We start from the raw sequence: 56,667 nt of genomic DNA on the forward strand, positions 1-56,667 counted from the left end.
CCACATTGATAAGCCCCAAATGCGAAGATATCAGGTGAAGACTCCCACCATTCCCATTACTTATTTTAGGCTTAACTCGATCGGGCTCAAAAATCAAACTCTCCAACGAGAATGAGTTTCCGGTCGAAAACGAATCAAACCATGATTTAATGGTGCGAGATTCCGCATAATTTTCCTCCCACTCCTCCGGCCTAATAAAAGAAAAAGTTAGGTTGGTTTGCGGATCAAGGTCAATCAACAGCACCCTTACACCCTCAAACGCAAGTTGTGCAGCCAAGTTCGCAGTAGTCGTTGTTTTTCCAACGCCACCCTTGTAATTGATAACTGATACGGTTTTCATATTTTCCCCCGATATTTAGAATCAAAGACCGCACACGCTGACAACTTGAGCCATGGAATACCAGCTTTATCGACAACTCCCGCAACGTACCCCCGTCGCGCGGGCAGTGCCAAGTGGGCCGACCACTCGGCCACAAACACTGGACGACCGGCAACGCAAGCCCTTGCCAACATACAACGATACGCCGACCATTACTAGCCAAGACGCGATTGGATCCATCAACACATGACCTTTGCGGGCCATCCAGAGATGGGAGTCCCCGAGCGAGGCGCTAGCGAACGACAGTAATTCACGGCGGCAACCTTTCTGGTAGACGTCGAGAATGGAGCGCTAGAGTGCTATCCTGTCGCGCCGAAGGTGCCACCGAGAAAAAGACGGGGTATGGGATGGATAAATGCGTTTTCTGCAACAGCGATTTACAACCTGGCAGCGAAGAACACGTGTTTCTTTCAGCTCTGGGCGGGCGGATCGTTACCTACCGAGCACTTTGCGGGCAGTGTAACAACGCCTTTGCAAATGCTCAGACAGGAAAAGTGGACGATGCCTTGGCGAAGGGATTTGAGGAGATACGCAACGGCCTAAAGGTCTGGTCTGGTCGAAATGGGCCACCCCCTACCCTGATCAACGCGGGAACAACGCCTGAGGGGATCGAATTTGACCTTGCTCCCGGCTTCGTACCGGTTGTTCGTGCCGGTCGGCTGCCGGACCAGCTCTCGGTCGGCTCGGAGCATACACTGGTCGCACGCGACGAGGCCGACGCCAAGCGAATGCTCGACATCTTAGCGAAGCGCGGTATCTCAGCAAAAGTTTCTAACGCTACGCATGTACAGCAGAAGGTGGGACAAGTACACATACGACCTTTTTTCGATGGTACAAAAGTTTGGAGATCCATCGCCAAGGCGGCAGTTGTAAGCTTTGTCGTGCTATATGGCAACGAGCAAGCAAGGCGGTTCGTATCTCCTGAGTTGCGGCGAGCGGTACGACATGGAACTCCCATCATCGCTAACTTCGCGGGCTGGGATTTCGCGAATGAGTGGCCTGTGTTCGTTAGTCTGGAGCCGCATCCAAAGACACCTCAAGCGCAGCCATCAGGATTCGAACATTCCGTCGTTATCGCCGATGTCGGCGAAAATAGTGTGGCCTACGTTACGCTTTTCGGCGGCTTCCGCTTTTCGGTTGTCCTCGGTACCAGAACGCATCTACCAGTGCGCGGGGTCGCGATAAATCCACGCGCGCCAAGACCCGCAAGATTCATCGTCAATGCTCGCGCGCCTGAGAGGTACACACCGAGGTACGACGGATCGTTTGCGTCTGAGCATGCGCAGGTTCAAGAGGGGATCGAACAGGCGTTCGGATGCGCCATGCGGAAGTGGCAGGAAGAGGCGCACGCCAGCTACGCGGAAGAACTCGCCAACGATCTGCGTGCCCGAATAGAAAAAGCCGGGGAAGGCGAGGCCGCTAGGACATTGGCAATCAATGAATTTGCGATGAAATTGGCTGAAGTTGAACTGGGTAGTAGCTGGTCTACTGACTTGGGCAACGTCTTCATTGAAGATGATCAGTAGAAGGTTTGCGCAGGCCGATGATGTGATTTGCATCATCGGTCGGTAAGTGACCGGTAACTGAGCGACGCCGACGCTCCAATGTCCGGCCTACGAGATTATCGAATGACACTATTTGGCTGAACTGAGTCAAACGATCTGACGCGGTCTGTTTGGTCTAGTTCAGCCTTATACAGCTCAGGCAATCCATCCCGCCAAGATGCTGGTGCCAGTGACCGCACCCAAGAACAATCCGACGCATTGCGGACCGATCGCCCAGCACATCCTCGTCCAAATCGCATCGGAGATTCCGCCGCTTGTCACGAGGATGTCCGGTCGGAAGATTTTCCGTACGCCATCACCCAGCCTCACGCCAATATAGCCGAGCCACGCACCACCGAACCAGAGAAAGAGAAACTTGAGAGCAGGATGGCTTGGATGTTGAGGCATGTACACACCCGTCGCCAATAGCGCGACAAATAGCGCGACGATGATCCAAGCCGCTGTTCCCCACTTGCTTCTTCGAATCGGGGAAGCGGTTTGGGCTTGAGTCGTCGTGGCGGTGCCCGCCTGGTCTCCAGAAGTATTCATTGAAAGCCCCTTTGCAGTTTTGGATTGACGCCCGCTGTCGACGCGACGCGGGGTGACTGTTTCGTGAAGTTCCGCTTGGTTCTTGCCGGTCTACCGCCGTCCGGCGGTCGGAAGTGTATCGTAAACATGTTGCTTATAAGATTCATTTAATAGAGGTTTGCAAGACGTGGTTCTAAAGGCGTCGGAAAAGCATGCTGTACGCCATGAGTACCAAACCGAGAACCCGTGATCGGCGTAACGCCGTGGCAACTGCTATCGGCAAGCGAGTGAAGGCGTGCCGGATCGAGGCCGAGAAGTCTCAAGAAGAGTTGGCCTACGAAGCTCGTCTAGACCGGACCCGCGTCAGCGCGATCGAACGGGGCATCGGTAATCCCACGGTGGAGACGTTGGCGACCATCTGCTACGTGCTTGGGATCACGCTCGCGGACCTATTCGAGCCGCTGAAAATGGCACTCAAGCCAACAGATGAACACCGAGGCGAAGCACCGCAGCCGAGACGCCGTCCTCTGCGGTAGCTGCATCCCTCTGCAAACACCGTCATTGCATGCAGTTGGAGTCGTCACGTTCGGCTGCGATTACGGTAATGCGAACCGTCTCGCCGAGCCGATCGTCGTAATGCGCGGCGAGCACAGAGCCCGCATCGCCCGTGGTCGCCTCGCAGATGGCGTATGCCGCGGCAGCAACTTCTCGGAGCCGAAGGGATTCCGCACCCGAAACCATCACGAGTAGGCCACCCGCCATCGAAAGCCGGTCGGAACCAACATCGTGAATCGCCTGCCGGGCTGCGTCCTTGATACGATCCGGGCCACGTCCTTCGCCGACACCAATTACCGCTCCAGTCGTGCCGGTGAACGCCTCTCGCACATCAAGGAAATCACTTCCGGTCGGGATCTTCCATTCCGACAAATCCGGCTGCGTCGCCCGCATTGCCGTCACGTAGACGTCGACCAGGCAGTACAGCACGGAAGGGTGAGGAGATTCGGGAACGAACACGACCGCGTCAGCGCAGCGTGCAAGTTCCGTCGCGACGGTTCGAACAAGATTGCCTGGAGGCATTGGCGGTTGAGCCAGCAGCGCAACGACGAGTGTACCGGCCGCTCTTGCGGCTGCGCTAACGACCGCCGAGACCCGCAGCGCATCCGGTTCGCCGGTGGCTGCAATGACGATTACTGCGCTTGCCCCCTCGAACGGTACGTGACCGGCAACGAGTTGCCCGTCGTCGGACAAAACCCCGTTCGTTGCTTCGACCTGCTGGAATGTGATGCCGTCATCGACCCCGAGCCGGTAGTAGAGGCCGGCGGCCAACCCGCCCCCAACTTTTCCTACACCAACAATATGGACCGGCGAATGACCGTGCCCGTGGTCGATTGAACGCCGCGCCGGCCATCTCTCGAATTGGATTCCGTCCGTTGTAGTGCACTTCTGTATGGTGGTTGCAGACATTTTTCTGTTTCCCCGGATGGCCGCAGGCACGTGCCCTTGGTCTGTTTGTACGGTTAACATATCAAATAATGAATGGTTTGAGCGATGGTATTTGCTGCGTTGAGGCGGCATCCTCTTGGTCATGAAAGCACCCGCCCCGCCCACTGAAGAACGCAACCCCATCACCGTCGCCGTCGGAAAGAGGCTCAAGGAAGTCCGTCGCCAGGCTGGGAAGAGTCAGGAAGACCTTGCCCATGAGGCGTCGGTCGGCCGAGCCGCGATCAGTTCGATAGAGTCGGGTGTGACGAACCCGACGGTGCTGACCCTCGCTGCGTTGTGTGGGCCGCTCGGCATTTCGCTCGCAGAGTTGTTTGCGCCGCTGACGATGACGTTGGAAGACAAGGACACACGGCGCGTCAATGCCGCCAAGCCACCCAAGATCGAACGCTCACGATTGCGCTGACGCTGCACTACGGCGGCCGAGCATTCCTCTCTGCCGCTGTTGCAGATGACCTGATCGACATTGCGCCGGTGAGCACGACTTTCCGTTGATCAAACCCGGTGACGTATTGGGCGTTTCCACTCAACCTGCCGCGGTCGGCTGCTGTCCGTGTCAACCGCGCGTTGTAGGCCGCGAGTACAGGCTCGGCTTCGGCAGAATCGACTACCAGTAACGTATGTCCGTCGAAGGTCGCCCCGATCTTTCGCCCCTCAATACCGACGGCCAATACTGCGTGCAGGGTCGCGCGGCGTGACTGTCGAAATGTCAGGATCACCGGCCGACCGCGCATCACTTCTCGTTTGCTGAACCGGAAAACATCTGTGTGCGTTCCCTCGAAGCAGGCTGGGCGTAATCCCCAGTCGAGTTCTCGAATCAGCGCTTGCAACTCTTCGAGCGACACGCCGGAGAGATAGAGCGGCTGTGCACGACGCCAGAATTCCGCTTCCGGGGCGCTACGACGCGACGACACATGCAAGGGATCGGACAAGAACCCAAGCATGGCAAGCGCCATTGCTGTCGCATGCCACGCGCAGCCGCCGTCCCAGCAACCCTGAAACGAAAATGCTGGAGCATTCGAATTCGCGAGGGTGAGACGTCGGCCGGACTGAAGAGCCGGATGGAGTTGCTGCACGGTGGCCTCCATCGGGTCAGTATTCGAACGGTAACAAGAGGGTTGTCGCCCGCCGATTGGCTTCCGTGATGATCCACAGCCGTTCGCGACGATCGCCCAGCTCATACGCAGACAGCAGGCGCGTTCCATGCGTCACCGCGAGATCGTTCGAGCGAGCATCGGCCGCGTAGACGACACCCCAATCACCTCTGCTGTGCCGCCGAAGCAGGCCATTTGCGTTGGTGCCGGTTCGATCGAGAAGATCGAGCGCACCCGGTGTGGCAACAACCAAGCCAAGAGGGAACAAAGGTTCACGACGATGCGTATCCATAATTAGGTATCCAGAATAATTAAGGCGAGCGAAGGCACCGAACTGATGTTCGGAAACAATCTCAAGGGTGGAAAAGACTGAAACGCGAGGCGATATAGGGGCGTTTCAGGAAAGCGAGGTGCGATGAATGGGACCGCGAGAGCCGTTGAAGGCGCGATGCCCAGGCGGAGCACGTAAAACGTGCAGGCAACCACGAGGCAGTGAGGCAGAACTAGAGATTTTCGCTAAAAATCGACCAAAAACACCCCAGAACGACTCTTCGGCACGGAAAATGTAGCACAACCCGACCAAGATCGATAAAAGGGATCGAACAATCACCCTCGAATCGGTAATTTTTACTTTTTCGTGTCTTATGGCCGGTCTCGAACGCTCCGGCGGTACCGGAAATGACCCTCTGACTTATTTTCCGGCCCGTCAGGGGCTCCGATTCACCCTAGATAGGGTTTGGGCATGGGTACGGCCATGCGGCGGCGCTATGGGCCGAATTTTTTCGGCGAAAGAATTTTGTAATGTCTGAGCGGTGCGGCAACCGCCAGATGGGACCGTTGCGGGGTGAAAAATGGGTACCGGTGCTCATTTTTTGAGCAAAACAGGCTGCCTCGAGCACTTGGCAGCCCGAAATATAGGCTAACGCCTTTATTACCTACCCGAATCAGACGCTGGAATGCCAAAACGAGGCTCGACATCATTTTCCAGTCCCATGAGATTCATTCATGCGACGCCGAATCAAGGTTTCGACGACTTAACTGCCTCATAACGATGCTTTCGCCTCGTTTTTTCCAGAGTAATCTGCGACAGGTACTGACATTGAGCGCACCAGTTGCCGGCTGACGAAACCTGCCGGGGCCTCGCCCACCATCGATGACCGCGCGCGCACTCCCATTCGAGCTTCGAATTGTTGTCGACATAGTGCTCAGATACGCACATGCCGCCCCGGTCCGCGGCAATCGATCGCATCAATTCGATGCCCTGCCGTTGCCTGTCTTCGGTACGACATGCCGGACACCAGTGCCCCTTCAAGATTTCTGTACCCCACGCCATCCACTCGTGTCCCCGCTCGCACTGAAATGGGTAACGAGCCTGGATACGTTGATACCGGAGTGCGAGACATCTGCCCCCGTGCTCTGCCGCCTTCGCTTGCAGCTTCGCAAGTCCGTCCGGCATTCGCTTACGATCCGAAGAGCATTCGTGACACCACGCCTTACGCAAGACGTCGTAGCCCGCGGCCTCCCATTCGTGCCCCGAAGCGCATCTGAATCGATATTTCGCCATCCGGCCATCGTAGACGGTCGACAAGCACTCGCCACCACGCTCTTGCGCACGATCCTGTATTGGCTTCAGCCCACCTTGATATCGACGACGCTCAGCCCGTCGTTCGGTTGAACACTTTGCACACCAATGATCGGCCAAGACCGAAGCGGCAGTGGCCTCAAACTTATGGCCGGCCGCGCAGACGAAGCGGTAGCGCGCGTTTTTTCCACGATATCGCTTACTCAGGCATTGGCCTCCAGCCGAGCCAGCAGTCTCATGGATTCGAGTCAGCGTCCGCTCAACCCAACATTGATGACATACCAGCGGGCCGCGCGCTCCACGGGTGAGGCGCCCAAGGCTTGCTCCCGACTGGGAGGAAACATGACCGATCTCGCAACGAAACCGATACTGACTCGATACACCGCGCCACTCGCGGGCCATCAGCGTGAATCCTGCCGCCGCGAGGTAGGCACGAATTCTTGCGAGACGATCATCACTGGTTGCCATAAAGACTGCACCCGTTACCAATAACAAACCACGTGCCACTCCACAATCCGGCCCGGCATAGGTGTCAGGCGCGGGGCGCTAAACATCTGCGAGCGCTGATTTCGATACACAACCAACGACATTTGTCGACACGTTGGCACCTTGTTTGATCTCAGGATCAAACGAGACTCGAGATCAGGTGACAGCCGCACGTGGCGCGATGGCCGTGCCGTGCGATCGGAATACCGTCGTCCGTCATTGACGGATCGCCTTCGACGATGATGTTGGACGACACTTCGGGATGCTGCGGGCACGACACGCGATCGCCCTTGCGAGCGACGTAGCGGCCGTCAAAGCGCATCGTCGTGGAACCCGTTTCGACCTTACCGCCGTGATCGGTGTCGTCTCCGATACGAATTAAATTCATCACGTTAGCCTACTATTTCCCGAGAAGTGTTTTTAAATAATCAACTCGCTGTTTTGTTATCGTGGCAAGGCAATCTTTCGTGATTAGACCGGAGCCGGCGCCTTGGGATTGCGACGCCTCGGCTGCGATATAGCCATTGCACTGCTTGTCCCGGTAATTGAGCCACGCCTTCTGAGATTGCTCAAACTCATTCTTGTACTGTGTGGCAGAGTACAGTTTTTGATAAATTGAATTGAGTTCTTTTTTTGATTTATCCAGGGATTGGTTGGTGCAGGATAAGTCGTCGTATACGTTCCCGCTATTGACGCATGCATCGGCAAAAGAGGTTAGAGGTAAAATAAAAAATACAAGCGAGATGATTTTTTTCATGGCTTCATAAAAATTATTGATTGTATGATTCTGGAATTACTATAGTAAAAGGCTCCGGTCTAAAAGGCATTAGACCTTCCGTTGTTCCATGTACATGAACTGCGCGTCCCGATCCGTACCTATATCCGGTAATGCTTGCTTGATGGACAACATCTTCAACCCATGCTTTTGTTGCGTCCGTAGCCTCGTCTAAGGCATATGGATTTGCATAGCTGAGATTGTTGCCGACGAGAGAAGGGCCACCATTTGCTCTATCTTGCAAATGAGCAATAACCATGGCTCTTACCCTTGCAGGGACTCTGCTCTCGGGAACGTTTTGCACTGATCCATATGCACCCGCTCTCGGGGCGTTAATGTCTGAAAACTGCCACCTATCATTAATTACGCCTCTAAAAGTGCTCCAGTTTTTGACGCCGGACATCACTCTGTTTATGATGGTGTCAACGACTGCGCCGGCCTGATTGGCTAAATTTTCATCATTTAGACTGATGGCAACCTCTGTTGCTGTAACTTTAATCAGGTCTTCTACGTCTTGTTCAGACAGTCGGAGAATTCTTGTTGGATCGCCAATTCCGGAATTAATGAAATTGCCGATCAATCCAATCGGATGAAAATGCCATGGGTTCGGCTCACTTGGGAACCCGTCCACTTTTTTTTCGACGACCTGTTCCCACCACTGCAGTTTTCCGATTCGCTCAATCTCGGCCTTCCATAGCCACAGCAGTTTCTTCATTAGCGGCGACAGCGCTTCCCACTTTCCCAAGCCGCCCCCCCATTCGCTTTCGCAGCGTACTACAAGATGGGAGAGGGCTTCGGCCGTCCACTGTGTTTCCTGCGCGTGCTTCAGCTCTTGTGCTGTCACCTTCCCGTCGTGGTTCGCATCAATTGCCTTCTCAAGCTTCGAGATGAGAGGGCTTGCGTTCACGGTTGCCGCGCTCGTTTCGAATTCGGTTTTGTCTTCGTCGGCCAGAAACTGCTCGGCGACGTGGATGTAGCGTTTGAACATGTCGACAGGTTTGATGCTGCTGTTGTCGACCAGTTCAAAGCCGGGCCAGTCCCACGGTCCGCACATCCGAACCAGTGGGGGATTTTGCTCGCAGACCCATCCGGCTCGAGTGCTACCGTCCTTCGTGCCGATAGTCACGTAGTACCAGCGCCGCCCCTTGTCGTCCTTCGCGACGTTCGCGTCACCGTTCTTTTCGAGGTCGACTCGTCGAAATACATTGCGGAAATCTGCGCCCGGCCCCTTCGCGTTTGAGAGGCTTAGCGGGAAATCCTTCCAGCCTGGCACGATTGCCGTCGCGGTTGTATTGGCGAAGTCACTTTCGACCCATACAGGTGGGCCGGCGTCGTTGAACACGGGTTTCGCATGACGACCGCCATGTACAGGCGCTGCCGTTTTCGGTTGCACCTTGACCCACTTTCCTTTCCCGGCGGGGGCGACAGCGACAAGTTTGGTCCCGGGTTGCAGTTTCTGGTCAGGCTCGGGCAGGTTGGTCACCAGTAGCGCGCCCGGCGAGATTTCCAGGAACGTTTTTTCCGGGGGCCGTTCTTTCGCACGGGCCTGACTCTTCTTGACGAATGCTTCGAATTCGGGTCCAGCGAAAACTTCGAGATGCAGCAATGGCCGCGTCGGCTTCGGAGGAAGCAGCTTTGCGTCGGGGTAGCGCAGATAGTGGCCGAGCTGACCAATCACGTTGCCGGCCTTGACCGGATATGGCTCTTTTAGGACGACGACCGTATCCAGAGGCTTAGGGTCAACAATTATGTCTAGTTCCTTCTCGTACACATATCCATACGGAGCGTGTTGCGATACCGGTTGACCTACGACCGCGCTGGCCGGTGTGCCAGACTTGATTGTATTGATCTTTACCCAGCCCGGATTTGCTTTTGTCTTGTCGTCGGTCACGACCGTCAACTCAGACCCGCGCGGCAGGATGCCGATGATCTTTCCGTTAGGAAGATCACGGATGCGAAGGCCGGTAAGAGGAGGCTGAGGTGGGGGCGAGTCTTTCGTATTTGCTACCGGCTCGGGCACCTTCTTGAAATCGCTTTCGATGAACTCCCCAAGTACATCGCGATTACTTGGCACGGGTACCTTCGGTCGCGGCACTTCTTGTGGGTCTTTGGCCTTGTCGCCGACCCGATAGTAGCGGTCGCCTTCCCAATACGGCATCGGGTTCATGTTCAGCTTCGATGGATCAACCTGGGCGACTTTCGCCTGTTCCGCCGCTGATTGGTAGCTGTTGTGATCCATCGTGTGCATGTACAGGCTGAAGAACGTCAATACTTCGCCCGGTGCAGGCTTATTCGTGCCCGCTGCTGATGCCGGCGCTGGTGCCGATGCCGCTGTCGGTACTGATGCCGATGTAGCTGTCGACTTGGATGACGTCGCCGGTTGCGTGGCCGAATTCTTGGTTGTATCCGTTTTCGGGGGATCGGGCGGGGGCGGCGGGGGCAATTGCAGCCGATGGCGGACAAGTACGAAACCGGTCGAATACAGTGCGTGGCGGTCGTCTTGGTAGTCTTGTTCCGGATACTTACTATCGAGGCGGTACGCAACGACTTCGCCGTCGGCGATCACGCGGATACCGTCACCTTGCTTTAGTTGCGCCGCCGTATTTTGGTCGAAGTGGATGCCACCATGCCACATGCCGTTCGCGCCGAGCGGATAGAACCCGTCTTCAGCGACCGCTAGCGCCTTCATGTAGGTCATCGGATTAGTTGGGTCATCCTGCCCTGCTGGCGTGAACGGAAATGCCCACCGCAACGGTCGATATGGAGGTGGCGCAGATGTAGCCGGCGTCGCAGCGGGGGTGCTCGGCGCGGAAGCCGTTTTGGCCGGAGCTGCATGCTTGGAGGAATGGTGGCTTTTGCTCATGTTTCTCGGAATCTCTCGTTTTTGCTTTCGTGTCGCGACGGCGTGTTACGTTTCCGTGTCAGCCGGAGAAGAGCGAACCGCGTCCGCCGTCAGTCGAAACTGGCGTCGCCTTCAAAGGATCAAGCTTCATTCCGCTGCCACCACTCGGTTTATCCCAGCTCCCGCATTTTTCCAGAATCTGTCCGGTCGTCACGTTCTCGATCAGACCGCCCTTGATGCTGATGTACGAGCCGCCCGCGCCGATCCACACCTCCTTCGCGGCTGTCAGAATCAGCCGTCCGTCCGCACTTTCGATCTTCACGTCCTGCAGCCCCACCAGCGAGGCCGAGCCGCTTTGCGCCTGAATGTCTACCGGTCCCTTTGCCGCGAAAATCTTGATGCCGAGGTTTTGCGCGAACAGGCTGATCTTGTCGAGCACACTGACCAGTAACCCTTTACCGGCGGCCAAGTTGACGTTCTTGCCTGCAACGACGTTCGCGTGCTGGTTCGCCGTGACGTGCACCGATTGCTGCGTCGACGCGGCGATGCCTTCAGGACTCGACAGCAACATCACCGGCTTCGCAAAACCGTTCGCATTGCCCGTGCCGCCACCGGCAGTACGGCCGCCGCTGGCAGAACCGGCGACCGAGCGCTGCGTTGCGTCGGTGTACGACTTCAGCGCGGCCTGACCGTCCTGGAGGCTTTCGGCGCGGTTCGTTTCACTGGCCTTCGACACGGTCTCGAGCACGGCTTCCGCGCCAGCAAGCGGATCGGTGGCGGCCGTTACGTTCAGCGGCTGGGCGGTGGCTGGCTGCGTCGATACATAGAGCCCCTGCTCGGCGCGTACCGCGCCGTACGCGCCGGACTTCAGGTCGAATCCGTTGCCGAGGAACGAGCCGCGCGTGTTATCGGATTGTTCGATCAGGTAACCCAAATGTAGGTGAGAACTGTAGCTCGACGAGTAAAGGTGGACCCGGTTCTGACCAGTAGCGTCGTCCATGACGAGTTGGTTGAAGCCGTCGCCGCCGTATTCGCGAGACCGGAAGCCGGACAGCAGGCCGTGCGTGTGCCACACCGGCATCGTCGCGCCACCGTGCAGTCGCGAGATGATTACCGGCCGGTCGCAGTCGCCATTTACGAATCCGAGGAGCACTTGGTCATCTTTGCGTAACGGGAAGTAGCCTCCGCGCTTTGAGCCCGCGTCCGGCATCGCTGCGCGAATCCATGGCGTTGATTTCGTGTTGCGACCGTTCCGGCTATTTGACGTCCGGACCCGCACACGATTGCCGTCGTCTGTGACGATTTCTTCATCGCTGTCGGTTACGACAATCGCCGTCTGCAAATGCATTTCCGGCTTCTCATGCTCGAACGGGCTGCGGAACGGCGTCTTGCGACGTTGCGCTTCGATCTCGACGTGAAAAAATCCGACGCCGCCATCGCGGTGACTCACGGTCGTACCGGTCCCGGCCGCCTTGACCTGTTCGATCTCGCTGCGCAGGCTGCGCGGGAATCGCGTGAGCGCGTCTATGCCGGGCAAGTTGTTTTGGATCAACCAGTCGCTCGCGATGATCGACAACTCGCGCTCCTCCTCCGGCAACGTATCGAAGAGGGGATGTCCCGACACCTTGAACCAGTAGCCGGGCAATGCATAGCGCGGACTGCCGATCGCGAAATAGCGTTTTGCTCGCGAAGCCCATTCCTCGGTGCGGATGCGGGCCTGTTGTTGTCCAGCATCGGACTCGGCCCATGTCTGCGAGCCGGTATAGAGATACTCTTCGCCTTGACCGGGTAACTCATCCAGGTCAGCCGCTGGCGTGCTCGCCTGTTTATCGAGGTCAGGTCGCTTGTAGTCGGCGGTGCCGAGCGTCAGCGTCGCACTTTGGGCGTCCTGCTGTTCGCTCAACTGGGTAAGTCCGTCGAAATCCTCGTCGGTACCCGCGTGACTGAACTTCATCTCCGAATTCGGCAGCGACGGCCCGAAATACAGATCGTCCATCATGACGACCTTGTGCGACTTGCCGTCCTTCGCGAAATCGAAGCGCGGAAACACGCCGACTTCCTCAAGACTCCGGTGCACGAAATTCCAGTCGGTTTCCCACTGCACGCGGTGCGAATACGAGCGCATCGCCGCGCGCAGTTCCTGTCCATAGTTGCCGGAAGCCTGCGGATGTTTGTCGAATATGTCGGTGAGAATCTGCCAGCCGCTGGCTTCCTGCCAATCGCGCCGATCGCTGCTGAGCTTGAGGAAGCTTAGCCACGAAGAGAACTGGAGTTGAAAATACGAAACGGTTCCGTCATTTCCAAGGCGGCGAGCCCGCTGCACATAGCCATGGATCGGCAGATAGCCGCCATCGGTCTGCCGAATCCAGAGCGTGGCGGGTTGCAGCATCAGGGCGTTGAGCTTGATCTTGTCGCCCATGACGGATGAGGCGTCAACGGTTACCTCGAAATTGCGCCCAAGCCGCGCGTTGATCTTGACGTACAGTGGCGTGAGCCAGTCGTCGCCGAGCGGCGTGTCAAGTTTCACGATGCGATCGAACTGCGCGTAGCCACCGCGCAACACCTTCAGCAAAACTTCCCCGCTCATGCAGTCACCCCGTTTCGTGCAGGACGCGTCCGATCGTTAGCTAAACATCTAAACGCCGGGACTGCGTATGTGGCACGACACAAAATTACAAATAAATAACAAATATATTAAATTAAGCCTTCGTCCAGATGCCGCAGCCGATTAAAGAGGCAGGTCGCGGAATGTAGTTCGATAGCGCAAAGATCATACCAAAGTAAGTTCGGCACAATAACAGATAGGTGACGATTTTTGACCTTCTCCTCGATGCTATCGGTTGGATCGCTCGTTCTCAGATTTTTGTGTGTTTCCAATATCATGCGGCCCCAAATATAGAGTGATTAACTCGCTCGATAAAGGTGGAGCACATCATTGATGTGGATGTTTTCGCTCAGGCACGATCGGCGACAGCGAGTCATTGACCACAAATTCACTGAGCCGCGCTTGGGCGTCGGCAATGATGTAGGCGGGAAGGTTCAGCAATTGTTCATCGCGGAAGATGAGCACCTTCTGGATCGCGGCCATGCCATCGGCCGTAGTCGTGAATTTGCCTTCAGCCTTGCCGCGGACGGCGCAATCATGAAGTGCCGCTTCAGCAAGCCGAAAAGCATCCAGGTCGGTTCGCCCCACGGTCGCTTCGTGAACGTAGTACGCACCATAGACAGCGCCGAACAACTGAGCCACGGCCGAACCGCTGCCCTCGCCGTTCACGAGGGTATGGAATGCCATGTGATGTTCGATGGATTTCCGGCGAGCGACTGATGCCGCGAGAGGTAACAACATCTCTTTCGCCATCGGCCGCCGGGAGCGTGCTGGTCGCCGTGTGGTCATAGAGAGCAGATAAGGCGTTATCGGAGGGTCGTCGCGCAGCACTTCTACTATACAGAAGGCGAGAGGAGCCGCTATGGCCTTCGCGGCCCCCCTCTGGGTATCGAAAATTTTCACGGTCCGTCCCGCCAGCGAGCGGAAGCGGCGAACCAACTTCCGATACTTCAGACCATAATAACGGCACGTCGTATCACGAACATGACGACTGGTAGGGAACAGAGGTGTTCTCGAGCGAAGCCGGCATTAGTGATTGAGTTTCGTGCGCGATGCAGCGAGAGCGGTGGGCTGAAGCAACCGGCGAAGGTGTCGCAGTACGGCCAATTTCTGCCTCTCGCCTGAGCTGTGCAGTGGACACTTGAACGGCTGATTCACTTCCAAACCCGCCCAATGCGCGATGCGCATGTGGCCAAAGCCGACGTTGCCGAAGACCGGGTTCGCGTCAGCAATGCGGCAAGTCGCCGCCGGTGAGCTTCCCGCATGAGCAGACTCACGCTCGCGACCCATTGCGACCTTCGCCTTGTCGATCTCATCGTCCGCAAGCAGTCACTCTCTGCAGATTCGGAGGGCCGGCTATCGGTGCAACATTCTTCCCACAGCGACTTGGCGTCGATTGTCTCGCAACAAGTCAAGAGTTTCCAGCCTGATTCGAACCGCACTACGAGATACACCGTACTTTTGCATCAATCGCCCCGTTATAAAATCGTAATTTTGTATGTTGCACGGCTGATCGTCCACGTACAGCGAGCCAAATCCTTTATCCGATAACCCGATTGTATGAAGGAGGTTGTTAAAATCAGCAATAACTTGGGCGCGCGGCAAGAGTATGCTTGAAGCCATGTAATTAGCTTGAAATTCGAGGCGTGAAATTGCCGCGTCATTCAGACCTGCACGGTGTAGAACGAAGTCGTCGTTATCACAAGATTCGCTTACCAGATATCGACCGTGATCAAGGAAGTAGTGCGCCATCTCGTGGGCCAATGTGAACCGCTCTCGGCCTCGGTTTGGCTCCTGTTGCGCGTAGACATCGATAATCGGTGGATCAAACGTGATGCGTCCTAGTGCATCCTGCCCTGCGCCCGAATTGACCGCTGGGTGGTTCAGCCGCAACTGGAGTCCAGTTCGTTCAGCCTCCAGCCTGCAGATTTCTTGAAGCGCGACTTCACCGTCGGCGTAGCCGATTCTCGATAGGACGGATGCACCCATCTCTTCAATTGCTCCTTTTCCAACGAAAGCGACTTCCTCCGAGTCGCGTCGTAGGTTCTTCAATTCTCCTATGGCTACGCCCGGTGCCGATGTAAGGTCAGAAAAAGCATCATCAATAAATTCCCACAGCGAATTAGTCAGCCGCCTAGGCGATTGAAAATAGAAATCGAACGATGAGCTCTTGAATGTTTCGTCGGAAAGTCCCAGTTCAACATTCTCACTGGAATCAGCGTTTCTTCGAACTGTCGTTGACGGTGAGCGCCTCAATTCCCATTTAAAATTTTCTGGCCCGAAATAGCGTGCAAGGCCAATTCCCTTAGCCTTTGCAAACTCAAGAGCACCCCTTTGAAATGCCGCTGTGCTGACCACCACAGCCTTTGTGTTCGCGGCTCCGACTTGTTGAACCTTTGTGAAGAATTCTTCGATATCATCAACCGGTACAGCATGTGAGTATCGCTTACACTCAATGAGAAGCAGCATTGAATATTCCTGCGCCCCGGGAAAGTACAGTTCGATTGCAATATCAAAGACAATTTCCGAACAGCGATCGCGCGAATGGTAGCCTTTTTTTGAAAAAAGCTTGCAGCATTCTCTTTTAAACGGAAAGCGCTCAGCGTCTATTTCTGCTCGAAACAGATCAAAAACACGTCTCTCGAATTCGTCGCCAATCCGTGTTGTATTTTGCAGTGTGCTCATCTGACGAAATCCGAAGAGTGGGGCCGCCACAGTCTGATTCGGCGCAGCGATTCGAAGTATAGATGCGACTTTAGCGATTCTCTCGCGCGTCGGCAAATCATACGTCTTTGGCCATGAACGTCGGTGATACACGAGGGAGCTCTTCGGCGCACGTGTATGAGATATCGGACATGCAGAGCTCTACGGTCACCACTATTTCTCGATGCGTGATCCCGATGGCAACGGCATCAGCTGGTTTGACAGTCAGCGGTTCACCCCGTGCAGCATCTGCCAGCATCGGCTATTGCCCCCGGAGTAACGCCACTTCGCGTTGGAACGGCCGCTTTCACGAAATCTGACGGACCGTAATGGGGTGCGGATTCAACCGGTCGAGCAAGGCAGTAGAGAACGTCGATGCAACCGACGTCTAGCGCTTCTTGATCAAGCGTGCTGCACCGCCTTCAGTATGGTCGGGTGAGATACGGCATATTCTTTCGCCAACCCCCGCGCAGTAGCGCCTGCCGCAATCTTTTGCCGAATCTCTTCCTTCTGATCCGGCGTGAGGGCATCCTTGCGACCCAACTTCTTGCCATCGGCTTTCGCGCGCGCCAGCCCCGCATGTGTGCGTTCAATGAGCAGGTCCCGTTCGAACTGGGAAACGGCCGCGAGCACCGTCATGTGAAGCTTTCCGGATGCGCTGGTCAGATCGACACCCTTGAGCGCGAGGCAATGGACATGAACGCCAATCTCGGCCAGCCGCTCGACCGTCCCGAGCACATCGGTTGTGTTACGGCCCAGCCGGTCTAGCTTGGTGACGACGAGCGTATCGCCATCGTCTAGCCGCTCCAGCAGCTTCGAGAAGCCGGGGCGCTCGGCGGCTGGGACGCTGCCGGAAATGGTCTCCGTGATCGTATGGCGCGGCTGAATGGCGAAGCCCGCGCTACTGGCTTCTAGCAGTTGGTTGTCGGTAGTCTGCTCGGCCGTGGACACGCGAGCGTAGAGAAACGTGCGAGACATGATTTTCACCGGTAAACAAACGTGGAAATCATATTATACGGTAACCAATCCTCCGGGTCGGAATTGCTTACCACCGCAGGGGCGCTTCCCCCAGCGGTCAGAAACCGGTCGATTAATTACCGAATCGAGGATACCGCCACGTTACGGAATTCGTCGGTGAGTAAGCGCCAGCGGGAAACGTCGGCCGCAACTACGATGGCGGCCGAGAGACGATAAACGAATGGGGAACCGGCCGTTAGCGAGACGACCTCAAGTCGGTTTGGAGCAGAACCGGTTCTTGCAGTGGCGAGGCATGCGCGAAAACGCGGGCATGCATGGGCGGGGGCCGTAGCATGCTACGGCCCCCGCTAGTACAATAAGTGCCTACAGTCGAAATGCAACTTTCACTGTAGGCGATTGGGTCTTCTGATGGTCACTTTCGTCACCGGTCCTTTCCGCTTGATCAGGCCGACAAGCTCGGCTGTCCGTGCTGGACATAGTTGCACTGAAGGGCTGGACGGTCGCACGTCTGGCCCTTCGCCTTCCTGCTCGATCACGGCTTTGCCTGGGCTAGCGTTTGGATGAACGCACACAGACGATCTGCCTCGTCCTTCGTCATATCAATCGGGATAACAATTTGAGCCAAATGGCCCGGCCGGAGCGGAAACGGCAGCGCTAGGTTCGCGCCCGTTGACGTGCCGCCGATGGTCTTCGGGGCAGAGTGATCGATCTCGCCCCTAGCTTGATCTGGATTGGTCGTCGCGGCTGGCGTTTCCGCTGCTTGGTCCGGTTTGACCGTAGCCCTTTTTCTCTGCTCTGGCTTGTCGTTCTTACCATTGGGCAACCCACGCGAGGGCGCCTTGTAGTTGGTGGGGTCCGTCTTGTAGCTGACGAATTGCTGGATTACAGCCGTCACCCGCTTTTCATACGTCTTCAGCGATTCCGGGGACAAGTCGCCCGGATGCAAATTGTTGTACCTCAATACCTGAGACTTGACATCGATCTGCCGAACGTCTTCGTCATCGGGAACGTCGACGAGCAGCTTCTTGACCGCTGCTTTCCAACTGTTGCCGGTGTTCACGTTCACCCAGCCTTTGCTGGTGATCATGTCAACGAACTGCAAGAGACCTGACTTGGTAATGACTTCCATCTGGATTCCCCTCATTAGATGGGATGGATATCTTGGATTGTACAGGCTATCCAGATTTTTTGTGGAGATTTTCCAGTGTTGTGCCGAACGACTAGATGGACGTCGGCGAGATGGGGCGACCTGTCAAAAACGGGGAATGCGGTTGTGCTGCTCCCAAAAATGGCATCCGTGCCGAGTATGGGTCGCTGGGGCTAAGAATCTAGAGCCGCGCTGAGGGCATCAATCAACGGGATTTTTGACGCTGGGGACGTGATCGTCGACTCCGTCGGTTTGGATTAGAGCCGGGGGAGCCGCGCGGGGTATCTAGCCAGAGCCGTCATGCGAACGACGGCCGACCGGCTCGCGAGGACACCCTTGCGAGCGCGTGCTGTTGGCGGTATAGTTTGCGCCTGCCGAGCCCCCTGCGGAATGCCGCAGTATTCCAGAGGTGGCTGAGTGGCTGAAAGCAGGGGACTGATACTCCCCAAACCGCGCAAACGGTTCACGGGTTCGAATCCCGTCCTCTCCGCAAAGCCCCCGTCCGCAAGGCGGGGGCTTTTACGGTTTACCGCTTGGCGAAGATGCCCCCTTCCGCCTTCATCTTGCCATCGCCAAAACCTCATTCGTCGCCACCGCCCTCAATAGATTCCGGTGTACGTACAATTCGTGCAGCTGCAAGAATCGCCTCAGCTGCAACTTCCATCGAATTGCGAACAGGTTCCATCCAGAGACGCGCATAGATTGCTGTCGTCTGCGTCGATTTGTGGTTCAGCGATCGGCCGATCACCGACAGATTCGCGCCGGTCCCCGCCTGCCACGACCCCATCGTGCGACGAAGATCGTGAAGTCGCAAATCAGCAATGCCCGCCTTATCCAGAATGATCTTCCATGCCTTCTTTGGCTCGACTAGATGCCCGCTCTCGCCCGAACCCGGAAAGACATACGGCGACTCTGCGCATACGGCTAGTTTCTTCCGGGCCTCGAGGATGGCAATCGCATCCGGGACGAGTGGAACAGACTGCGGCGTGCCGTTCTTCGTATCGGGGATACGCCACTCCGCTCGCTCCAGATTCACCTGATCCCACCGCATCGCCAGCACGTTGCTGCGACGAGCGCCGGTCAGCAAGCTCATCAATACGTAGTCGCGCACCGTCGCGTTCGGATACGCAAGCAGATGCTCGAAGAATTTCGGCAACTCGTCCGGATGAAGAAAGCGGTCGCGGCTCACCTCACTATGCTTGCGGATGCCGTGGCAGGGGTTGATCTGATTCCAGATGCCCCATTCGATTGCCTTGCCGAAAATGCTGCTGACGAGGGCAAGCACCCGGTTCGCCGTCACCTTGTGGCTCTTGCTGATCTTCGTGAAGAGCTGCCCGATATCCGTTCTTGTAATTTGAGACAACTGACGCGACGACAGATTGATGCCGTCCTTGTTGCTCGACAGGTACTTCTCGAACTTCTGCTTGTCCTCGTCGGCCGTCTTTTTGTGCGGGATGCTGTGGTTCTTGTGATACTGGTCGAACAGATCGCCGAAGGTCATCTCGGCGCGGCGCACGCGCTTGAGTTCAGCGGGGTTCGTGCCGTTCGCGATGTCAGCGTTCAGGTTCGTCGCCGCCGCACGCGCTTTATCGACGGTTAGATCGGGATATCGCCCGATCTTGATCCGCTCTGGCTTACGATTTACTTTCCGATAGAGGATGAATGTCTTCACGCCGGTCGAGCCAACGCCAATCGCCAGACCGCTCACCTTCGTGTCGTAATAGTACTTCCAGCCCTTCTCCGGCAGCGGCAGCGCGTCGATCGCCGCTTTTGTGAAGTTCAGGGCACTCCGCCCTGACCGTCCTACTTGCTCGCCCATCGCTGCTACCCCTTTGCTACTACTTGCGTCGTTTTTGGTAGAGACCCAAAATTTGGATGAGCAACAATTTTACTACAAATCAATAAGTTACGATTCCAATTGACTCCCAATGAGCACGATGAATGACAGGGCCGTAAGAATCATAATCCGCAGGTCCGGGGTTCGAATCCCTGATTCGCCACCAAATGCAGAAAGGGCTCAGCGTAAGCTGGGCCCTTTTTCTTTGCTCCGCAGACATCGCGCGCCAACAATTCGGGCATCGCCAATCCTAATCACGCGACTCCCGCCAAGGTTGCCCAAAATCTGACTGCCCGCCCGAAGCCGCCCCCCAACGCCCGCATCAGTGACGCCTTCTCATCGCGCCCGCAGCGCAACAGCTCCTGCTTCGTTTGCCGTATTTTTCGATACCGCTCGCTTGGAGGTCGCAGCTCGCGGCCAACCACAACTGCACTCGTGACAACCTTCACCGAGGTTGCGGCATAGGTCTTCCTTCTGCTTGGTCTTGTAATCCTACCTGCTTACCACCTTGCGAAGCTCGCCCAGCAGCTTCTTCGTGGCGGCAGGCCCGGAAATGGTCACGTCGTCTACATAAGCCGTCATCCGGCATTTCTCACCCTCTGCCAGTTCAGCGATATCGTTGAACATATGCCTCGCCGCAAAGAAAGCGATCTTCGCCGCACGATTCGTAATACACAACCTCAAGAACGTCGGCCACTTGCCGTTATCACGACATACTGCGTCGATAGCCAATCGGTCCGACTCTGGCCACGGTCTTTGCCGCCGATGGTCCCTGGCGGTCTGCGCAGCAAGTAACGTTGCCTGCAAGACGCCATGTCAAAAATGAAACCGGTAGCCCTCCTCGCGAGCGTTTTTATTGCGGCGACATCTGGTTGCGCATCGCGGCCGCCCATTTCCTTCGAGCCGCCAGCGCCGGCCCAATGCTGCTCCACTTTCCAGAGCTTTCACTTCGGCGACCTTGGGCCCGACGGGGCCGACAGCGTGTCAATCCAGGTCGGACAAAGTCCCACTTTCGACTTTCCTGAAGGGCGATCTACCTTCGTAGCCTACAAAGTTCCGGCAACGCATCCCGAAGTGGTGGAAGTAAGAACGTATATCGCTGCTTGGGGAGCAATGCTGCTTCCCCATGTGACCATATTCAAACCGCGCCTGATGTTCCTCGACGACAACCTGCACATCACGGAAACCGATCGTCTCGAACCACTGAAGCGCCGCTCCAGGTCTCTCGCCACCCCTTACTTTTTCGCAAGAGCGCAGATTCCGGCAAACGCGAAGTACATGATCGTCTACGCCGCATCGTCGGCAAATAGCGAGCGGCTGATTGCCTATTCACAAAACGGCTCGATGTACGCCATACCGAACGCCTACGAAGGCAAAATCTCTATTACTTTCCCATGAGCAAGTCAGTACGTATATTCGCAAGCGCCCGAGCAATCGCCTTGTGTGTGATTTCTGCTTGGCTCCTCTCTGCTTGCGTCTCGCCTCTACTCACGACCGATATCAAGCTTGGACCAAACGACACGACCGCAAAGGTACGATTCCGGTTCGTCGGTAACGGTTGGTTGAATATCCTCGAACACGGAAGTGCCGCTTGCTATGCTGAAGCAGACCCGGCCATTCGGTCGCTCGCCTCCATCACCTATCAGGCGCGCTCCCTGAATGCAACAACTTGGCTCTTTAGTCAGCCAAGGCTTGGTATGCCGAACGACCTGGAGGATGTGTCGCAACTCACATACGCTGAAGTCGTCGTCAAGGCCGGCATCCCCCTCGTTTTTTCAGCACATTGGAGCATTGGGGATCGCTATCGGTACTACAAGGCTTGGCGATTCCTTAGCTTCACTCCGGTAACGGGAGCGGACTACGAGGTTGTCGTCACGGACGACGTCAAGATACCGATGTCCGTGACTATTGCCCGACTTCAGGTCGATGATGGAAAGATCGTGCGAACTCCTGTGGAGGTAACGCCGCTGCGCATCTGCGGGACGTCCTGACTCGTCGATTGACAGGAGCGACGCAAATCGGTCTGGACAATAGCCGTCCACATCCCTGATTCGCCACCAAATGCGAAAAGCCGCTGTTTCTTTCGAAACAGCGGCTTTTTTCATTGCTTCATCCAGCGCACGCCATGCCGCGCGCTGCCCGTCCTTCAGGCCGCGCGCCGCGACTACGCCACCACCGCCCCGCGCCGCGCATCCGCCGCCTCCACCCCCACCTTCCCCCGCCAGTTCTCCCCGCCCTCCAACGCCGGCGTCGCCTCGAACACCTCCGCGATCCAGTCGGCGAACACGCGCACCTTCTGCGACAGATGCCGGTTGTGCGGATAGACGATCGAGATCGGCTTCGGCTTCGGATTGCAGTCCGGCAGCACCTCGACCAGCGAACCGTCGAGCAAGTGCGGCAGCACCATGAACAACGTAGGCTGGATCATCCCGAAGCCTTCGAGCCCGCACGTCACGTACGCATCCGAATCGTTGACCGTGACGCCGCCGTTCATCCGCACCTCGAACGGCTTGCCGTCGATCATGAACACCCACGGAATCGTCCGCGCGCCGTGGCTCGCGCGAAAATTCACCGCCTGATGTTCGACGAGATCGGCAATCTCGTTCGGCTCGCCGTGACGCGCGAGGTAATCGGGCGACGCGCACGTCACGCGCTTGAGCATCCCGATGCGCCGCGCGACCATCGACGAATCCTCGAGCGGCCCGACCCGGATCATGCAGTCGATGCCTTCCTCGACCGGATCGACGTAGCGGTCCGACAGCCCCAGCTCGAGCGTGATGTCCGGATAGCGCTGCCGGAAGGTCGACAGCGACGGCAGCACGATACGCCGCCCGAGCGAACTGGGCATGTGAACGCGCAGCATGCCGCTCGGCTTGCGGTTGCCCGCCTGGAAACTCGCATCGGCCTCGGCGATCTCCGCGATGATCTTCATGCAATGCTCGTAGTACGCGGCGCCCTCCGGCGTCAGCGACAGCCGGCGCGTGGTCCGGTGCATCAGGCGCACGCCGAGCAGCGCCTCGAGATTCTGGATGATGGTCGTCACCGACGCGCGCGGCATCGAGAGCGTGTCGGCCGCCCGCGTGAAGCTGTTCGCGTCGACCACGCGGGTAAAAACTTCCATTGCCTGGATTCGGTCCATGCTGCCCCCCTTCGAATCGCCAACGGAACAGAATAGAGCGCGCGGCGGGCGCGGCACAAGCCCCCGCCTATTGTTCTCCGATCCTGAATAGTTTCGAAACTTCGGACTGGAAACCGACCGGTTTCCGTTCAGTTCCGGGCGCCACCCGCTCCGGCCCCGATGATCGGTGGACCGTTACCGCACGAACCGCTCGCGATATCCCTGCGGCGACACGCCGAACACGCGCACGAAACTGCGCCGCAGCGTCTCTTCGGAACCGAAGCCGCACCGCCCGGCGATCCGCTTGACAGGCCACGCCGTTTCGCCGAGCAGGCGTTGCGCGGCCTCGACACGGATCTGCTCGACCGCGCGCGCGGGCGTGCGGCCGGTTTCCGCGCGATAGTGGCGCACGAAGCTGCGCTCGCTCATGCTCATGCGCTCGGCCAGCGCGGGCACCGACAGGTCGGCCGTCAGGTGCTCGGCCATCCATGCGTGCAACTCGCCGAACCGGTCGGCGGTGCGCTGCATCGACAGCATCGTGCTGAATTGGGCCTGCCCGCCCGGACGCTTCAGGAACACGACGAGCTCGCGCGCGACGTCGAGCGCGGTCGCCCGCCCGAGATCGTCCTCGACCAGCGCGAGCGCGAGATCGATGCCGGCCGTCACGCCGGCCGACGTCCACAGCGCGCCTTCGCGGATGAAGATCGGGTCCGGCTCGACGTGCACGTTCGGGTAGCGCGCCGCGAATTCGTCGCAGCGCGCCCAGTGCGTGACCGCGCGCCGCCCGTCGAGCAGGCCGGCCTCGGCGAGCAGGAACGCGCCGGTGCACACCGACGCCACGCGCCGCGCGCGTCCGGCCTGCTGCCGCACCCAGCGCACCACTTGCGCATCCTTCGACGCCGCGTGCACGCCCTTGCCGCCGGCGACGATCAGCGTGTCAGGGTGGCGCGCGACCGTGCGCAGCGACTCGGCCATCACGACGAGGCCCGACGACGTCTCGATAGGCCCGGCTTCGACGGCCACGACGCGCGGCGCATACGGCGCCGGCTGCCCGCGCTCCAGCGCGAGCTCGTTGACGGACGCGAACACCTGCAGCGGCCCCGTCACATCGAGCAACTGCGCACGGGGAAACGCGAAGATCAGGATCGAACGCGGGGCGGCGGCAGGCATGGCGATTGGCTGAAAACGTGGGTGATATGGCAATTTCGCCAAACACTACGCGCCTAGAATCGATCTGTCCATCCCGTGCCGAACGGCGCGTTCCCTTCCTCTCCGGAGCCTTCGCATGACACTTCACATCGGCCTTCTCGTCTTTCCGGGCGTCCAGCAACTCGACCTCACCGGCCCGCACGACGTGCTCGCGTCACTGCCGGACGCGGCCGTTCATCTGGTGTGGAAGTCGCGCGACGCGGTCGCGTCGAGCAGCGGCCTCGCGCTCGCGCCGACCTGCACGTTCGACGACTGCCCGCCGCTCGACGTGATCTGCATCCCGGGCGGGATCGGCATCAACGAATTGCTGCTCGATGCCGAAACGATCGCGTTCGTGCAGCAGCGTGCGGCCACCGCGCGCTACGTGACGTCGGTCTGCACGGGCTCGCTGCTGCTCGGCGTGGCCGGCCTGCTGCGCGGACGACGCGCGACGACGCACTGGCGGTTCCACTCGCTGCTGGAACCGCTGGGCGCGATACCCGTGCGCGAGCGCGTCGTGCGCGACGGCAACCTGGTCACGGGCGGCGGCGTCACGGCCGGCATCGACTTCGCGCTGACGATCGCCGCGGAGCTCGTCGGCGACGAAGAAGCGCAGGCGATCCAGCTTCAGCTCGAATATGCGCCCGCGCCGCCGTTCGACGCCGGCTCGCCCGACACCGCGCCGGCCGCGGTCGTGACGCGCGTCACCGAACGTACGGCGGCCGGCTTCGCGAAGCGCAAGCAGATCGTCGAGCAGGCGCTGCGCGCCACGTCGCGCTGAAGGCGGATGTCGGGAAAATGACTGGAAAGCGGCGCCCGCGCGCGCCGGGGAACACATCGATGAACATCATCCGAAGCGCCGCATTCACGGCGGACCGCGCGTGGGGCGCCCTCGACATCGCGAACCTGAACGGCATCACGGTCCGGCTGCACTGGACCGACCAGCCGTATCGCTGGCACGTGAACGACGGCGAGGAGGTGTTCGCGGTGCTCGATGGCCGCGTCGAGATGCGCTACCGCGAAGCAGGCGTCGAGCACGCGACGGTGCTCGAAACGGGCGACGTCTTCCACGCGACGGTCGGCACCGAACATGTTGCGCATCCGCTTGGCGCCGCGCGCATCCTCGTGATCGAGACCGAAGGCAGCGCCTGACGGCCGGTATCGGCGCCGCGATGCCGCGCGAACGACGAGCGCCTGCGGGCGGCGGGACTCAGCCCGAGATCGTCCCGGTTGCCTGCGATGCGATCAGTTTCGGCTGCGGCGTGCACTGGCACTGGCACAGGTCGTGTTCGAGCGCGACGACCTTGCCCATCACGGTCATCGTGCGCTCGCCGCCGTCCGACACGATCACGCCCGGCGACTTGCACGCCGCACAGAACACGGATGCGCCGAGATACGCGAGTTCGCGCCCGTCGAACGACGAATTGGCGATCCCTTCGAGCACGACGCCGCCGTGATCGGTCGTGTCGCCCTTCAGAATGAATTTGCGGCTCATGATGTCGGTTCTTCCCTCGGAAACGCCGCGCAACGCAGCCGTGCACGGGCATCGTGAAACCGCCCGTCGGTCGCGGGCGTCCCGCGAGCATATCACCGCTCGCGGCCCCCGCAGCCGATCCACGCGGCCGGCAGCCCTCCACCGACGCGCCGCGGCCGTTTCGCGGCAAACGCGCCCCTGCCGCGTCGGCGCCCGCCGACCGTACGCCCACACCGCGCGCCGAACCGCCTCATGGTGGCCGGCCGGATGCGCGAGCATGGCCTGGATCGATATCGGGGCAACGATTCCCCGCCGTGTCGGCCAGCCTGCTCGCGCGCCGCGATGGGCCGGACACGATTGCATGCGACGGTTCGATCCGCTGCTTCGTCGCGGCCGTGCGTTGGCACGATGGCGCGAAAACGCCGGAAATACTTTATCTCGATAAAATCGAATCGCCCGATATCTCAAATACGCGAAAAAACAATCGTCTGAACTTTCGTACAATTACTAAAAATGGTTGTAAAAATTACCCTTAACCGGACGCAAACCAGCGCTCACAAAACGCCGAAACCCTATATTTTCCGGGCCTCCCAGCCATCAAATCAACCTATAGTTTCATAATACTTTTTTCCTCCATCGTCCGACGCTCTGAACAGTAAATTGGAAGATAGAATTAAATAAACAATTTCTGATTCTAGGCAAAAAAATGGACGAACTCCTTCCAATGCGACTATTTGTCAAGGTTGCCGAACTACAAAGTTTCGTGCGCGCCGCGACCGAACTGAACATCTCCAATTCGTCGGCCACCCGCATGATCATGAGCATCGAGAACCGGCTCGGCGCGCGCCTGCTGAATCGCACGACCCGCAGCCTGTCGCTGACCGACGCCGGCCACCTCTACCTGGCGCAGATGCGTCACGTGATCGAGGAAATCGACCGCGTCGAGGAAACGATCGCGTCGATGCACCAGGAACCGATCGGTTCGCTGAAGATCGCCGCGCCGGTCATGTTCGGCATGCACGTGCTCGCGCCCGCGATCGACGCGTTCAAGGCACGCCATCCCAACATCGTGCCGGAAGTCACGATCGTCGACCGCCATGTCGACCTCGTGTCGGAAGGCTTCGATATCGGGCTGCTGCTGTCGCAGCACATCGGCAACAGCACGTTGGTGAAGCGCCCGCTCATGCAATTCCAACGCGTCGTCTGCGCGTCGCCGCAATATGTCAGCCGGCACGGCTCGCCGGCCCATCCGCACGATCTCGCCACGCATGCATGCCTGGTGTTCCATGCCGACTTCGCGAGCGATTACCTGACGTTCGAGCACGACCAGACGCGTGTCACGGTGCGCCCGAACAAGGCCGCGTCGTCGAACAACTTCGGCATGATCCGGAACTGGGCGCTTGCCGGCATGGGCATCGCAGTCCTGCCGGACTTCCTCGCCGAACCGGATCTTCATGATGGCCAGCTTCTGGCCCTGCTCGCCGACTATCGTCTCGAAGCGCTCCAGATGAACGTCGCATACCCGAGCCGCAAGCACTTTCCGCGTAAATCCCGCCTTTTCATCGATCACCTCGTCGAACATTTCGTCAGTTGAATGATGCGATCGCGACGGTCTTTTCGGTGTCAGATGGCGCCCGAACGCGGATGCGGGACGACGTGTACCGCGAGGCCGCACCCGCGCGCGGGCCCGGCCTCGCGGCGCACGATCCCGGCGCGGGCACGGGTGTTGCGCCGCTGCATCTCAGTAGTGAACCACCCTTGGCAGCCCGCTGCGGAGGACTACACTAATCCTTAATGAGGTGCGGCCGGAGCCCGCGCCTTCAGGGAGACGCCGCCATGAATCGGCCGCTGAATCGCATCCTGCCGCGCGTGACCGGAGCTGCATCGGTCTGGACGTGGATCAAGTGGTCCTTGCTGGCCGCGCTGGTGATCGCGATCGCGGTCGTGGTGAGGCTCGTGATGACCGAAATCGCGACGTCGCGCCTGCAGGCGCACTATTTGTCCGAGCTCACGCGCGACGTCGGCTACACGGTCGAAACGGGCGCGAGCAACCACATCCGTTTCCCCGCGAACGGGCCGTACGATCAACGCCTCGGCTATTCGATGATTCCCGCGTTCCAGCAGCGGCTGCTCGCGCGCGGCTTCGTCGTCGGCAAGCAGGCGCGCGATTCCAACCGGATGCTGGCGCTCGCCGATCACGGCCTGTTCCTGCCTTATGAAGAGAAGGACCAGACCGGGCTGATGCTGTTCGACTCGACCGGCTCGCCGCTGTTCGCGACCGTGTTCCCGCAGCGCGTGTACGCCGATTTCGACACGGTGCCGCGCGTGGTCGTCGATTCGCTGATGTTCATCGAGGATCGTTACCTGCTCGACCCGAACCAGCCGAACCGCAACCCGGCGATCGACTGGGGCCGCTTCAGCCGCGCGCTCGCCGACCAGGCGCTGCACGTCGTCAACCACCACCAGGCGCGCCCGGGCGGCAGCACGCTCGCGACGCAGATCGAGAAGTTCCGCCACTCGCCCGACGGCCGTACCGCGACGCCGCCGGAGAAACTGCGGCAGATCGCGTCCGCGTCGATCCTCGCGTACCTGAACGGCCCGCAGACGATGCTCGCGCGCCGCTCGATCGTCGTGCGCTACCTGAATTCGGTGCCGCTCGCCGCCCGGCCGCACGTGGGCGAAATCACCGGTATCGGCGACGGTCTCGCCGCGTGGTACGGCCGCGACTTCAACGACGTGAACCGCATCCTGTCCGCGCCGACGACCGGCGACAACGTCGACCAGCAGGGCAAGACGTTCCGCGAGGTGTTGTCGTTGCTGATCGCGCAGCGCGCGCCGTCGTACTTCCTGAATCGCGGGTATCCGGCGCTGCAGAAGCTGACCGACAGCTATCTGCGGCTGCTGTCGAACGGCGGCGTGATCTCGCCCGCGCTGCGCGATGCGGCGCTCGCCGCGCAGATCGAACGCAGCGCGCCGCCGGCCGCCGCGCGCGTGCAATCGTTCGTGTCGCGCAAGGCCGTCACGTCCGCGCGCGCGTCGCTGCTGTCGGCGCTCGGCATCACCGACCTGTACCAGCTCGATCAGCTCGACCTGGAAGCGACCAGCACGCTCGACAACGGCGTGCAGCAGGCGGTCGCCCAGCGGCTCGCGCAGGCGTCGACCCGCGACGGCGCGCAGGCGGCCGGCCTGTACGGCTTCGAGATGCTCGCGCCGAAGGACGACCCGTCGCACCTCACGTACAGCTTCACGCTGTACGAGCATCGCAACGGCGCGAACCTGCTGCGCGTGCAGACCGACAGCGTGAACCAGCCGTTCGACGTGAATCGCGGCGGCCGCATCAACCTCGGCTCGACCGCGAAGCTGCGCACGTTGATCACGTACCTGCAGATCGTCTCCGACCTGCATGCGCGCTACGCGAACCTGTCGAACGCGGAGCTGGCGCGCGTGAAGCCCGATCCGATCGACGGGCTGTCGCGCTGGGCGCTCGACTACCTGTCGCATACGCGCGACCGCTCGCTGCAGGCGATGCTCGATGCGTCCGTCGAGCGCAAGTACTCGGCGAGCCCGGACGTGTTCTACACGGGCGGCGGCGCGCAGGTGTTCTCGAACTTCGAGAAGTCGGACAACGGCCGCATCATGACGCTGCACACGGCGTTCGAGCACTCGGTGAACCTCGTGTTCGTGCGGCTGATGCGCGACATCGTCCACTACGAGACGCTGCAGGCGGCCGGACCGTCGTCGTCGTGGCTGAACGATCCCGCCCAGCGCCAGCACTACCTGCAGCAGTTCGTCGACGGAGAAAGCCAGGTCTACGTGAAGCGCTACTACACACGCTATGCGGGCAAGGCGCCCGACGACGCGCTCGCGCTGATGCTGCGCGACGTACGCAAGTCGCCGCCGAAGCTCGCGACGGTGCTGCGCAGCGTCGCGCCGAACGAATCGCTCGCGTGGTTCGCCGCGCGGATGCGCGCGCAACTGAAGGGCACGCCGGCCGCGACGCTGTCCGACGACGATCTCGCCGCGCTCTACGCGAAATACGCGATCGACCGCTTCAACCTGAACGACCGCGGCTATATCGCGAGCGTGCATCCGCTCGCGCTGTGGACGCTCAACTACCTGCGCGCGCATCCCGCCGCGTCGCTCGCGGACGTTCAGCGCGACAGTCGCGACGCGCGTTTCTACACGTATTCGTGGCTGTACAAGACCCGCTACCACGCGACGCAGGACCGGCGCATCCGCCGCATGGTCGAGCTGCGCGCGTACGCGGAGATCACGAAGTCGTGGCGCGCGCTCGGCTATCCGTTCGCGGAAGTGACGCCGTCGTATGCGGCCGCGATCGGCGCATCGGGCGACCAGCCCGACGCGCTCGCGAAACTGATCGGCCTGATCGCGAACGGCGGCCAGAAGGCGCCGACCGAGACGATCACGCGGCTCGATTTCGCGAAGGGCACGCCGTACGAAACGCGCTTTGTGCGCGCGGCCGCGCAACCTCAGCCGATACTGCCGCCGGAGATCGTCAACGTGACGCACGCGCTGCTGCGCGACGTCGTGCTCCACGGCACCGCGCGCCGCCTGGCGGGCGGGTTCACGCTGCCGGACGGCAAGACGCTCGACGTGTACGGCAAGACGGGGACGGGCGACCAGCGCTTCAACGTCTATGCGCGCGGCGCGCGGCTGATCGAGTCGCGCAAGGTCAACCGCAGCGGCACCTTCGTGTTCGCGATCGGCGACCGGTTCTTCGGCGTGCTGACGGCGACCGCGCACGAGCCATACGCGGCGCGCTACGACTTCACGAGCGCGATGGCCGTGCAGTTGCTGAAGTCGATGGCGCCGGCGCTCGCGCCGCTGATCGAACGGCCGGCCGACGCCGGCACGCGCACCGCGGGTCCGGCGCCGCAGGCGGAAACGCCCGCGCCGGGCGCGACGACCGCGCACCCGTCCTGACCCGATCGCCGCGCGCAGGCGCCCGCACCGGCGCGCCGCTCAGTGCGAGCGGCCGTCGTAGTGCGTGACGGGCAGTGCGTCGAGGTCGACGCTCTCTAGGCAGCGCACGTTGATCGCGGCCATCGCGGTGCCGTCCGGATGCACGCCTTCGCCGAACGCGTGAATCCCGCAGCGCTTGCAGAAGCGATGCTTGATCACGTGTTTGTTGAACATGTAGGTCGCGAGATTGTCTTCGGGCGTGAGCAGCGTCATGTGATCGCGCGGCACGAACCACATCAGCGCGCCCTTGCGCTGGCAGATCGAGCAGTTGCAGGCCATCACGCCCTGCAGGTCGCCTTCCGCCTCGAACGTCACGTCACCGCAGTGACAGCTTCCTCGATAAAGCATGGTCGTCTCCCGGTGCAGCCCGTGCGCGGTACCGGCACCCGGGCGGGGCACCGTTGGCCGGGCCGATCCAAACGCGTACAGTAGCGCTCGCATGCGCCGCACGCAATGTGCGGCGCCCCCTCACCCGTCAAGGAGACCGTCATGCTTGAACTGCGCCCCGGCTGCGAATGTTGCGACAAGGATCTGCCGCCGGATTCGACGGACGCGCGCATCTGTACGTTCGAATGTACTTTTTGCGCGACGTGCGCCGACGACGTGCTCAAAGGCCAGTGCCCGAACTGCGGCGGCGACCTGGTCGCGCGGCCGCGGCGGCCAGCGAGCCTGCTCGCGAAGTACCCGCCGTCGACGGAACGCATCCACAAGCCGGGCGGCTGCGCGAACGCCTGACGGCACCGCAACGGCGCCGCCCGCCCCGCTTCCGTCACGACATCTCGATCCGCGCACGCGTCACCGCGAGCAGCGTCGCCATCGCGCGGCGCGCGCCGTCCTCGTCGCGCACGCGGATCGCGTCGCTGACGGCCGTATGCTCGGCCAGCGACGCGTTGTAAACGTCCGCCCGGCGCGCATTCAACTGCAGTTGCGCCTCGAGCGTGCGATCGATCAGCGCGCCGAGCGGCACCAGCAGCTCGTTGCCGCCGGCCTCCAGCACGCTCAGGTGAAAGCGCAGGTCGGCGCGCACCCATTCGTCGACGTTGCGCGCGGCGGCCATCGCGCGCGCCGCGCCCTCGATCGCGTCGAACGCGTCGGGCGTATGCGCGCGGGCGGCGAGCGCGGCCGCGTACGGCTCGATCATCTCGCGCATTTCCTGCAGCTTCAGCGCGAACGCGAGCGGCGGCGCGACGCGCGCATACCAGTCGAGCAGGTCGGCGTCGAGCAGGTTCCACGCCTGGCGCGGCCGCACGCGCGTGCCGACCTTCGGCCGCGATTCGACGAGCCCCTTCGACGTCAGCGTGCGCAGCGCCTCGCGCATCACCGTGCGGCTCACGCCGTACATCTCCATCAGGTCGGGTTCCCTCGGCAGCAGCGAGTCGGGCGGATAGTCGCCGCGCAGGATCGCCGTCGCGAGCCGGAAAGCCGTCTGTCCATGCAGGTCGCGTTGAATGATCGTTCTCCGTCGGGCGGGCTGCCCACTATCTGCACATTAATGCTATTAATACTATTTTTTATTCGACTACGCTAGGATAACCGCGAAAGCACGGATCGTGCGCCGCGCCCGAACGGTCGCGCCGGTCAATCATGGAGACTCGCATCGTGAAAATCACCCGCCTCGAAACGTTCGTCGTCCCGCCGCGCTGGCTGTTCCTCAAGATCGAAACCGACGAGGGTATCGTCGGCTGGGGCGAGCCGGTCGTCGAAGGCCGCGCGCACACGGTCGAGGCCGCCGTGCAGGAACTGGCCGACTACCTCGTCGGGCGCGACCCGCTCCTGATCGAGGATCACTGGCAGGTGATGTACCGCGCGGGCTTCTACCGCGGCGGCCCGATCATGATGAGCGCGATCGCGGGCGTCGACCAGGCGCTGTGGGACATCAAGGGCAAGCATCACGGCGTGCCGGTGCACGCGTTGCTCGGCGGCCAGGTGCGCGAGCGCATCAAGGTGTATTCGTGGATCGGCGGCGACCGGCCGAGCGACGTCGCGAACAATGCGCGCGCGGTCGTCGAGCGCGGCTTCAAGGCCGTGAAGATGAACGGCTCCGAGGAGCTGCAGATCGTCGACACCTACGACAAGGTCGAGCAGGTGATCGCGAACGTCGCGGCGGTGCGCGACGCGGTCGGCCCGCACGTCGGGATCGGCGTGGACTTCCACGGCCGCGTGCACAAGCCGATGGCGAAGGTGCTCGCGAAGGAACTCGATCCGTACAAGCTGATATTCATCGAAGAGCCGGTGTTGTCGGAGAACGCCGAGGCGCTGCGCGACATCGTCAACCAGACCAACACGCCGATCGCGCTCGGCGAGCGGCTGTACTCGCGCTGGGACTTCAAGCACATCCTCGCGGGCGGCTACGTCGACATCATCCAGCCGGACGCGTCGCACGCGGGCGGCATCACCGAGTGCCGCAAGATCGCGACGCTCGCGGAAAGCTACGACGTCGCGCTCGCGCTGCACTGCCCGCTCGGGCCGATCGCGCTCGCCGCGTGCCTGCAGCTCGACGCGGTCAGCTACAACGCGTTCATCCAGGAACAGAGCCTCGGCATCCACTACAACCAGGGCAACGACCTGCTCGACTACCTGCGCAACCCCGAGGTGTTCCGCTACGAGGACGGCTTCGTCGCGATCCCGCAGGGCCCGGGGCTGGGCATCGACGTGAACGAGGAGAAGGTGCGCGAGATGGCGAAGACGGGCCATCGCTGGCGCAACCCGGTGTGGCGTCACGCAGACGGCAGCGTCGCCGAGTGGTGACGAACGCGTGAGATAAGAGCGACGCGCGCGTGCCGCGCCACGCGTTCGACACGGCCGCCCCGACAAGGCGGCCGTTCTTGCATCCGCGCCACGCGCGCGGCGCGCGCCGGCGCCCGGCGCCGCGCCGTCCGGCCGTCAGCCGAGCGCCGCGAAGCCCGGTACGCTGAACGACAGCACGGCCGCCGCGACGAACACGCCGATCATCGTCATCCCTTCCAGATGCAGGATGTTGCGGAACGTGTGCGCGTCCTCGGTCGACGCGGTGCGGCGCAGGCGCGGCAGCGCCGAGAAGCGGTTGAGCCCGCCGAGCACGAGCGCGAGCGCGACGAGCAGCAGCTTCAGCAGCAACACGCGGCCCCACGTGCTGCCGTCGAGCGGCGCGAGCGAGCCGCCGAGCCCGCGGATCGCGTTGAGCGCGCCGGTGCCGAGCACGAAGACGACCGCGACGATCGACGTGCGCGACAGGTGCTGGCCGATGCGGATCAGCGCGCCGCGCGCGACCGACGTCCCGAGCGCCGGCAACACCGCGAGCCCGCCCGCGAGCACGAGGCCGCCCCATACGGCGGTGGCCAGCAGGTGCAGCGTCTGCACGCCGACCGCCGCGGACAGCACGCCGCTGTCGGCCGCATGGCCGAGCGACGCCTTGCCGGCCGCCACCACGATCACCGCGAACCACAGCACCGCATGCGCGAGCGGGCCGTCCGGCTTCGCGAGCGCGACGATCGCGAGCAGCACCGCGCCGGCGAACGCGACGCTCCATGCGAAGCCCGTGTGCGTCTGCATCAGCATGACGGGAATCGCGGCGAACGCGCCGCCGAGCCCCGCGCCGCTCATCGCCGCGGCCTCGTACACGAGCCAGCCGAGATCGGCGAGCACCAGCGCCAGCGCGGCCGCCGCCAGCGAATGTTGCGCGCGCAGCCATGCCGGGTGCGACGGCGCGATGACCGGCCGCGCGCCGTCCTTGCCGAGCCACGCCTTGAGCAGCGCCGAGCCGACCGCCATCGCGAACGCCGCATCCATCAGCGCCGCGAGCGCGACCTGGCCGATCCACAAGCTGTCGAACTTCATCGCGCGCACCCTCCCGCAAGCGGCAGGCCGGCAGCGCGGCGGCAACGGGACGGACAGCGTGAGGCAGGCAACGGCACGGTAGAAAACGTCATCGATGAATCCGGAAACGGGAGAAATGACTGGGTCAGCGGCGGAGGCGGCGCCGCGCGACCCGCGAGTGTACGGTCTTCGAGGGTGAAAGCGCACGCCGGTTCACTCGACCGTCGCGCAATGCGCGTCAAATTGTCGCAAGTCGCAAACGGACAGGAACCGATGTCCTTTCGTCAAATAGCCGTCATTACCCATCGATGATAGAATGCCGCGTCGCAGCAGCCCGGCTGTCCTGCCGTCCATGCGCCGAGCCGATCGTAGCCCGGACAAGGTCCCCGACGAATAAACATGGAGTCTCGTGTGTCTTCAAGACGCCTCTTCCGTCCGCTGCTCGCCGTTCTGATGATCGGCGGCGCGGGCCTTATGAGCGCTGCCCAAGCGCAGACCAAGCCCACGGAGCAAGCGCACGCCCAGCAGGCGCCGCTCAAGGCACCCGATACCATGGCCGAGCGCGTGCGCGGCTGTACCGCATGCCACGGCGTCCACGGCCAGGGCACGGACAACGACTATTTCCCGCGTCTTGCCGGCAAGCCGGCCGAGTACCTGTACAACCAGCTCGTCAACTTCCGCGACGGCCGGCGCAAGTACCCGCCGATGAACTATCTGCTCACGTACCTGAACGACGACTACCTGCGCGAAATCGCCGAGCACTTCTCGGCCGAGCGTCCGCCGTACCCGACGCCGGCGAAGCCGACGCTGCCGGCCGCGACGCTCGCACGCGGCAAGCAGCTCGTCACGCAGGGCGACCCGGCCCGCAAGCTGCCGGCCTGCGTGGCCTGCCACGGCGCGGGGCTGACCGGCATGCAGCCGGCGATCCCGGGCCTCGTCGGCCTGCACGCCGATTACCTGAGCGCCCAGCTCGGCGCATGGCGCTCGGGCAACCGCCACGCGAAGGCGCCCGATTGCATGCACGACATCGCCGCGAAGCTGTCCGACGAAGACGTGACGGCCGTGACCGCATGGCTCGCCGCGCAACCGGCGCCCGCCAACCCCGTGCCGGCCCCGGCGCGTTCGATGAAGACTCCGCTCGCCTGCGGCAGCGAACCGCAATAAGGCAAGGGAGACAGACACAATGAAACGCAAGTCCCTGTTTGCACTCTCGGCCGTCGCGATCGTCGCGGCTGCCGCCCTCGTGCCGGTCCTGTGGCCGGGCAACGACACGCTGCACGGCGCTGCCGCCGTCGCGGCCACGCCGGCCGACCAGGCCGCGCTGATCAAGAAGGGCGAATACCTCGCGCGCGTCGGCGACTGTATCGCGTGCCACACGGTGCGCGGCGGCAAGTCGTTCGCGGGCGGCCTGCCGATGGCGACGCCGTTCGGCACGATGTACACGCCGAACATCACGCCGGACGACCAGAACGGTATCGGCAAGTGGACGTCGGACGACTTCTACCGCGCGATGCACACGGGTCGCTCGAAGGACGGCAGCCTGCTGTACCCGGGCTTCCCGTTCGCGAGCTACACGAAGGTCACGCGCGCCGATTCGGACGCGATCTACGCGTACCTGCGTTCGGTCCCGCCGGTGTCGGTGCCGAGCCGTCCGCACGAACTGAAGTTCCCGTTCAACAACCGCAACCTGCTGATCGGCTGGCGCACGCTGTTCTTCAAGGAAGGCGAGTACAAGCCGGATCCGACGAAGTCGGTCGAATGGAACCGCGGCGCGTATCTCGTCGAAGGCCTCGGCCACTGCTCGATGTGCCACACGTCGATCAACATGATGGGCGGCCCGGTGAACTCGTCGGCGTTCGCCGGCGGCCTGATCCCGCTGCAGAACTGGTATGCGCCGTCGCTGACGAACGACAAGGAACTCGGCCTCGGCGACTGGCACGTGCAGGAGCTGTCCGACCTGCTGCAGGCCGGCGTGTCGCAGAAGGGCGCGGTATTCGGCCCGATGGCGGACGTGGTCCACAACAGCCTGCAGTACATGACCGACGAAGATACGCGCGCGATGTCGACGTACCTGAAGTCGATCCCGCAGAAGGCTGAAGCGCCGAAGAACATGCAGTACGAGCCGTCGAAGCAGTTCGGCAACGCGCTGTTCGAACAGGGCAAGAAGATCTACGCGGACAACTGCGCGACCTGCCACGCCGAAAACGGCGCGGGCAAGCCGCCGGCCTATCCGCCGCTCGCGGGCAACCACTCGATCATGATGGAATCGGCCGTCAACCCGATCCGCATGGTGCTGAATGGCGGCTACCCGCCGAGTACGTTCAAGAATCCGCGTCCGTACGGGATGCCGCCGTTCGCGCAGTCGCTGTCGAACCAGGAAGTCGCGGCGGTTGTCACGTATATCCGGATGTCATGGGGTAACAACGGTACGCCGATCTCGCCGCAACAGGTGAGCGATCTGCGTTCCGCGCCGCTCGACTAAGAAGCGGCGCACACAAACGGGGCGCGGCTGCGGGAAACCGCGGCCGCGCCCTTTTGCTTTTTGGCTGTTTTGCGATGCAGGTTTGCCGCGCGGGCCGCGCGATGCATCGCCGATCATAAAACTCAAGAGTGGTATCTATGTCTTTCGAATCTCTCGGCCTGGCCGAACCGCTGGTCAAGGCGGTCAACGAGCTCGGCTATACGTCGCCGACTCCGATCCAGCAGCAGGCCATTCCGGCCGTCCTCGGCGGCGGCGACCTGCTCGCCGGCGCGCAAACCGGCACCGGCAAGACCGCCGGCTTCACGCTGCCGATCCTGCAACGCCTGCACACGTTCTACGCCGAGCACCGCGGCGCGAAGCGCGCGGTGCGCGCGCTGATCCTCACGCCGACGCGCGAACTCGCCGCCCAGGTCGAGGAAAGCGTGCGCGCGTACAGCAAGTACCTGAAGCTGCGCTCGACCGTGATGTTCGGCGGCGTCAGCATCAATCCGCAGATCGATGCGCTCAAGCGCGGCGTCGACATCGTCGTCGCGACGCCGGGGCGCCTGCTCGACCACATGCAGCAGAAGACCATCGACCTGTCGGATCTCGACATCCTCGTGCTCGACGAAGCCGACCGGATGCTCGACATGGGCTTCATCCACGACATCAAGCGCGTGCTCGCGAAGCTGCCGCCGCAGCGCCAGAACCTGCTGTTCTCGGCCACCTTCTCCGATGAAATCAAGGCGCTCGCCGACAGCCTGCTCGACTCGCCCGCGCTGATCGAGGTCGCGCGCCGCAACACGACCGCCGAGAGCGTCGCGCAGAAGATCCATCCGGTCGACCGCGATCGCAAGCGCGAGCTGCTCACGCACCTGATCCGCGAACACAACTGGTTCCAGGTGCTCGTGTTCACGCGCACCAAGCACGGCGCGAACCGGCTCGCCGAGCAGTTGACGAAGGACGGCATCAGCGCGATGGCGATCCACGGCAACAAGAGCCAGTCGGCCCGTACGCGCGCGCTGGCCGAGTTCAAGAACAGCACGCTGCAGGTGCTCGTCGCGACCGATATCGCCGCGCGCGGGATCGACATCGACCAGTTGCCGCACGTCGTCAACTTCGATCTGCCGAACGTGCCGGAAGACTACGTGCACCGGATCGGCCGCACGGGCCGCGCGGGCGCGACCGGCGAAGCCGTGTCGCTCGTGTGCGTCGACGAGAAGCAGTTGCTGCGCGACATCGAGCGGCTGATCAAGCGCGAGATTCCGCAGGAAGTGATCGCGGGCTTCGAACCCGATCCGAACGCGAAACCGGAGCCGATCCAGCAGCGCCGTGGCCAGCAGCAGCCGCGTGGCGGTGGCGGCGGCAATCGTCAGCCACGTGCCGGCGGCTCAGGCCAGCCGGCCGCGAAGCGCGACGGCAACGCGCAACCGAAGGCCGCGCAGCAGAAGGCCGCGAAGCCGCGCACGCAAGGCGGGGCCGGCGGCAATGGCGGCGGACGTCCGGCAGGCGGCGGCAACGGCGCCCGCCCGGCAAGCGGCAACGCCGCGCATCCGAACCGCAACCGTTCGTCGCGCAGCGGCCAGCGCGGTCACTGAAGCCGCGCGGCCGCGCGCCGCAGGTGCTCGATCTGGCGTCGCCAGCGTGCGAGCACCGCGGCGCGCTCCCCTTCCAGCGTGAACGTGACGCCTGTCGCGAGACGCGCATAGCCGACCCGCTGCGCATCGCCGTGCGCGATCGTCGCAGCGAATCCGGCCAGGCCGCCGAAGTCTCCTTCGAGCGGCGCCATCTCCAGTTGCGCCTGAAAGAACGCACCGTCCGCGACGAGCGTCAACGCGGCCGTGCGCCGCTGCGCGATCGCGCGCGCCGCCCGCGACTGCGGCCAGAGCGCGATCAGCAGCGTGCGTGCATCGTGTGCATAGATCTCGCCGACGCCGAGCAGCGTCGTGCGCAACTGGCCGTCGTCGGTCGCGACGATCAGCGACGCGGCGAGGTCGGCATGACGCTCGAGCGCGGTGCCGTCGAACAGCGACACGACGGCGGGCGGCCACGCGTCGAACGTCCATTGTTCGAGCGCGTGGCGATGGGTATCGGTCATGATGGCGTGGCCCGGGCGCGAATCGGATGAGAATGCACCAGCATACGCGCGACGGGCCGTGCCGCGGCGATCAGCGCAGGAAAACGTGCCGCGTGATCTTCGTGAGCGGATAGTGGACGCCCGGCTGGATCTTCGCGGGCAGGTCGAGCGGCTTGAGCAGCATCTTCACGCACATGTCGGCCGACAGATTGCGCCGCACGAGCGAATTGATGCGTGCGGCGCGCTCGCGGTTGTATTGGCTGTCGCCGACGCGGTCCGGATAGCGGATCGCGAACACGTGGCGCAGCGCGATCTCGGAATCCTCGTTCTTGATTTCCATCACGCGGCGCGCCAGCGCCCCGAGCACCGCGAGCCGGCCGTTGCCTTCGACCTGGTTGTACTTCTTGAAGAACTTGAAGAAGTGCTTGTAGTGACGCACTTCGTCCGTACGGATGTTGTCGGTGATTTCCTTCAGCACCGGCTCGTCCGAGCATTCGTTGATCGCGCGATAGAGCGTGGCCGTGCCCGTCTCGACGACGCAGCGTGCGACCATTTCGAGCGCGCGGGTTTTTTCGAACGCCTCGACCGAGCAGGTCTTCGAATACTCGGCGAAGAAATTCGCGAAGGCCGTATCCCAGTCGAACTCGGGCCACACGTGCGCGATATACGCCTTCAGCGCGCGGCCGTGCTGCAATTCTTCGGGCTCCCATGCATTGTTGAGCCATGCGGAGACTTCCGGATCGTCATTGAAGAATTCGCTCAGATTGCTCGTATAGAGATCCGAGCCGCTTTCGATGAACGACGACGCGCACAGCAGCAGCAGCAAATCCTCGTTCGCGGCGGCACGCTGACGATCGATCCGGTTCAGGTCGATGTCCTCGATACGCCACGGCATCACATGCGTCGTTTTGGTGTCCATGGTGGTGCGCTCCCAGTCGTCGCGCGGAGGCCGGCCCATGCCTGGGGCACAGGCGCCAGCCGATCCGCGGCGGCGTTTTACTTGCGTTTATAGTGAGTCGGTCCGGCCGAACCATTCTGGCATCTTAGCCGGACTTTCATGTTCGTGCTCCAAAGCACTGACCATACCCGACAGGCGCAGTTCCACGGCGTCCGTTGCCGTTCGTTAGATGAGACCTTCAAACCGCTTGCGCGCGTTCGATGGACATGCGCCGCGCCAAATGAAACGGGCGGCCGCCGGGCCGCCCGTGATGCCGGGAAACTGCAAGGAAAGCTGGAAGCGATCCGTCAGAAACCGGCCGCCAGCCCGTCGCGCCGGCTGTCGCTCGCGGCCACGTAGCCGCGCTCCGGATCGTCGGGATCGAGGCGCCAGACGAACTGCCCCGAACCGAAATCCATGTACGGATCGTCGATCGACTTGATCGTATGGCCGCGGGCGGCCAGCCCGTCGACGGTCGCGCGGTTCATCGTCGCCTCGACGTCGAGCGTGAAGTCGCGGTTGACCTTCCAGCGCGGCGCGCAACATGCGGCCTGCGGCTGCTGGCCATAGCCGAGCATTCGCACGACGGTCTGCAGATGGCCTTGCGGCTGCATGTCGCCGCCCATCACGCCGAAGCTCATCACGGCCTCGGTGCGGCCGTTGGCCTGCTCGGTGACGAACGCCGGGATGATCGTGTGGAACGGCCGCTTCCCGCCCGCGACGACGTTCGGCGAAGCCGGGTCCATCGAGAAGCCGTGCCCGCGGTTCTGCAGCGCAATGCCCGTACCGGGCACAACGAGCCCCGAACCGAAGCCCATGTAGTTCGACTGGATGAAGCTCACCATCATCCCGCGCTCGTCGGCCGCCGACAGGTAGATCGTGCCGCCCGAATGCGGGCGGCCGGCGGCGAAGTGCGTCGCGCGCGCGCGATCGATCAGCTTCGCGCGTTCGGCGAGATAGGCGTCGTCGAGCATCTGTTCGGGCGTGACGTCCATCGCGCGCGGATCGGCGACGTAGCGATAGACATCGGCGAACGCGAGCTTCATCGCCTCGATCTGCAGATGCTGCGAATCGACCGAGTCGACCGGCCATTCGGTCACGCCCGCGTGCTCGGCGATGCCGAGCGCGATCAGCGCGGCGATGCCCTGCCCGTTCGGCGGAATCTCGTGAATCGTGTGGCGGCCGAAACGCTTGCCGATCGGCTCGACCCATTCCGGCCGGTACGCGCGCAGGTCGGCTTCGGTCAGCGCCCCGCCGCCCTCGCGCGCGAACGCGGCGAGACGCTCGGCGAGCGCGCCTTCGTAGAACGCCCGGGCGCCTTCCGTCGCGAGCGTGCGCAGCGTCTGCGCATGACCGGGCAGGCATACGCGTTCGCCGACGAGCGGCGCGCGGCCGCGCGGCATGAAGGTGTCCGCGAAACCCGGCAGGCCCCGCAGTTCGGGGACGGCCGCCGCCCACTTGTGCGCGACGATCGGCGGCACCGAATAGCCGCGCTCCGCGATCTCGATCGCCGGCTCGAGCAGGTCCGCGAACGGCAGCGAACCGAACTTCGCGTGCAGCGCTTCCCAGCCCGCGATCACGCCCGGCACGGTGACGGTGTCCCAGCCGCGCGTCGGCTTGTTCGCGATGCCGCGCGCGTCCTCGCCGTGGCGCTGGCGGAAGTAGTCGACGTTCCATGCGGCCGGCGCGACGCCCGATGCATTGAGTCCCGACAGTCGCTCGCCGTCCCACACGAGCGCGAACGCATCGCCGCCGAGCCCGCACGACACCGGCTCGACGACGGTGATCGCGGCGGCCGCGGCCAGCGCCGCGTCCACCGCGTTGCCGCCCTTCCACAGCATCCGCAACCCGGCCTGCGCGGCCAGCGGGTGCGACGTCGACACGACGTTGCGCGCGAACACCGGGATGCGGGTTGTCGGATACGGGTTCTGCCAGTTGAAGTCAGTCATCGATGCCACCTTGTCGAAAACGGGATGAACGCGCGCCCGCACGCGCGGGCCATCCGCCATTGCAGCGCGATCGGCACGATCGCACAAATTCATTTGTCACATGAATCCATGCCATTTCCGCATGAATCATGCGCACCAACGCCCGGCAGGCCGGCCGAACGCCGTTGCCGCCCTTACAATACCCGCTCCGTCTCACGACACGACCATCGAGCCATGACCCGAGATCCCCGCCTCACCCTCAACGCGCGCCAGCAGGAATTGCTCGAATGGGTGCAGCGCGACGGCTTCGTGACCGTCGACGATCTCGCCGCGCACTTCGCGGTGACGCCGCAGACGATCCGCCGCGACGTGAACTGGCTCGCCGACCTGAACCTGCTGCGCCGCTACCACGGCGGCGCGAGCCTGCCGACCAGCTCGGAGAACGTGTCGTACACGGCGCGCCAGCGGATGTTCCACGACGAGAAGCGGCGCATCGCGGCGCTCGCGGCGTCGCACATCCCCGACCAGGCGTCGCTGTTCATCAACCTCGGCACGACGACCGAGGAAGTCGCGCGCGCGCTGAACCGCCATCACGGGCTGCACGTGATCACCAACAACCTGAACGTCGCGTCGATGATGAGCGGCTACCCCGACTGCGAGGTGCTGATCACGGGCGGCATCGTGCGGCCGTGGGACAAGGGCATCGTCGGCGAGCTCGCGATCGACTTCATCCGCCAGTTCAAGGTCGACTACGCGATCATCGGCACGTCGGCGATCGAGGCCGACGGCACGCTGCGCGATTTCGACACGCGCGAGGTGCGCGTCGCCGAGGCGATCATGCAGCATGCGCGCACGGTCTACCTCGTGACCGACCATTCGAAGGTCGGCCGCCCGGCGCTGGTGCGCCAGGGCCATCTGAGCCAGGTGCACGCGCTCTTCACCGACAAGCCGCTGCCGCCCGACATGGCCGATACGGTGGCCGCCGCCGGCACCCAGGTGTACGTCGCGGAATGACGATCGCGATGCTGCACCGCACCTGAAACTTCAAGTGAAATCAAGAAGTTGGCGCCGCGCGCGAACCGCTTGTGGCATGCGTTTCTGTCAAACGGAAAATTAACGGGGCACGATTTGTCGTTGCCTGCGCGCTCGACTAGACTCCAGTTCCCCGGCCCGTTCGCCGATCCGCCTGTGCCAGGGCGGTGCGAATCGCAGGCCGGCGAATGCAGCTTTTCCCCCCAAGCCATACCCTCGCGGGGTATCGCGCGGCGGCTTATACGCCGGCCGCGCGGGCAGTCCGATTGCCATGGAGAGAACGATGCTGAGTCCGCATGAATTCGCCACGCTCTTGCTTGTAAAGGACGCGCCTGATCAGCGCGACATGGATCGGGATGAACTGGACATCCTGCTCGAACAACAACTCGTCCGCCTGGAAGGGCTCGGCTCGGGGCGCAAATACTGCGTGACCGAGACCGGCGACGCCGCGCTGCGATCCATCAAGTACCGCTATTCGTAAGCCCGCTGTTCCCGACCTGACCTGATCGCGCGGCCGGATTCCGGCCGCGCGGTCGTTCTGCCTCCCGCCTGCCCGTCGCCGCCGCCGGCTTCAGCCGCCGCGCAGCGTCGGATCGACCGCCGCCCGCCAGCTGATGGCCTGCGCGCGTGCGCCGTTGAAATACGCGATCCAGCCGGCGCGCGCCGCCGCGTCGGGCGCCGCATAGTGGGTCGAAAGTTCGTTTACGAACGCACAATAGTTCGCTTCGGTCAGCCCGCGATACCGTTTCGCGACGTACGCGTCGTACAGCGTCGAGTACACCGGCTGCGCGTCCGCGCCCCAGTCGCGCGCCGCGCCGCCGCACGACGTCTGCAGGTCGACGAACGACGGCGCCCGCCAGTTGCCCGCGAGCGGCGGCGTCCCCGCGCCGCATCCCGCCAGAAGGACGGCGCACACGCCGGCCCACATCCCAATACGCATGATTCACCTCGCGAAACGGTCGATTCCGTCAGTATCGTCCGGGATCGTGTCGCACGCTACTGGCCCCGCTTTTTCGAACTTTACTTTTTCGATTTCGTTCGTTAAATTTCGAATTCGAACATTTCATGTTCGCCCCATTTCAACAGACGATAAGGACAGCAGGTGACCCAACCGAATCGCTACGATCTGCTCGTCGTCGGCGGCGGCATCAACGGCGCGGGGATCGCGCGCGATGCGGCCGGCCGCGGCCTGTCGGTCATGCTCTGCGAACAGGACGACCTCGCGTCGCACACATCGTCGTCCAGCACCAAGCTGATTCACGGCGGCCTGCGTTACCTCGAGTACAACGAGTTCGGGCTGGTGCGCAAGGCGCTGCAGGAGCGCGAGACGCTGCTGCGCGCGGCGCCGCACATCATGTGGCCGCTGCGCTTCGTGATGCCGCACATGCCGAACCTGCGCCCGGCCTGGCTGATCCGCATCGGCCTGTTCCTCTACGATCACCTCGCGAAACGCGAACTGCTGCCCGGCTCGCGCGGCATCGATATGCGCCGCCATGCGGCCGGCGCGCCGCTGATCGACTCGATCAAGCGCGGCTTCGTGTATTCCGACGGCTGGGTCGACGACGCGCGCCTCGTCGTGCTGAACGCGATGGATGCGAAGGAACGCGGCGCCGAGATCCTGACGCGCACGAAGCTCGTTTCCGCCGAGCGCCGCGGCGACGAGTGGGAAGCGCGGCTGCAGCACGCCGACGGCTCGATCCGCGTCGTGCATGCGCGCGCGATCGCGAACGCGGCCGGCCCGTGGGTCGGCGACGTGCTGCACGGCGCGCTCGGCCGCGGCGCGCATCACAGCGTGCGGCTCGTGAAGGGCAGCCACATCATCACGCGCCGCCTGTTCGATCACGATCACGCGTACATCTTCCAGAACCCGGACAAGCGGATCATCTTCGCGATTCCGTACGAGCACGATTTCACGCTGATCGGCACGACCGACGTCGAATACACGAACGATCCCGCGAAGGTCGCGATCGATCGCGACGAGACGCAGTATCTGTGCGATTCGATCAACCGCTACTTCAAGCGCAAGATCTCGCCGGCCGACGTGCACTGGACCTATTCGGGCGTGCGTCCGCTGCTCGAGGACGAGAACGCGGCGAACGCGTCGGCCGTCACGCGCGACTACCGCCTCGAACTCGACGACGGCGCGGGCGCCCCGCTGCTGTCGGTGTTCGGCGGCAAGATCACGACGTTCCGCAAGCTCGCGGAAGAAGCCGGCGACATGCTGTGCCGTGCGCTCGGCCGCGACGCGAAGCGCTGGACGGCCGGCGTCGCGCTGCCGGGCGGCGACATCGCGGACGCGAAGTTCGACGTGTTCGCCGGCGCGTTCGCGAAACGTCACCCGTGGCTGCCCGCCGCGCTCGCGCGCCGCTATGCGCGTGCGTACGGCACGCGTGCGGAACGCGTGGTGGAAGGCGCGAAGTCGCTCGCCGATCTCGGCGCCGAAATCGCGCCGGGCATCCACGACGCCGAGCTGCGCTACCTGCGCGACGCCGAATGGGCGACCTGCGCGCAGGACGTGCTGTGGCGCCGCTCGAAGCTCGGCCTGCACGTCGCGCCCGGCACGCTCGATGCCGTGACCGCCGCGGTCGACGCGTGGTTCGCCGCCGCGCATGCGCCGCACGCGTGACTCGAACGCAAATTGCAGTTGCAGTTGCCTGACCGACGTTGATTCACCGACGCGCCGCCCCATGCGGCGCGCATCACAACTAAGCCGATCCACGGATGGAGATGAGAGACATGCAGGACCAGTACATCCTCGCGCTTGACCAGGGCACCACGAGTTCCCGCGCGATGCTGTTCGATCGCCAGGGCAATATCGTATCGATCGCCCAGAAGGAATTCGAACAGATCTACCCGCAACCCGGCTGGGTCGAGCACGACCCGCAGGAAATCTGGTCGACGCAAGCCGGCGTCGCCGCGGAAGCCGTCACGCGCACGGGCCTGAACGGCACGTCGATCGCGGCGATCGGCATCACCAACCAGCGCGAAACGACGATCGTCTGGGATCGCGAGACGGGCCAGCCCGTCTACAACGCGATCGTGTGGCAGGATCGCCGTACCGCCGACTTCTGCGACGCGCTGAAGAAGCAGGGCCTTGAAGCGAAGGTGCGCGCGAAGACCGGCCTGCCGATCGACTCGTACTTCTCGGCGACGAAGATCCGCTGGATCCTCGACAACGTGCCGGGCGCGCGCGACAAGGCGCGCCAGGGCAAGCTCGCGTTCGGCACCGTCGACAGCTGGCTCGTGTGGAACTTCACGAAGCACGAGCTGCACGTGACCGACGTGACCAACGCGTCGCGCACGATGCTGTTCAACATCCATACGCGCGAGTGGGACAACGAGCTGCTCGAACTGCTCGACATCCCGCGCAGCATGCTGCCGGAAGTGAAGGCGTCGTCGGAGATCTACGGCCACACGAAGACCACCGTGTTCGCATCGAAGATCCCGCTCGCGGGCATCGCCGGCGACCAGCACGCGGCGCTGTTCGGCCAGATGTGCACGACGTCGGGCATGGTGAAGAACACCTACGGCACCGGCTGCTTCCTGATGATGAACACCGGCGACAAGCCGATCGAGTCGAAGAACAACCTCGTCACGACGATCGCGTGGCAGATCGGCGACGACGTGCAGTACGCGCTCGAAGGCAGCATCTTCATCGCGGGCGCGGTCGTGCAGTGGCTGCGCGACGGCGTCGGCCTCATCAAGACGGCCGCGGAAATCGAAGCGCTCGCCGTCAGCGTGCCGCATACCGACGGCGTGTATCTCGTACCCGCGTTCGCCGGCCTCGGCGCGCCGCACTGGAACGCGCGGGCGCGCGGCTCCGTGTTCGGCGTCACGCGCGGCACGAGCGCCGCCCATCTCGCCCGCGCGGCGCTCGATGCGATCGCGTACCAGTCGCTCGACGTGCTGGCCGCAATGGAAGCCGATTCCGGCATCAGCATCGGCGAGCTGCGCGTGGACGGCGGCGCGAGCGCGAACGATCTGCTGATGCAGTTCCAGGCCGACCTGCTCGGCGTCGACGCGGTGCGTCCGCAGATCACCGAGACGACCGCGCTCGGCGCGGCCTACCTCGCGGGCCTCGCGATCGGCTACTGGAAGAACCTCGACGAAGTACGCGACCAGTGGCAGCTCGATCGCCGCTTCGCCCCGTCGATGCCGAAGGAGCAGGTCGAGCAGCGCATGGCCGGCTGGCAGCGTGCGGTACGCGCCGCGAAGGCATGGGCCGACGACGCCCAGTAACCCGAATCAATCCAGACGAAATACAACAACACCGGCGGACCGCGCGATGCGCGAGTCCGCCGTGACATACGAGAGACAACCATGTCACCTTATATTGCGGAATTCATCGGCACGGCGATCCTCGTGCTGCTCGGCAACGGCGCGGTCGCGAACGTGCTGCTTGCCAAGACCAAGGGCAAAGGCGCGGACCTGATCGTGATCGTGATGGGCTGGGCGATGGCGGTATTCGTCGCGGTCTACGTGACCGCGTCGTTCAGCGGCGCGCACCTGAACCCGATCGTCACGATCAGCCTCGCGCTCGCGGGCAAGTTCGCGTGGTCGAAAGTGGGCGGCTACGTGCTCGCGCAGATGCTCGGCGGGATGGCGGGCGCGCTGCTCGTGTGGCTCGCGTATCGCCAGCACTTCGCGAAGGAAGCCGATGCGGACCTGAAGCTCGCGGTGTTCTGCACGGCGCCCGCGATCCGCAGCACCACGCACAACGTGCTGACCGAAGCGATCTGCACGTTCGTGCTGATCCTCGGCGTGCTGTATCTCGCGTCGCCGCAGGTCGGCCTCGGCGCACTCGACGCGCTGCCCGTCGGCCTGCTGGTGCTCGGCATCGGCATCTCGCTCGGCGGCCCGACCGGCTATGCGATGAGCCCCGCGCGCGACCTGTCGCCGCGCATCATGCATGCGCTGCTGCCGATTCCCGGCAAGCGCGACAGCGACTGGCGCTATGCCTGGGTGCCCGTCGTCGGCCCGCTGCTCGGCGGCGCCGCGGCAGCCGGGCTGTATCTGCGCCTGCACGCGATGGCCTGATCGCCGTTTGAACGAAGCGCGCGGCGTTCACTGCCGCGCGCTTCACGCCCCTCCTTTCTTCTACCGGTCATTCATGGCCGTCACCAGCGACTTCAGCTTCACGCCGACGTTCGCGACCGCCGCCGGCGTCACGTCGATCCCGCGCTCGACCAGCATTCTCGCCACGCGCATTTCCTTCACGAATCCCGCTGCACGGCCGAAGCCGCTCGCCGCGACGAGCCGCGCGAGCGCATCGAAATGGAAATGGATTTCCGCATCGTCGCCGAGCACGCGCGCGACCGACTGCACGCCGAGCGCCGGCTCCCCGGCCACCTGCAACTGCGCATCGTATTGATCGGACCAGAACCACGGTATGTCGCGATAGGGTTCGCCCGCGCCAAGCATGTTGCGGGCGACGACGTGCGCCTGCGTGTCGGCGCCGTGCCACGTCTCCTGTCGAATCGGCAACCCCGATAACGCGCTCGGAAACACCGCGACGTCGCCGGCCGCGTAGATGCCGCGCGCCGACGTCTCGAGCCGCGCGTTCACGACGATCCCGCGCTCGACCGCGAGGCCCGCGTCGCGCGCCAGCGCGTCGGCCGGTTCGATGCCGATGCCGGTCACGACCGTGTCGGCAAGCAGCGCGTCGCCGTCGTCGAGCAAGACGGCCAGCGCCCCGCCCGAGGTCCGCTCGATCGCAACGGGCTTGCGGTTCAGACGGATCGCCACGCCGCGCTCGTCGTGAAGCGCATGCACGCGCGTCGCGATGGCTTCCGGCACTGCCCGGCCGAGCAGCCGTGGCGCCGCATCGAGCACGGTCACGCGGCAACCGCGCTGCCGCGCCGACGCCGCGACTTCGAGTCCGATGAAGCCGCCGCCGACCAGCACGATCCGCGCGTCGGGCACGAGCCGCGCGCCGAGCGCGGCCGCATCGTCGAGCGTGCGCAACGCGACTACGCCGTCGAGCGCCGCACCGGGAACGGCAAGACGGCGCGCACGGCCCCCGGTGGCCAGCAGCAGCGCGTCGTAGCCGAACCCATGCCCGCCCGACACGTGCACTTCGCGTGCATGCGGGTCGATGCGCTCGACGGTCGCGACGACCCGCTCGATGCGGTCGGCCGCCCACGCCTCGGCATCGCGCAACCGGCATTGCGCCGCGCTACGGTCGCCCGTCAGCACGCCCTTCGACAACGGCGGCCGCTCGTACGGCGGATGCGGCTCCGCGCCGATCAGCACGATGCGCCCGCGCCAGCCGGACGCGCGCAGCACCTGCGCCGCGCGGCCGCCCGCATGACCCGCGCCGACGATCGCCATTACCCGGTCGTGGCTCATCGCGTCACACCTCGATCAGGATGCGGCCGTCTTCGATCTTCGCGCGGTACGTGCGCAGCTTCTCGCAGGTGGGCGCGGACAGCGGCCGGCCGTCGCGTACGTCGAAGCGACCGTTGTGCTTCGGGCATTCGATCACGTGATCCATCACGAACCCGTCCGCGAGATGCACGTGCTCGTGCGTGCACAGGCCGTCGCTCGCGTATACCTGGCCGTCGATCCGGTAAATCGCGTACGTGCGGCCTGCGTGATCGAAGCGCGCGACGTCTTCGTCGTCGATGTCGTCGAGCGCGCCGGTGTCGATCCATTGCGTCATGGGGTGTGTCTCCTTCGTCGGGATGGTCGGTAGCTGTCATGCGCGCGCGGCATCGGGCACCGGCCGCACGACGTAATCGGACGGATCGCGCGTCTGCCGGATCAGCGCCGGCACGATCTCCGCATACGCGGCGAGCGTGCTGCGGTACGGCGGCGGCATGTCGGCCTTCACGGCTTCGTGCAGCTTCGGCAGCGCATGGAACGGCACCATCGGGAACATGTGGTGCTCGACGTGATAGTTCATGTTCCAGTACAGGAAGCGGAACACCGGATTCATCATCACGGTGCGGCAGTTGCGCCGGTGATCGAGCACGTTCTCCGGCATGCCCGCGTGCTGCGTGAGGCCGAAATACAGGTACAGCCATGCGCCGTAGAGGCTCGGCAGCCCGATGTAGAGCAGCGGCAGGATCGTGTGCCAGTACATCGCGGCGCCCGCCACGAGCGCGTAGATCGCGAGATGGATGCGCGACTCGCGCACGACCTTCGGCCATTCCGATTCAGGCACGTAGGTGCGCTCCTCGTCGTCGAGCCGGCCGGTGACCGACGCCGCGATCATCTTGCGCAACTCGCCGGCCACGTGCTTCAGCGCGACGACGTTCAGCACGAGTGCGAGCCAGTCGGTCGGCTTCGGCGCGGCGATTTCCGGATCGCGCCCGACGACCAGCGTATCGGTGTGATGGCGCGCATGACTCCAGCGCCACGCGGTTGCGCGGCGAAACACCTGGAACGACGCGAGCTGGTACAGCGCGTCGTTCATCCAGCGCGTGCGGAACGCGGTGCCGTGCCCGCATTCGTGCCAGCGCGAATCGGCCGGGCTGCAGTAAAGGGTGCCGTATACGAAGAACGCCGGGATCGCCCATGCCGAATGCGCGCGCCACGCCAGCCACGCGAGCGCGCCGCTGATCGCGATCGCCGCGTACCAGATCAGCGTGTCGCGAATCGCACGCGCGTCGCCACGCTGCATCAACTGCTTCATCAGCGGCCGCGGCACCGCGCACCGGTACCACGCGGCGTTGACGAGCCCGGCCGCGTGCGCCCGCTCGCCCGCGCCGCCGATCATTCGGTATTCCTGATGGCGCGCCGCGTTGCGCTTGCGTGCCGGGTCGTCGGTAGGGGCCACGTCTGTCTCCTGGGTTCTTGTGCGATGCAAGCGCGACACGCGCTGCCATGGAATCAAAATTAGGCGCCCGGCTTCTGCTGCTCAATCGAAACGTTGACGAAATTTCGCCATCGCTTTAGCGTTCGGCAACGCCACGCGATCGATGGCGCCTATCACGATGGAGACGACCATGGCAGGAGAATCCGGGCCGCGCTGGCGCAAGCGCACCGCGCGCTTCGACGAGATCGCGGCGCTCGCCGGCGTCAGCACGACGACCGTCGACCGCGTGCTGAACGAGCGCGGCAGCGTCTCCGCACAGGCGCGCGAACGCGTGGTGGCGGCCGCGCGGCAGCTCGGCGTGCCGCGGCAGCTGCCCGACACGCGGCACGGGCTGATCCACGTCGACGTACTGCTGCCGGACACCGACGCGCCGTTCTTCCGGCGGTTGCAGCAAGCGCTGCAGCGCTCGCTGCAAATGCTCGACCGGCGCGTGGTCGTGCACCGGACGATCCTGCCCGCCGCGGACGACGCGCGCGCCGCCGCGCTGATCGAACGGCCCGCGTACCGGCGCGCGGCGCTGATCGTCACCGCGCACGACACGGCCCGCATGCGCGACGCGCTGGCCGCCGCGATCGCGCGTGGCGAGACCGTCGTCACGATGGTCACCGACATCGGCGGCATCGACCGCGCGCACTTCGCCGGCATCGACAACTATCGCGCCGGGCGCACGGCCGGCTACTACATCGGCCGTCTCGCGGCGCGCCCCGGCCGCGTGCTGCTGCTCGGCGGCCGCATGGGCTACCGTGCGCACGCCGACCGGATGGCCGGCTGCCGCGACCAGCTCGCCGACGCGTTCGCCGCCGTGCGCTGCGACGACGCGCCGGTCGAGACGCTCGACCAGGACGACCGCTGCTACCGGGCGGTGTCGAAGGCGCTGCAGGCGCACGACGACGTGGTCGCGATCTACAACAGCGGCGCCGGGTCGGCCGGGATCGAGGCGGCGCTGCGCCGGGCCGGCGCGATCGGGCGCGTCGTATGGATCGGCCACGAGATGATCGATCTGCACCGCACGTTCATCGAAGCCGGCGCGATGGATCTCGCGATCGACCAGGATCCGGACGGTCAGGCGATTTCCGCGCTGCAGCACGTGCTGCATGCATGCGGCATCGTCGAGGCGCCGCCGCCGCACGATCCGGTCGAATTCCGTGTGTTCTGTCCGGCGAACGTGAGGACGAGCGCGTACCTGCAGCCGTGAACCCGCCGCACGGCATGCGGCATGCGGCGTGCGGCCCGGCGCGTGCATGCGTCGAAAAAATCGATCGCCGCATTGGCGATTTTTCGTCAACGTTTGTCATGCAGCCCGCGCCGCGCGTCCGTACATTGGCAGCCATCCACGAACAACGACGGACAGGAGACGATGGCTGAACCGATCCTCATCGGCGTGAATTTCGACGGCGTGCTCGAACACGACGGGCTGCCGCCGCCCACGCCCGCCGAGCGCTTCCGGATGGTCGCCGCCGCCGGCGTGTTCGACTACGTCGAAAAGAACCCGGTGCGCGGCGAGGACCTGTCGCCGTATTTCGCGCTGGTCGAGCGCCACGCGCTGCCGATTCGCGTGATCGGCGGCATCTGGTGCGCGGGCCGCGACGAAGCGCATGTCGCCGAGATCGTCGCGGCGGGCGCGCGGTTCGGCAGCACGGTGCTCAACTGTCAGCTGTTCGCGCATCACGCGGACGGCCATCCGCTGTCGGATCGCGAAGTCGCCGATTTCTACCTGCGCGCCTATGCATGGGGCGAACCGTCCGGCTGCCTGCCGAGCCTCGAAGTGCACGTCGACATGTGGAGCGAGGATTTCGCGCGGGTTGCACGCGTCGCGCGGCATGTCGAGCAGGCGGGCGCGCCGTTCCGGATCACGCTCGATCATTCGCACCTGCTGTTCAAGATCGGCAATCGCGCCGAACTCGACGCATCGGGCCTGCACGAATCGGCCGACGGCGGCCGCGCGATGCTCGACCCCGCATCGCCCGCCGCGATCTACGCCGACTGGATCGCGCGCGGCTGGGTCCGGCATGCGCATGCGCGCAGCGTCGTGCCGAACAACCCGGACAATCGCTGGATGCGCCGCGCGGACGGCCGGCCCGGACGCGGCATCCAGTACCCGTTCGTCGCGCCGCCGCCGGGCGCGTACCACGGCGAATGGCGTGCCGAGTCGCTCGATCCATGGAAAGCCGCGCTGCGTCAGTTGCTGCAGGCGCGGGTGCAGGCCCATGCGCAAGCGACACCGCTCGAGCAGATCAGTTGCGAATTCATCCCGTTTCCCGACTACGGCGGCGGCGCACGCTATTCGATCTTCGACAACAACGTCGCGTGCGCGCACTGGCTGCGCGACACGTGGCACGCACTCGCCGCGCGCGCCGGCGCCTGATCCGAACCCGCCCCACTCAAGCCCCAAGGACAGAACGATGACGCAAGCCTTCCACTTTTCGCTGAACCGGATGAGCGCGCCGCGCTTGCCGCTCGACCGCTACGTCGCGCTGTGCCGGCGCCTCGGCGTCGACACGATCGAGATCCGCAACGATCTCGACGGCGTCGAACTCGCCGACGGCACGCCGGCCGCCGCCGTCCGCGCGACGGTCGAAGCCGGCGGCGTAACGATCCTGACGATCAACGCACTGCAGCGCTTCGAGCAGTGGAATGCCGAGCGCGCCGACGAGGCGACCGTGCTGGCCGACTACGCGGCGCAATGCGGCGCGCGGGCGCTGGTGCTGTGCCCGACCAACAGCCGCACCGACACGCGCGACGAGCACGCCCGCCACGCGGATCTCGTCACGGCGCTGAAGGCATTGAAGCCGATCCTCGAAGCCCGCGGCCTGCTCGGCTTCATCGAGCCGCTCGGTTTCGAGGAATGCGCGCTGCGCCGCAAGTCGGACGCGGTGAAGGGCATCTACGCGGCGGCGGGCGAACCGGTGTTCCGGCTCGTGCACGACACGTTCCACCATCACCTCGCCGGCGAGGACGTCTTCTTCCCGAACCTCACGGGCCTCGTGCACCTCTCGGGCGTCGAGGAAGCCGACCTGCCGGTCGAGCGGATGCGCGACGGCCACCGCGTGCTGGTCGGCCGCGCCGACCGGCTCGGCAACGTCCGCCAACTGCGCGAGCTGCTCGCGCGCGGCTACCGCGGTGCGTTGTCGTTCGAGCCGTTCGCGAACGAGATCGCCGAAGCCGACGACATCGAGGACCGGCTGCGGGCAAGCATCGATTACGTGCGCGGCGAGCTGGCGGATCGCTGAGCGGACCGTCGCGACGGCGTGCGGCCCACGCCGACCGCGCATCGGCAAGATAAGTGAATCCACGGGAGAACGAAATGATCGAATTCGCCTTGTTCGGCGCGGGCAGGATCGGCAAGATCCACGCGGCGAATCTCGCGCGCCATCCGGGCGCGACACTGAAGTACGTGATCGACCGGCACGCACCGTCGGCGGACGCACTCGCCCGCGCGCACGGCGCGCAGGCAACCGACGTCGAACGCGCGCTGGGCGACGCGTCGGTGCGGGCCGTCGTGATCGCATCGAGCACCGATACGCACGCGGACCTGATCGTCGCGGCCGCGAACGCGGGCAAGGCCGTGTTTTGCGAAAAGCCGGTCGACCTCGCCGTCGAACGCTCGCGTGCATGCGCGGACGTCGTGCGGCGCACCGGCGTGACCTGCATGATCGGCTTCCAGCGCCGCTTCGACCCGACCTTCGCGGCGCTGAAGGCGCGCGTCGAGCGCGGCGAGATCGGCGCGCCTGAAATGCTGGTCGTCACGAGCCGCGACCCGGGCGCGCCGCCGGCCGACTACCTCCGCAGCTCGGGCGGCATTTTCAAGGACATGCTGATCCACGACTTCGACGTGTTCCGCTGGATCCTCGGCGACGAAGCGCACACGCTGCATGCGACGGGAAGCTGCCTGACCGATCCGGCCGTGCACGACGCCGGCGACATCGATTCGACCGCCGTGACGATCCGCACGCGGCGCGGATTGCTGTGCCAGATCAACACGTCGCGCCGCGCGGCGTACGGCTACGACCAGCGCTTCGAACTGCTCGGCAGCCGCGGGATGCTGCAGGCCGGCAACGTGCGGCCGACCGAGGTGAGCGCGTGGCTTGCCGGCGGCATCGCGACGGACGCGCCTGAGCCGTTCTTCCTGGAACGCTACCGGCATGCGTACGCGGCCGAGATCGCGCACTTCGTCGACGCGTTGCGCGACGGCACGCCGGTCAGGACGACGATCGACGACGGACTCGCCGCGCTCGAGCTGGCCGAAGCCGCGATGACGTCGTGGAAAACGGGGCGGGTGATCGAGCTGTGACGCCGCAAACGGCGGCAGCGATCCGGGCAAGCGGACCGCGGCCGCCGCGCGAACGGCGGCCGTCCGGCACAACCTGCCGCACGGCACGGCCGCATCGGGCAAATTTGCCGCCACGTCGCGCGGCATGCGCGTGAAAGCACGTATGATGGCGAATCGATCGGCGTCGCCGATATCCCGCGTTTTCATCACCATGCTCGATCACCTCATCTGCGACTGCGACGGCGTGCTCGTCGACAGCGAAGTCATCGCCGACCGCGTGCTGCTCGACACGCTGTCCGCCACGTTCCCGAACCTCGATTTCGAAGCCGCCGCGAAGTCGGCATTCGGCCAGCAGACGTCCCGCTTCCTCACCGGCATCGAAGCCCGCTTCGGGGTCGAGATGCCCGCCAACTTCATCGAGACCGTCGAGCACAACATCGAAGTCGCGCTCGCGCAATCGCTCGCGCCGATCAGCGGCGTGCGCGACGCGCTGCTGAAGATCACGCTGCCGGCCGCCGTCGTGTCGAACAGCCGGCTCGTGCGCGTGCGCAGCTCGCTCAAGCGCGCCGCGCTCACCGAAATCTTCGGCGAACGCGTGTTCAGCGCCGAACAGGTCGCGCGGCCGAAGCCCTACCCCGACGTGTACCTGCACGCAGCGCACACGCTCGGCGTCGCGCCGGCGCGCTGCGTCGTCGTCGAGGACAGCATCTCGGGGCTGAATGCCGCGCGGGCGGCCGGGATGAAGACGATCGCGTTCGTCGGCGCGAGCCACATCCCCGACAACTACGCGGACGCGCTGCGCGCGATGGGCATCACGCGGATCATGCGCAGGATGGACGAACTGCCGGCGCTCGTCGAAGCCGGCATGCGCGGCGAATTCGGCGACGTGCAGTCCTGATCGTCATTCGGGCCGGTTCGGGTCGATCCGGCCGCGCCACGGGCGCGCGAACGCGCCCGCGTTTCCTTCCGCTCAGGCCGGCTCGCAGCAGCGTTCGCGCGCGGCGGCCAGCGCCTCGCGGAACGCGACGAGTTCCGCGATCGTCAGCATCGGCAGCCCGTGCCGTTGCGCGAAGCGCTCGACATCGTCGCCGCGCGTCATCGTGCCGTCCGGATTCATCAGCTCGCACAGCACGCCGGCCGGCTTCAGGCCCGCGAGGATCGACAGATCGACCGTACCTTCGGTGTGACCGCGGCGCGCAAGCACGCCGCCCGGTTGCGCACGCAACGGGAACACGTGGCCGGGGCGCACGATGTCGTGCGGCTTCGCGCCGTCGGCGATCGCCGCGCGGATCGTCGTCACGCGGTCGGCCGCCGACACGCCGGTATGCACGCCTTCGCGCGCCTCGATCGACACGGTGAACGCGGTGCCGTTGCGGCTTTCGTTGGTCTGCACCATCGGCGGCAGCTCCAGCGCGCGCACCGTGTCGTCGGTCAGGCACAGGCACACGATGCCGCTGCACTCGCGAATCAGCAGCGCCATCGTCTCGGGCGTGATGCGCTCGGCGGCGACGATCAGGTCAGCCTCGTTCTCGCGGTCGTGGTCGTCCTGCAGCACGACCGCGCGGCCCGCGCGCATCGCGTCGAG

The 56,667-nt window shown here is 63.5% G+C and carries 54 protein-coding genes and 1 tRNA gene (2 of these 55 cut by a window edge); 26 read left to right on the plus strand and 29 right to left on the minus strand.

All coding sequences use genetic code 11. The features are described 5' to 3' along the window. Positions 1 to 340, minus strand: partial view of a ParA family protein gene (locus QZM15_RS22895; protein ID WP_302107298.1) — the start only. The gene continues 590 nt to the left of window position 1, outside the view; only the first 340 of its 930 coding nucleotides appear in the window; it begins with the start codon at positions 338 to 340; its stop codon lies off the left edge, out of view. 386 nt (positions 341 to 726) lie between these two features. Between QZM15_RS22895 and QZM15_RS22900 the strand changes: the two genes are divergently transcribed. Beyond that, the gene (locus QZM15_RS22900) at positions 727 to 1,905 is read left to right on the plus strand and encodes an HNH endonuclease (RefSeq protein ID WP_302107299.1); all 1,179 of its coding nucleotides are present in this window, start codon (positions 727 to 729) and stop codon (positions 1,903 to 1,905) included. 174 nt (positions 1,906 to 2,079) lie between these two features. Here QZM15_RS22900 and QZM15_RS22905 read toward each other — a convergent pair whose 3' ends face one another. Then, a complete protein-coding gene (locus QZM15_RS22905; RefSeq protein WP_302107300.1) occupies positions 2,080 to 2,472 on the minus strand; it encodes a hypothetical protein in 393 nt (130 codons plus the stop codon). A 191-nt stretch (positions 2,473 to 2,663) separates the two neighbouring features. Here QZM15_RS22905 and QZM15_RS22910 point away from each other — a divergent pair, with 191 nt between their 5' ends. Beyond that, a complete protein-coding gene (locus QZM15_RS22910; RefSeq protein ID WP_302107301.1) occupies positions 2,664 to 2,987 on the plus strand; it encodes a helix-turn-helix transcriptional regulator in 324 nt (107 codons plus the stop codon). Between the two features lie 22 nt (positions 2,988 to 3,009). On the opposite strand, the gene QZM15_RS22915 is transcribed toward QZM15_RS22910, so the two are convergent. Further along, complete coding sequence (locus QZM15_RS22915; RefSeq protein WP_302107302.1) at positions 3,010 to 3,915, minus strand: hypothetical protein; 906 nt, start codon at positions 3,913 to 3,915, stop codon at positions 3,010 to 3,012. Between the two features lie 121 nt (positions 3,916 to 4,036). Between QZM15_RS22915 and QZM15_RS22920 the strand changes: the two genes are divergently transcribed. Next, complete coding sequence (locus QZM15_RS22920; RefSeq protein ID WP_146978792.1) at positions 4,037 to 4,357, plus strand: helix-turn-helix domain-containing protein; 321 nt, start codon at positions 4,037 to 4,039, stop codon at positions 4,355 to 4,357. A 7-nt stretch (positions 4,358 to 4,364) separates the two neighbouring features. Here the strand turns inward: QZM15_RS22920 and QZM15_RS22925 are convergent, their stop codons facing one another. From QZM15_RS22925 to QZM15_RS22970, 10 genes are all read right to left on the minus strand, one after another. Beyond that, positions 4,365 to 5,027, minus strand: a complete 663-nt coding sequence (locus QZM15_RS22925) for a hypothetical protein (protein WP_302107303.1) — start codon at positions 5,025 to 5,027, stop codon at positions 4,365 to 4,367. A 16-nt stretch (positions 5,028 to 5,043) separates the two neighbouring features. Beyond that, complete coding sequence (locus tag QZM15_RS22930) at positions 5,044 to 5,337, minus strand: hypothetical protein (protein WP_302107304.1); 294 nt, start codon at positions 5,335 to 5,337, stop codon at positions 5,044 to 5,046. 1,915 nt (positions 5,338 to 7,252) lie between these two features. Continuing rightward, positions 7,253 to 7,504: a PAAR domain-containing protein gene (locus QZM15_RS22935; RefSeq protein WP_124659564.1), complete on the minus strand. Its 252-nt coding sequence runs from the start codon at positions 7,502 to 7,504 to the stop codon at positions 7,253 to 7,255. A gap of 9 nt (positions 7,505 to 7,513) precedes the next feature. Further along, positions 7,514 to 7,870 (minus strand): lysozyme inhibitor LprI family protein, encoded by a 357-nt coding sequence (locus tag QZM15_RS22940; RefSeq protein WP_124659563.1) that lies wholly within the window; start codon positions 7,868 to 7,870, stop codon positions 7,514 to 7,516. A 13-nt stretch (positions 7,871 to 7,883) separates the two neighbouring features. After that, a complete protein-coding gene (locus QZM15_RS22945; protein ID WP_302107305.1) occupies positions 7,884 to 10,751 on the minus strand; it encodes a hypothetical protein in 2,868 nt (955 codons plus the stop codon). Between the two features lie 58 nt (positions 10,752 to 10,809). Beyond that, on the minus strand, positions 10,810 to 13,317 hold the full coding sequence (locus QZM15_RS22950; protein ID WP_302107306.1) for a type VI secretion system Vgr family protein: 2,508 nt from the start codon (positions 13,315 to 13,317) through the stop codon (positions 10,810 to 10,812). A 345-nt stretch (positions 13,318 to 13,662) separates the two neighbouring features. Further along, positions 13,663 to 14,022, minus strand: coding sequence for a hypothetical protein (locus tag QZM15_RS22955; RefSeq protein ID WP_302107307.1), 360 nt, complete (start codon positions 14,020 to 14,022; stop codon positions 13,663 to 13,665). A gap of 669 nt (positions 14,023 to 14,691) precedes the next feature. Then, entirely contained in the window at positions 14,692 to 16,020 is a 1,329-nt protein-coding gene (locus QZM15_RS22960; protein WP_302107308.1) for an ImmA/IrrE family metallo-endopeptidase, read from the minus strand. A gap of 420 nt (positions 16,021 to 16,440) precedes the next feature. Continuing rightward, entirely contained in the window at positions 16,441 to 17,016 is a 576-nt protein-coding gene (locus QZM15_RS22965; protein ID WP_302107309.1) for a recombinase family protein, read from the minus strand. Between the two features lie 532 nt (positions 17,017 to 17,548). Then, positions 17,549 to 18,145 (minus strand): hypothetical protein, encoded by a 597-nt coding sequence (locus QZM15_RS22970; protein WP_302107310.1) that lies wholly within the window; start codon positions 18,143 to 18,145, stop codon positions 17,549 to 17,551. Between the two features lie 423 nt (positions 18,146 to 18,568). On the opposite strand from QZM15_RS22970, the gene QZM15_RS22975 reads away from it, so the two are divergent. After that, positions 18,569 to 18,653, plus strand: a tRNA-Ile gene (locus QZM15_RS22975). Positions 18,654 to 18,743: 90 nt separating this feature from the next. Here the strand turns inward: QZM15_RS22975 and QZM15_RS22980 are convergent. Continuing rightward, entirely contained in the window at positions 18,744 to 19,982 is a 1,239-nt protein-coding gene (locus tag QZM15_RS22980; protein ID WP_302107311.1) for a site-specific integrase, read from the minus strand. Positions 19,983 to 20,492: 510 nt separating this feature from the next. Continuing rightward, a complete protein-coding gene (locus QZM15_RS22985; protein WP_256939976.1) occupies positions 20,493 to 20,627 on the minus strand; it encodes a hypothetical protein in 135 nt (44 codons plus the stop codon). Positions 20,628 to 20,813: 186 nt separating this feature from the next. On the opposite strand from QZM15_RS22985, the gene QZM15_RS22990 reads away from it, so the two are divergent. After that, positions 20,814 to 21,398, plus strand: a complete 585-nt coding sequence (locus QZM15_RS22990; RefSeq protein WP_124862688.1) for a hypothetical protein — start codon at positions 20,814 to 20,816, stop codon at positions 21,396 to 21,398. A 164-nt stretch (positions 21,399 to 21,562) separates the two neighbouring features. After that, positions 21,563 to 21,991, plus strand: coding sequence for a hypothetical protein (locus tag QZM15_RS22995; RefSeq protein WP_124862685.1), 429 nt, complete (start codon positions 21,563 to 21,565; stop codon positions 21,989 to 21,991). A gap of 173 nt (positions 21,992 to 22,164) precedes the next feature. On the opposite strand, the gene QZM15_RS23000 is transcribed toward QZM15_RS22995, so the two are convergent. Beyond that, entirely contained in the window at positions 22,165 to 23,139 is a 975-nt protein-coding gene (locus QZM15_RS23000) for a LysR family transcriptional regulator (RefSeq protein ID WP_302107312.1), read from the minus strand. 174 nt (positions 23,140 to 23,313) lie between these two features. After that, positions 23,314 to 24,288: a GlxA family transcriptional regulator gene (locus tag QZM15_RS23005; protein ID WP_302107313.1), complete on the minus strand. Its 975-nt coding sequence runs from the start codon at positions 24,286 to 24,288 to the stop codon at positions 23,314 to 23,316. A gap of 115 nt (positions 24,289 to 24,403) precedes the next feature. Between QZM15_RS23005 and QZM15_RS23010 the strand changes: the two genes are divergently transcribed. Next, on the plus strand, positions 24,404 to 25,087 hold the full coding sequence (locus tag QZM15_RS23010) for a DJ-1/PfpI family protein (RefSeq protein ID WP_059578626.1): 684 nt from the start codon (positions 24,404 to 24,406) through the stop codon (positions 25,085 to 25,087). Between the two features lie 59 nt (positions 25,088 to 25,146). Further along, on the plus strand, positions 25,147 to 25,458 hold the full coding sequence (locus QZM15_RS23015) for a cupin (RefSeq protein WP_059578629.1): 312 nt from the start codon (positions 25,147 to 25,149) through the stop codon (positions 25,456 to 25,458). Between the two features lie 58 nt (positions 25,459 to 25,516). On the opposite strand, the gene QZM15_RS23020 is transcribed toward QZM15_RS23015, so the two are convergent. Further along, complete coding sequence (locus QZM15_RS23020; RefSeq protein WP_059578632.1) at positions 25,517 to 25,801, minus strand: PAAR domain-containing protein; 285 nt, start codon at positions 25,799 to 25,801, stop codon at positions 25,517 to 25,519. A gap of 293 nt (positions 25,802 to 26,094) precedes the next feature. Between QZM15_RS23020 and QZM15_RS23025 the strand changes: the two genes are divergently transcribed. The 3 genes from QZM15_RS23025 to QZM15_RS23035 all read left to right on the plus strand — a co-directional run bounded on the left by QZM15_RS23025 (position 26,095) and on the right by QZM15_RS23035 (position 30,724). Continuing rightward, positions 26,095 to 26,316: a hypothetical protein gene (locus QZM15_RS23025; RefSeq protein WP_302107314.1), complete on the plus strand. Its 222-nt coding sequence runs from the start codon at positions 26,095 to 26,097 to the stop codon at positions 26,314 to 26,316. A 170-nt stretch (positions 26,317 to 26,486) separates the two neighbouring features. Continuing rightward, positions 26,487 to 27,374 (plus strand): LysR family transcriptional regulator, encoded by an 888-nt coding sequence (locus QZM15_RS23030; protein WP_059578634.1) that lies wholly within the window; start codon positions 26,487 to 26,489, stop codon positions 27,372 to 27,374. A 242-nt stretch (positions 27,375 to 27,616) separates the two neighbouring features. After that, positions 27,617 to 30,724: a transglycosylase domain-containing protein gene (locus tag QZM15_RS23035; RefSeq protein ID WP_302107315.1), complete on the plus strand. Its 3,108-nt coding sequence runs from the start codon at positions 27,617 to 27,619 to the stop codon at positions 30,722 to 30,724. 39 nt (positions 30,725 to 30,763) lie between these two features. Here QZM15_RS23035 and QZM15_RS23040 read toward each other — a convergent pair whose 3' ends face one another. Continuing rightward, the gene (locus QZM15_RS23040) at positions 30,764 to 31,111 is read right to left on the minus strand and encodes a GFA family protein (protein ID WP_302107316.1); all 348 of its coding nucleotides are present in this window, start codon (positions 31,109 to 31,111) and stop codon (positions 30,764 to 30,766) included. Positions 31,112 to 31,252: 141 nt separating this feature from the next. Here QZM15_RS23040 and QZM15_RS23045 point away from each other — a divergent pair, with 141 nt between their 5' ends. After that, positions 31,253 to 31,498, plus strand: a complete 246-nt coding sequence (locus QZM15_RS23045) for a DUF1272 domain-containing protein (RefSeq protein ID WP_059578642.1) — start codon at positions 31,253 to 31,255, stop codon at positions 31,496 to 31,498. Between the two features lie 34 nt (positions 31,499 to 31,532). On the opposite strand, the gene QZM15_RS23050 is transcribed toward QZM15_RS23045, so the two are convergent. After that, positions 31,533 to 32,216 (minus strand): FadR/GntR family transcriptional regulator, encoded by a 684-nt coding sequence (locus QZM15_RS23050; protein WP_099316791.1) that lies wholly within the window; start codon positions 32,214 to 32,216, stop codon positions 31,533 to 31,535. Between the two features lie 146 nt (positions 32,217 to 32,362). Here QZM15_RS23050 and dgoD point away from each other — a divergent pair, with 146 nt between their 5' ends. Continuing rightward, a complete protein-coding gene (gene dgoD, locus QZM15_RS23055) occupies positions 32,363 to 33,511 on the plus strand; it encodes a galactonate dehydratase (RefSeq protein WP_302107317.1) in 1,149 nt (382 codons plus the stop codon). A 135-nt stretch (positions 33,512 to 33,646) separates the two neighbouring features. On the opposite strand, the gene QZM15_RS23060 is transcribed toward dgoD, so the two are convergent. Continuing rightward, complete coding sequence (locus QZM15_RS23060) at positions 33,647 to 34,579, minus strand: CopD family protein (protein WP_060315157.1); 933 nt, start codon at positions 34,577 to 34,579, stop codon at positions 33,647 to 33,649. 378 nt (positions 34,580 to 34,957) lie between these two features. Between QZM15_RS23060 and QZM15_RS23065 the strand changes: the two genes are divergently transcribed. The 3 genes from QZM15_RS23065 (at position 34,958) to QZM15_RS23075 (ending at position 38,617) form a co-directional block, all read left to right on the plus strand. Next, positions 34,958 to 35,722 carry a c-type cytochrome gene (locus QZM15_RS23065; RefSeq protein ID WP_006477898.1) on the plus strand — a complete coding sequence of 255 codons (765 nt, stop codon included), beginning with the start codon at positions 34,958 to 34,960 and terminating at the stop codon, positions 35,720 to 35,722. 19 nt (positions 35,723 to 35,741) lie between these two features. Next, positions 35,742 to 37,040, plus strand: coding sequence for a cytochrome c (locus QZM15_RS23070; RefSeq protein WP_059578646.1), 1,299 nt, complete (start codon positions 35,742 to 35,744; stop codon positions 37,038 to 37,040). 137 nt (positions 37,041 to 37,177) lie between these two features. After that, the gene (locus QZM15_RS23075; RefSeq protein ID WP_059578649.1) at positions 37,178 to 38,617 is read left to right on the plus strand and encodes a DEAD/DEAH box helicase; all 1,440 of its coding nucleotides are present in this window, start codon (positions 37,178 to 37,180) and stop codon (positions 38,615 to 38,617) included. Here the strand turns inward: QZM15_RS23075 and QZM15_RS23080 are convergent. The 3 genes from QZM15_RS23080 to QZM15_RS23090 all read right to left on the minus strand — a co-directional run bounded on the left by QZM15_RS23080 (position 38,611) and on the right by QZM15_RS23090 (position 41,982). Beyond that, the gene (locus tag QZM15_RS23080) at positions 38,611 to 39,117 is read right to left on the minus strand and encodes a hypothetical protein (protein ID WP_059578652.1); all 507 of its coding nucleotides are present in this window, start codon (positions 39,115 to 39,117) and stop codon (positions 38,611 to 38,613) included. The two genes, QZM15_RS23075 and QZM15_RS23080, sit on opposite strands and share 7 nt — an antisense overlap. A gap of 70 nt (positions 39,118 to 39,187) precedes the next feature. After that, the gene (locus QZM15_RS23085; protein ID WP_011546143.1) at positions 39,188 to 40,015 is read right to left on the minus strand and encodes a ferritin-like domain-containing protein; all 828 of its coding nucleotides are present in this window, start codon (positions 40,013 to 40,015) and stop codon (positions 39,188 to 39,190) included. Positions 40,016 to 40,341: 326 nt separating this feature from the next. After that, positions 40,342 to 41,982 (minus strand): gamma-glutamyltransferase family protein, encoded by a 1,641-nt coding sequence (locus QZM15_RS23090; RefSeq protein ID WP_302107318.1) that lies wholly within the window; start codon positions 41,980 to 41,982, stop codon positions 40,342 to 40,344. Positions 41,983 to 42,195: 213 nt separating this feature from the next. Here QZM15_RS23090 and QZM15_RS23095 point away from each other — a divergent pair, with 213 nt between their 5' ends. Next, positions 42,196 to 42,975: a DeoR/GlpR family DNA-binding transcription regulator gene (locus QZM15_RS23095; protein ID WP_034208319.1), complete on the plus strand. Its 780-nt coding sequence runs from the start codon at positions 42,196 to 42,198 to the stop codon at positions 42,973 to 42,975. Between the two features lie 301 nt (positions 42,976 to 43,276). Further along, on the plus strand, positions 43,277 to 43,474 hold the full coding sequence (locus QZM15_RS23100; protein WP_006477892.1) for a hypothetical protein: 198 nt from the start codon (positions 43,277 to 43,279) through the stop codon (positions 43,472 to 43,474). A 90-nt stretch (positions 43,475 to 43,564) separates the two neighbouring features. On the opposite strand, the gene QZM15_RS23105 is transcribed toward QZM15_RS23100, so the two are convergent. Further along, positions 43,565 to 43,933, minus strand: coding sequence for a hypothetical protein (locus tag QZM15_RS23105; protein WP_059643011.1), 369 nt, complete (start codon positions 43,931 to 43,933; stop codon positions 43,565 to 43,567). 162 nt (positions 43,934 to 44,095) lie between these two features. Between QZM15_RS23105 and glpD the strand changes: the two genes are divergently transcribed. The 3 genes from glpD to QZM15_RS23120 all read left to right on the plus strand — a co-directional run bounded on the left by glpD (position 44,096) and on the right by QZM15_RS23120 (position 48,030). Then, a complete protein-coding gene (gene glpD / locus QZM15_RS23110; protein ID WP_059643008.1) occupies positions 44,096 to 45,619 on the plus strand; it encodes a glycerol-3-phosphate dehydrogenase in 1,524 nt (507 codons plus the stop codon). A gap of 110 nt (positions 45,620 to 45,729) precedes the next feature. Beyond that, positions 45,730 to 47,232, plus strand: a complete 1,503-nt coding sequence (gene glpK / locus QZM15_RS23115; RefSeq protein WP_302107336.1) for a glycerol kinase GlpK — start codon at positions 45,730 to 45,732, stop codon at positions 47,230 to 47,232. Between the two features lie 81 nt (positions 47,233 to 47,313). Further along, on the plus strand, positions 47,314 to 48,030 hold the full coding sequence (locus tag QZM15_RS23120; protein WP_011546148.1) for an MIP/aquaporin family protein: 717 nt from the start codon (positions 47,314 to 47,316) through the stop codon (positions 48,028 to 48,030). Positions 48,031 to 48,090: 60 nt separating this feature from the next. On the opposite strand, the gene QZM15_RS23125 is transcribed toward QZM15_RS23120, so the two are convergent. The 3 genes from QZM15_RS23125 to QZM15_RS23135 are packed head-to-tail and all read right to left on the minus strand — an operon-like array spanning position 48,091 to position 50,773. Continuing rightward, positions 48,091 to 49,341: an NAD(P)/FAD-dependent oxidoreductase gene (locus QZM15_RS23125; protein WP_302107319.1), complete on the minus strand. Its 1,251-nt coding sequence runs from the start codon at positions 49,339 to 49,341 to the stop codon at positions 48,091 to 48,093. Between the two features lie 4 nt (positions 49,342 to 49,345). Then, a complete protein-coding gene (locus QZM15_RS23130) occupies positions 49,346 to 49,654 on the minus strand; it encodes a non-heme iron oxygenase ferredoxin subunit (RefSeq protein ID WP_302107320.1) in 309 nt (102 codons plus the stop codon). Positions 49,655 to 49,690: 36 nt separating this feature from the next. Continuing rightward, positions 49,691 to 50,773 (minus strand): fatty acid desaturase family protein, encoded by a 1,083-nt coding sequence (locus QZM15_RS23135; protein WP_302107321.1) that lies wholly within the window; start codon positions 50,771 to 50,773, stop codon positions 49,691 to 49,693. 169 nt (positions 50,774 to 50,942) lie between these two features. On the opposite strand from QZM15_RS23135, the gene QZM15_RS23140 reads away from it, so the two are divergent. The 5 genes from QZM15_RS23140 (at position 50,943) to QZM15_RS23160 (ending at position 55,980) form a co-directional block, all read left to right on the plus strand. Then, positions 50,943 to 52,007, plus strand: coding sequence for a LacI family DNA-binding transcriptional regulator (locus QZM15_RS23140; protein WP_060966973.1), 1,065 nt, complete (start codon positions 50,943 to 50,945; stop codon positions 52,005 to 52,007). 162 nt (positions 52,008 to 52,169) lie between these two features. Beyond that, positions 52,170 to 53,177: a xylose isomerase gene (locus tag QZM15_RS23145; RefSeq protein ID WP_302107322.1), complete on the plus strand. Its 1,008-nt coding sequence runs from the start codon at positions 52,170 to 52,172 to the stop codon at positions 53,175 to 53,177. Positions 53,178 to 53,214: 37 nt separating this feature from the next. Continuing rightward, the gene (locus QZM15_RS23150; RefSeq protein ID WP_302107323.1) at positions 53,215 to 54,042 is read left to right on the plus strand and encodes a TIM barrel protein; all 828 of its coding nucleotides are present in this window, start codon (positions 53,215 to 53,217) and stop codon (positions 54,040 to 54,042) included. Positions 54,043 to 54,116: 74 nt separating this feature from the next. Next, complete coding sequence (gene iolG / locus QZM15_RS23155; RefSeq protein ID WP_302107324.1) at positions 54,117 to 55,103, plus strand: inositol 2-dehydrogenase; 987 nt, start codon at positions 54,117 to 54,119, stop codon at positions 55,101 to 55,103. A gap of 190 nt (positions 55,104 to 55,293) precedes the next feature. Then, positions 55,294 to 55,980 (plus strand): HAD family phosphatase, encoded by a 687-nt coding sequence (locus QZM15_RS23160; protein WP_060315005.1) that lies wholly within the window; start codon positions 55,294 to 55,296, stop codon positions 55,978 to 55,980. A 72-nt stretch (positions 55,981 to 56,052) separates the two neighbouring features. On the opposite strand, the gene ribB is transcribed toward QZM15_RS23160, so the two are convergent. After that, on the minus strand, positions 56,053 to 56,667 hold the 3' portion of the coding sequence (gene ribB, locus QZM15_RS23165; protein ID WP_012329192.1) for a 3,4-dihydroxy-2-butanone-4-phosphate synthase. It continues 96 nt past the right edge of the window; the window shows 615 of its 711 coding nt (coding positions 97-711); its start codon lies off the right edge, out of view; the stop codon is at positions 56,053 to 56,055.

Origin of the sequence: Burkholderia sp. AU44665, assembly GCF_030504405.1 — a bacterium.
Taxonomy (GTDB): domain Bacteria; phylum Pseudomonadota; class Gammaproteobacteria; order Burkholderiales; family Burkholderiaceae; genus Burkholderia; species Burkholderia semiarida.

Bases quoted from the DNA above. Each gene is read 5' to 3' on its own strand.
- QZM15_RS23080 (WP_059578652.1), bottom strand. From the start codon at position 39,117: ATGACCGATACCCATCGCCACGCGCTCGAACAATGGACGTTCGACGCG.
- QZM15_RS22915 (WP_302107302.1), bottom strand. From the start codon at position 3,915: ATGTCTGCAACCACCATACAGAAGTGCACTACAACGGACGGAATCCAA.
- QZM15_RS23005 (WP_302107313.1), bottom strand. From the start codon at position 24,288: ATGCCTGCCGCCGCCCCGCGTTCGATCCTGATCTTCGCGTTTCCCCGT.
- QZM15_RS22990 (WP_124862688.1), top strand. From the start codon at position 20,814: ATGTCAAAAATGAAACCGGTAGCCCTCCTCGCGAGCGTTTTTATTGCG.
- QZM15_RS22985 (WP_256939976.1), bottom strand. From the start codon at position 20,627: ATGTTCAACGATATCGCTGAACTGGCAGAGGGTGAGAAATGCCGGATG.
- QZM15_RS23045 (WP_059578642.1), top strand. From the start codon at position 31,253: ATGCTTGAACTGCGCCCCGGCTGCGAATGTTGCGACAAGGATCTGCCG.
- QZM15_RS23040 (WP_302107316.1), bottom strand. From the start codon at position 31,111: ATGCTTTATCGAGGAAGCTGTCACTGCGGTGACGTGACGTTCGAGGCG.
- QZM15_RS22970 (WP_302107310.1), bottom strand. From the start codon at position 18,145: ATGGAAGTCATTACCAAGTCAGGTCTCTTGCAGTTCGTTGACATGATC.
- QZM15_RS22950 (WP_302107306.1), bottom strand. From the start codon at position 13,317: ATGAGCGGGGAAGTTTTGCTGAAGGTGTTGCGCGGTGGCTACGCGCAG.
- QZM15_RS23065 (WP_006477898.1), top strand. From the start codon at position 34,958: ATGGAGTCTCGTGTGTCTTCAAGACGCCTCTTCCGTCCGCTGCTCGCC.
- QZM15_RS22965 (WP_302107309.1), bottom strand. From the start codon at position 17,016: ATGTCTCGCACGTTTCTCTACGCTCGCGTGTCCACGGCCGAGCAGACT.
- QZM15_RS22945 (WP_302107305.1), bottom strand. From the start codon at position 10,751: ATGAGCAAAAGCCACCATTCCTCCAAGCATGCAGCTCCGGCCAAAACG.
- QZM15_RS22960 (WP_302107308.1), bottom strand. From the start codon at position 16,020: ATGAGCACACTGCAAAATACAACACGGATTGGCGACGAATTCGAGAGA.
- QZM15_RS23085 (WP_011546143.1), bottom strand. From the start codon at position 40,015: ATGGACACCAAAACGACGCATGTGATGCCGTGGCGTATCGAGGACATC.
- QZM15_RS23075 (WP_059578649.1), top strand. From the start codon at position 37,178: ATGTCTTTCGAATCTCTCGGCCTGGCCGAACCGCTGGTCAAGGCGGTC.
- QZM15_RS23070 (WP_059578646.1), top strand. From the start codon at position 35,742: ATGAAACGCAAGTCCCTGTTTGCACTCTCGGCCGTCGCGATCGTCGCG.
- QZM15_RS23105 (WP_059643011.1), bottom strand. From the start codon at position 43,933: ATGCGTATTGGGATGTGGGCCGGCGTGTGCGCCGTCCTTCTGGCGGGA.
- QZM15_RS23130 (WP_302107320.1), bottom strand. From the start codon at position 49,654: ATGACGCAATGGATCGACACCGGCGCGCTCGACGACATCGACGACGAA.
- QZM15_RS23095 (WP_034208319.1), top strand. From the start codon at position 42,196: ATGACCCGAGATCCCCGCCTCACCCTCAACGCGCGCCAGCAGGAATTG.
- QZM15_RS22900 (WP_302107299.1), top strand. From the start codon at position 727: ATGGATAAATGCGTTTTCTGCAACAGCGATTTACAACCTGGCAGCGAA.
- QZM15_RS23150 (WP_302107323.1), top strand. From the start codon at position 53,215: ATGACGCAAGCCTTCCACTTTTCGCTGAACCGGATGAGCGCGCCGCGC.
- QZM15_RS23035 (WP_302107315.1), top strand. From the start codon at position 27,617: ATGAATCGGCCGCTGAATCGCATCCTGCCGCGCGTGACCGGAGCTGCA.
- QZM15_RS23020 (WP_059578632.1), bottom strand. From the start codon at position 25,801: ATGAGCCGCAAATTCATTCTGAAGGGCGACACGACCGATCACGGCGGC.
- QZM15_RS23160 (WP_060315005.1), top strand. From the start codon at position 55,294: ATGCTCGATCACCTCATCTGCGACTGCGACGGCGTGCTCGTCGACAGC.
- QZM15_RS22980 (WP_302107311.1), bottom strand. From the start codon at position 19,982: ATGGGCGAGCAAGTAGGACGGTCAGGGCGGAGTGCCCTGAACTTCACA.
- QZM15_RS23140 (WP_060966973.1), top strand. From the start codon at position 50,943: ATGGCAGGAGAATCCGGGCCGCGCTGGCGCAAGCGCACCGCGCGCTTC.
- QZM15_RS23090 (WP_302107318.1), bottom strand. From the start codon at position 41,982: ATGACTGACTTCAACTGGCAGAACCCGTATCCGACAACCCGCATCCCG.
- QZM15_RS23015 (WP_059578629.1), top strand. From the start codon at position 25,147: ATGAACATCATCCGAAGCGCCGCATTCACGGCGGACCGCGCGTGGGGC.
- iolG (WP_302107324.1), top strand. From the start codon at position 54,117: ATGATCGAATTCGCCTTGTTCGGCGCGGGCAGGATCGGCAAGATCCAC.
- QZM15_RS23010 (WP_059578626.1), top strand. From the start codon at position 24,404: ATGACACTTCACATCGGCCTTCTCGTCTTTCCGGGCGTCCAGCAACTC.
- QZM15_RS23000 (WP_302107312.1), bottom strand. From the start codon at position 23,139: ATGGACCGAATCCAGGCAATGGAAGTTTTTACCCGCGTGGTCGACGCG.
- QZM15_RS22955 (WP_302107307.1), bottom strand. From the start codon at position 14,022: ATGGCATTCCATACCCTCGTGAACGGCGAGGGCAGCGGTTCGGCCGTG.
- QZM15_RS23120 (WP_011546148.1), top strand. From the start codon at position 47,314: ATGTCACCTTATATTGCGGAATTCATCGGCACGGCGATCCTCGTGCTG.
- glpK (WP_302107336.1), top strand. From the start codon at position 45,730: ATGCAGGACCAGTACATCCTCGCGCTTGACCAGGGCACCACGAGTTCC.
- QZM15_RS22930 (WP_302107304.1), bottom strand. From the start codon at position 5,337: ATGGATACGCATCGTCGTGAACCTTTGTTCCCTCTTGGCTTGGTTGTT.
- QZM15_RS22920 (WP_146978792.1), top strand. From the start codon at position 4,037: ATGAAAGCACCCGCCCCGCCCACTGAAGAACGCAACCCCATCACCGTC.
- QZM15_RS22905 (WP_302107300.1), bottom strand. From the start codon at position 2,472: ATGAATACTTCTGGAGACCAGGCGGGCACCGCCACGACGACTCAAGCC.
- QZM15_RS23060 (WP_060315157.1), bottom strand. From the start codon at position 34,579: ATGAAGTTCGACAGCTTGTGGATCGGCCAGGTCGCGCTCGCGGCGCTG.
- QZM15_RS23125 (WP_302107319.1), bottom strand. From the start codon at position 49,341: ATGAGCCACGACCGGGTAATGGCGATCGTCGGCGCGGGTCATGCGGGC.
- QZM15_RS22910 (WP_302107301.1), top strand. From the start codon at position 2,664: ATGCTGTACGCCATGAGTACCAAACCGAGAACCCGTGATCGGCGTAAC.
- QZM15_RS23145 (WP_302107322.1), top strand. From the start codon at position 52,170: ATGGCTGAACCGATCCTCATCGGCGTGAATTTCGACGGCGTGCTCGAA.
- QZM15_RS23100 (WP_006477892.1), top strand. From the start codon at position 43,277: ATGCTGAGTCCGCATGAATTCGCCACGCTCTTGCTTGTAAAGGACGCG.
- QZM15_RS22940 (WP_124659563.1), bottom strand. From the start codon at position 7,870: ATGAAAAAAATCATCTCGCTTGTATTTTTTATTTTACCTCTAACCTCT.
- QZM15_RS23030 (WP_059578634.1), top strand. From the start codon at position 26,487: ATGGACGAACTCCTTCCAATGCGACTATTTGTCAAGGTTGCCGAACTA.